At 69.0% G+C, this 57,671-nt stretch carries 47 protein-coding genes, 1 tRNA gene and 2 pseudogenes (2 of these 50 running past the window's edge); 12 read left to right on the forward strand and 38 right to left on the reverse strand.

Features of this window, described 5'->3' with window-relative positions:
* Together sufD and sufB are read right to left on the reverse strand one after the other, a co-directional pair.
* On the reverse strand, positions 1-87 hold the 5' portion of the coding sequence (gene sufD, locus DEJ19_RS10040; RefSeq protein WP_111232964.1) for a Fe-S cluster assembly protein SufD. It extends 1,224 nt beyond the left edge of the window; 87 of the gene's 1,311 nt are visible here — the first part of the coding sequence; its start codon is at positions 85-87; its stop codon lies beyond the left edge, outside the window.
* Positions 88-1,506: a Fe-S cluster assembly protein SufB gene (gene sufB / locus DEJ19_RS10045; RefSeq protein WP_111232965.1), complete on the reverse strand. Its 1,419-nt coding sequence runs from the start codon at positions 1,504-1,506 to the stop codon at positions 88-90.
* 251 nt (positions 1,507-1,757) lie between these two features.
* Between sufB and DEJ19_RS10050 the strand changes: the two genes are divergently transcribed.
* Positions 1,758-2,732 carry a COX15/CtaA family protein gene (locus tag DEJ19_RS10050; protein ID WP_071403756.1) on the forward strand — a complete coding sequence of 325 codons (975 nt, stop codon included), beginning with the start codon at positions 1,758-1,760 and terminating at the stop codon, positions 2,730-2,732.
* 496 nt (positions 2,733-3,228) lie between these two features.
* Here the strand turns inward: DEJ19_RS10050 and DEJ19_RS10055 are convergent, their stop codons facing one another.
* Positions 3,229-4,155 (reverse strand): heme o synthase, encoded by a 927-nt coding sequence (locus DEJ19_RS10055; RefSeq protein ID WP_071403755.1) that lies wholly within the window; start codon positions 4,153-4,155, stop codon positions 3,229-3,231.
* A gap of 424 nt (positions 4,156-4,579) precedes the next feature.
* Here DEJ19_RS10055 and tkt point away from each other — a divergent pair, with 424 nt between their 5' ends.
* From tkt to pgl, 6 genes are all read left to right on the forward strand, one after another.
* Positions 4,580-6,673 carry a transketolase gene (gene tkt, locus DEJ19_RS10060; protein WP_111232966.1) on the forward strand — a complete coding sequence of 698 codons (2,094 nt, stop codon included), beginning with the start codon at positions 4,580-4,582 and terminating at the stop codon, positions 6,671-6,673.
* A gap of 138 nt (positions 6,674-6,811) precedes the next feature.
* Positions 6,812-7,924: a transaldolase gene (gene tal, locus DEJ19_RS10065; RefSeq protein WP_111232967.1), complete on the forward strand. Its 1,113-nt coding sequence runs from the start codon at positions 6,812-6,814 to the stop codon at positions 7,922-7,924.
* Positions 7,924-9,522, forward strand: a complete 1,599-nt coding sequence (locus DEJ19_RS10070; protein WP_111232968.1) for a phosphoglucose isomerase-related protein — start codon at positions 7,924-7,926, stop codon at positions 9,520-9,522. Before tal ends, DEJ19_RS10070 begins: the two co-directional genes overlap by 1 nt.
* A 22-nt stretch (positions 9,523-9,544) precedes the next feature.
* A complete protein-coding gene (gene zwf, locus DEJ19_RS10075; RefSeq protein WP_027465683.1) occupies positions 9,545-11,083 on the forward strand; it encodes a glucose-6-phosphate dehydrogenase in 1,539 nt (512 codons plus the stop codon).
* Positions 11,080-12,024, forward strand: a complete 945-nt coding sequence (locus DEJ19_RS10080; RefSeq protein ID WP_027465684.1) for a glucose-6-phosphate dehydrogenase assembly protein OpcA — start codon at positions 11,080-11,082, stop codon at positions 12,022-12,024. The genes zwf and DEJ19_RS10080 overlap by 4 nt, the downstream gene beginning before the upstream one ends.
* Before the next feature lie 100 nt (positions 12,025-12,124).
* Positions 12,125-12,895 (forward strand): 6-phosphogluconolactonase, encoded by a 771-nt coding sequence (pgl, locus tag DEJ19_RS10085; protein WP_027465685.1) that lies wholly within the window; start codon positions 12,125-12,127, stop codon positions 12,893-12,895.
* Positions 12,896-13,635: 740 nt separating this feature from the next.
* Here the strand turns inward: pgl and DEJ19_RS10090 are convergent.
* From DEJ19_RS10090 to uvrB, 11 genes are all read right to left on the reverse strand, one after another.
* Positions 13,636-14,004, reverse strand: coding sequence for an RNA polymerase-binding protein RbpA (locus DEJ19_RS10090; RefSeq protein ID WP_110862753.1), 369 nt, complete (start codon positions 14,002-14,004; stop codon positions 13,636-13,638).
* A gap of 3 nt (positions 14,005-14,007) precedes the next feature.
* Complete coding sequence (gene secG / locus DEJ19_RS10095; protein ID WP_017887256.1) at positions 14,008-14,259, reverse strand: preprotein translocase subunit SecG; 252 nt, start codon at positions 14,257-14,259, stop codon at positions 14,008-14,010.
* Positions 14,260-14,367: 108 nt separating this feature from the next.
* Positions 14,368-15,147 (reverse strand): triose-phosphate isomerase, encoded by a 780-nt coding sequence (gene tpiA, locus DEJ19_RS10100; protein ID WP_031259782.1) that lies wholly within the window; start codon positions 15,145-15,147, stop codon positions 14,368-14,370.
* On the reverse strand, positions 15,144-16,361 hold the full coding sequence (locus DEJ19_RS10105) for a phosphoglycerate kinase (protein WP_111232969.1): 1,218 nt from the start codon (positions 16,359-16,361) through the stop codon (positions 15,144-15,146). The genes tpiA and DEJ19_RS10105 overlap by 4 nt, the downstream gene beginning before the upstream one ends.
* A 3-nt stretch (positions 16,362-16,364) precedes the next feature.
* Positions 16,365-17,369: a type I glyceraldehyde-3-phosphate dehydrogenase gene (gene gap / locus DEJ19_RS10110; RefSeq protein WP_017887253.1), complete on the reverse strand. Its 1,005-nt coding sequence runs from the start codon at positions 17,367-17,369 to the stop codon at positions 16,365-16,367.
* Between the two features lie 269 nt (positions 17,370-17,638).
* Complete coding sequence (gene whiA / locus DEJ19_RS10115; protein ID WP_027465690.1) at positions 17,639-18,619, reverse strand: DNA-binding protein WhiA; 981 nt, start codon at positions 18,617-18,619, stop codon at positions 17,639-17,641.
* Between the two features lie 75 nt (positions 18,620-18,694).
* Positions 18,695-19,594 carry an RNase adapter RapZ gene (gene rapZ / locus DEJ19_RS10120; protein ID WP_027465691.1) on the reverse strand — a complete coding sequence of 300 codons (900 nt, stop codon included), beginning with the start codon at positions 19,592-19,594 and terminating at the stop codon, positions 18,695-18,697.
* A 103-nt stretch (positions 19,595-19,697) separates the two neighbouring features.
* Positions 19,698-21,782, reverse strand: coding sequence for an excinuclease ABC subunit UvrC (gene uvrC / locus DEJ19_RS10125; RefSeq protein ID WP_111094274.1), 2,085 nt, complete (start codon positions 21,780-21,782; stop codon positions 19,698-19,700).
* On the reverse strand, positions 21,783-24,839 hold the full coding sequence (gene uvrA / locus DEJ19_RS10130) for an excinuclease ABC subunit UvrA (protein ID WP_258377376.1): 3,057 nt from the start codon (positions 24,837-24,839) through the stop codon (positions 21,783-21,785).
* Between the two features lie 48 nt (positions 24,840-24,887).
* A complete protein-coding gene (locus DEJ19_RS10135; RefSeq protein WP_111232970.1) occupies positions 24,888-25,805 on the reverse strand; it encodes an SDR family NAD(P)-dependent oxidoreductase in 918 nt (305 codons plus the stop codon).
* Positions 25,795-27,867 carry an excinuclease ABC subunit UvrB gene (gene uvrB / locus DEJ19_RS10140; RefSeq protein WP_111233012.1) on the reverse strand — a complete coding sequence of 691 codons (2,073 nt, stop codon included), beginning with the start codon at positions 27,865-27,867 and terminating at the stop codon, positions 25,795-25,797. Before uvrB ends, DEJ19_RS10135 begins: the two co-directional genes overlap by 11 nt.
* Positions 27,868-28,037: 170 nt before the next feature.
* Between uvrB and DEJ19_RS10145 the strand changes: the two genes are divergently transcribed.
* Positions 28,038-29,366 carry an MFS transporter gene (locus tag DEJ19_RS10145; protein ID WP_071244739.1) on the forward strand — a complete coding sequence of 443 codons (1,329 nt, stop codon included), beginning with the start codon at positions 28,038-28,040 and terminating at the stop codon, positions 29,364-29,366.
* Positions 29,367-29,508: 142 nt separating this feature from the next.
* Here the strand turns inward: DEJ19_RS10145 and DEJ19_RS10150 are convergent, their stop codons facing one another.
* From DEJ19_RS10150 to polA, 7 genes are all read right to left on the reverse strand, one after another.
* Positions 29,509-30,753, reverse strand: coding sequence for an acyltransferase (locus DEJ19_RS10150; RefSeq protein ID WP_181422680.1), 1,245 nt, complete (start codon positions 30,751-30,753; stop codon positions 29,509-29,511).
* A 47-nt stretch (positions 30,754-30,800) separates the two neighbouring features.
* Positions 30,801-32,297, reverse strand: coding sequence for an AMP-binding protein (locus DEJ19_RS10155; RefSeq protein ID WP_111232972.1), 1,497 nt, complete (start codon positions 32,295-32,297; stop codon positions 30,801-30,803).
* Between the two features lie 22 nt (positions 32,298-32,319).
* On the reverse strand, positions 32,320-33,363 hold the full coding sequence (locus DEJ19_RS10160) for a BPSS1187 family protein (protein WP_111232973.1): 1,044 nt from the start codon (positions 33,361-33,363) through the stop codon (positions 32,320-32,322).
* Complete coding sequence (gene coaE, locus DEJ19_RS10165; RefSeq protein WP_111232974.1) at positions 33,360-33,962, reverse strand: dephospho-CoA kinase; 603 nt, start codon at positions 33,960-33,962, stop codon at positions 33,360-33,362. Before coaE ends, DEJ19_RS10160 begins: the two co-directional genes overlap by 4 nt.
* Positions 33,963-34,054: 92 nt before the next feature.
* Positions 34,055-35,533, reverse strand: a complete 1,479-nt coding sequence (gene rpsA / locus DEJ19_RS10170; RefSeq protein WP_111232975.1) for a 30S ribosomal protein S1 — start codon at positions 35,531-35,533, stop codon at positions 34,055-34,057.
* A 158-nt stretch (positions 35,534-35,691) separates the two neighbouring features.
* Positions 35,692-37,371 carry a DUF885 domain-containing protein gene (locus tag DEJ19_RS10175; protein ID WP_111232976.1) on the reverse strand — a complete coding sequence of 560 codons (1,680 nt, stop codon included), beginning with the start codon at positions 37,369-37,371 and terminating at the stop codon, positions 35,692-35,694.
* A 50-nt stretch (positions 37,372-37,421) separates the two neighbouring features.
* Complete coding sequence (polA, locus tag DEJ19_RS10180; RefSeq protein ID WP_284176438.1) at positions 37,422-40,064, reverse strand: DNA polymerase I; 2,643 nt, start codon at positions 40,062-40,064, stop codon at positions 37,422-37,424.
* Positions 40,065-40,192: 128 nt separating this feature from the next.
* On the opposite strand from polA, the gene DEJ19_RS10185 reads away from it, so the two are divergent.
* A complete protein-coding gene (locus tag DEJ19_RS10185) occupies positions 40,193-40,561 on the forward strand; it encodes a PaaI family thioesterase (protein WP_051596794.1) in 369 nt (122 codons plus the stop codon).
* Between the two features lie 24 nt (positions 40,562-40,585).
* Here the strand turns inward: DEJ19_RS10185 and DEJ19_RS10190 are convergent, their stop codons facing one another.
* The 7 genes from DEJ19_RS10190 to DEJ19_RS10220 form a co-directional block, all read right to left on the reverse strand.
* A complete protein-coding gene (locus DEJ19_RS10190) occupies positions 40,586-41,056 on the reverse strand; it encodes a GNAT family N-acetyltransferase (protein ID WP_111039091.1) in 471 nt (156 codons plus the stop codon).
* A 108-nt stretch (positions 41,057-41,164) separates the two neighbouring features.
* Positions 41,165-41,770 (reverse strand): ANTAR domain-containing response regulator, encoded by a 606-nt coding sequence (locus DEJ19_RS10195; protein ID WP_017887240.1) that lies wholly within the window; start codon positions 41,768-41,770, stop codon positions 41,165-41,167.
* A gap of 128 nt (positions 41,771-41,898) precedes the next feature.
* A tRNA-Leu gene (locus DEJ19_RS10200) sits at positions 41,899-41,980 on the reverse strand.
* Positions 41,981-42,035: 55 nt separating this feature from the next.
* The gene (locus DEJ19_RS10205) at positions 42,036-43,007 is read right to left on the reverse strand and encodes a helix-turn-helix domain-containing protein (protein WP_258377377.1); all 972 of its coding nucleotides are present in this window, start codon (positions 43,005-43,007) and stop codon (positions 42,036-42,038) included.
* A gap of 407 nt (positions 43,008-43,414) precedes the next feature.
* The gene (locus DEJ19_RS10210; protein ID WP_181441502.1) at positions 43,415-44,320 is read right to left on the reverse strand and encodes a S1 family peptidase; all 906 of its coding nucleotides are present in this window, start codon (positions 44,318-44,320) and stop codon (positions 43,415-43,417) included.
* Positions 44,321-44,387: 67 nt separating this feature from the next.
* A complete protein-coding gene (locus DEJ19_RS10215) occupies positions 44,388-44,633 on the reverse strand; it encodes a hypothetical protein (protein ID WP_146250639.1) in 246 nt (81 codons plus the stop codon).
* On the reverse strand, positions 44,633-44,926 hold the full coding sequence (locus DEJ19_RS10220; RefSeq protein ID WP_111232981.1) for a hypothetical protein: 294 nt from the start codon (positions 44,924-44,926) through the stop codon (positions 44,633-44,635). Before DEJ19_RS10220 ends, DEJ19_RS10215 begins: the two co-directional genes overlap by 1 nt.
* Positions 44,927-45,425: 499 nt before the next feature.
* Here DEJ19_RS10220 and DEJ19_RS10225 point away from each other — a divergent pair, with 499 nt between their 5' ends.
* Positions 45,426-46,469 (forward strand): hypothetical protein, encoded by a 1,044-nt coding sequence (locus DEJ19_RS10225; RefSeq protein WP_111232982.1) that lies wholly within the window; start codon positions 45,426-45,428, stop codon positions 46,467-46,469.
* A 90-nt stretch (positions 46,470-46,559) separates the two neighbouring features.
* Here the strand turns inward: DEJ19_RS10225 and DEJ19_RS10230 are convergent, their stop codons facing one another.
* The 4 genes from DEJ19_RS10230 to DEJ19_RS10245 form a co-directional block, all read right to left on the reverse strand.
* Positions 46,560-46,865: a hypothetical protein gene (locus tag DEJ19_RS10230; RefSeq protein WP_146250640.1), complete on the reverse strand. Its 306-nt coding sequence runs from the start codon at positions 46,863-46,865 to the stop codon at positions 46,560-46,562.
* A 29-nt stretch (positions 46,866-46,894) separates the two neighbouring features.
* Positions 46,895-47,506 (reverse strand): hypothetical protein, encoded by a 612-nt coding sequence (locus DEJ19_RS10235; RefSeq protein ID WP_111232984.1) that lies wholly within the window; start codon positions 47,504-47,506, stop codon positions 46,895-46,897.
* Complete coding sequence (locus DEJ19_RS10240; protein ID WP_111232985.1) at positions 47,503-48,684, reverse strand: tyrosine-type recombinase/integrase; 1,182 nt, start codon at positions 48,682-48,684, stop codon at positions 47,503-47,505. The genes DEJ19_RS10235 and DEJ19_RS10240 overlap by 4 nt, the downstream gene beginning before the upstream one ends.
* A gap of 194 nt (positions 48,685-48,878) precedes the next feature.
* On the reverse strand, positions 48,879-49,244 hold the full coding sequence (locus DEJ19_RS10245; RefSeq protein WP_111232986.1) for a hypothetical protein: 366 nt from the start codon (positions 49,242-49,244) through the stop codon (positions 48,879-48,881).
* A gap of 494 nt (positions 49,245-49,738) precedes the next feature.
* Between DEJ19_RS10245 and DEJ19_RS10250 the strand changes: the two genes are divergently transcribed.
* A complete protein-coding gene (locus DEJ19_RS10250) occupies positions 49,739-50,227 on the forward strand; it encodes a hypothetical protein (protein WP_111232988.1) in 489 nt (162 codons plus the stop codon).
* 273 nt (positions 50,228-50,500) lie between these two features.
* Here DEJ19_RS10250 and DEJ19_RS10255 read toward each other — a convergent pair.
* Together DEJ19_RS10255 and exaC are read right to left on the reverse strand one after the other, a co-directional pair.
* Positions 50,501-50,752 (reverse strand): annotated as a pseudogene (locus tag DEJ19_RS10255) (DUF779 domain-containing protein); the annotation flags it as partial.
* Positions 50,752-52,293 (reverse strand): annotated as a pseudogene (gene exaC / locus DEJ19_RS10260) (acetaldehyde dehydrogenase ExaC). The pseudogenes DEJ19_RS10255 and exaC, both read right to left, overlap by 1 nt.
* Before the next feature lie 151 nt (positions 52,294-52,444).
* Between exaC and DEJ19_RS10265 the strand changes: the two are divergent.
* Positions 52,445-52,984 (forward strand): HdeD family acid-resistance protein, encoded by a 540-nt coding sequence (locus DEJ19_RS10265; RefSeq protein WP_173033968.1) that lies wholly within the window; start codon positions 52,445-52,447, stop codon positions 52,982-52,984.
* Between the two features lie 23 nt (positions 52,985-53,007).
* Here DEJ19_RS10265 and DEJ19_RS10270 read toward each other — a convergent pair whose 3' ends face one another.
* The 4 genes from DEJ19_RS10270 to gltB all read right to left on the reverse strand — a co-directional run.
* On the reverse strand, positions 53,008-54,102 hold the full coding sequence (locus DEJ19_RS10270; protein WP_111232989.1) for a VIT1/CCC1 transporter family protein: 1,095 nt from the start codon (positions 54,100-54,102) through the stop codon (positions 53,008-53,010).
* Between the two features lie 130 nt (positions 54,103-54,232).
* On the reverse strand, positions 54,233-55,678 hold the full coding sequence (pyk, locus tag DEJ19_RS10275) for a pyruvate kinase (RefSeq protein WP_017887208.1): 1,446 nt from the start codon (positions 55,676-55,678) through the stop codon (positions 54,233-54,235).
* A 179-nt stretch (positions 55,679-55,857) separates the two neighbouring features.
* The gene (locus DEJ19_RS10280) at positions 55,858-57,315 is read right to left on the reverse strand and encodes a glutamate synthase subunit beta (protein WP_110864561.1); all 1,458 of its coding nucleotides are present in this window, start codon (positions 57,313-57,315) and stop codon (positions 55,858-55,860) included.
* Positions 57,316-57,368: 53 nt separating this feature from the next.
* Positions 57,369-57,671, reverse strand: the 3' portion of a protein-coding gene (gene gltB / locus DEJ19_RS10285) for a glutamate synthase large subunit (protein WP_502869776.1). Its footprint extends 4,302 nt past the window's final position; 303 of the gene's 4,605 nt are visible here — the last part of the coding sequence; its start codon lies off the right edge, out of view; the stop codon is at positions 57,369-57,371.

Below are 57,671 nucleotides of genomic sequence, written 5' to 3' on the forward strand. Positions count from 1 at the left end.
GGCTCCGGCGCCGTGCTGGGTGCCGCCCTGCGCTGCGGCAGCGGGCTCGATCGGCTGGTCGATGTGGGGAGGGGTGGTGCTGGACATCTAGCCGACGGATCCTTCCATGCTCATCTCGATGAGCTTGTTGAGTTCGAGTGCGTACTCCATCGGGAGCTCGCGGGCGATCGGCTCGATGAAGCCACGGACGATCATCGCCATCGCCTCGTCCTCGGCCATGCCGCGGGACATGAGGTAGAAGAGCTGCTCCTCGCTGACACGCGAGACCGTGGCCTCGTGTCCCAGCTGCACGTCGTCGACACGGATGTCGATCGCCGGGTAGGTGTCGCTCCGGCTGATCGTGTCGACCAGCAGGGCGTCGCAGCGCACGGTGTTGGCGGCGTGGTGCGCGGCCGGGTCGACCCGGACCTCACCGCGGTAACCCGCACGACCGCCACCACGGGCGATCGACTTCGAGACGATCGACGACGTCGTGTACGGCGCCATGTGGATCATCTTCGCGCCGGCGTCCTGGTGCTGACCGGGGCCCGCGAAGGCGACGGAGAGCGTCTCGCCCTTGGCGTGCTCGCCGGCGAGGTAGATCGACGGGTACTTCATCGTGACCTTGGACCCGATGTTGCCGTCGATCCACTCCATCGTCGCGCCCTCGTGTGCGATCGCACGCTTGGTGACGAGGTTGTAGACGTTGTTCGACCAGTTCTGGATCGTCGTGTACCGAACGCGGGCGTTCTTCTTCACGATGATCTCGACGACGGCCGAGTGCAGCGAGTCGGACTTGTAGATCGGGGCGGTGCAGCCCTCGATGTAGTGGACGTACGAGTCCTCGTCCGCGATGATCAGCGTCCGCTCGAACTGGCCCATGTTCTCGGTGTTGATCCGGAAGTAAGCCTGCAGCGGGATCTCGACGTGGACGCCCTTCGGGACGTAGACGAACGAGCCACCGGACCAGACGGCCGTGTTCAGCGCGGCGAACTTGTTGTCGCCGGCCGGGATCACGGTGCCGAAGTACTCCTCGAACAGCTTTGGGTGCTCACGGAGCGCCGTGTCGGTGTCCATGAAGATGACGCCCTGCTGCTCCAGGTCCTCGCGGATCTGGTGGTAGACGACCTCGGACTCGTACTGCGCGGCGACGCCGGCGACGAGGCGTTGGCGCTCGGCCTCGGGGATGCCGAGCTTCTCGTAGGTCGCACGGATGTCCTCGGGGAGGTCCTCCCACGACTGTGCCTGCTTCTCCGTGGAACGCACGAAGTACTTGATGTTGTCGAAGTCGATGCCCGTCAGGTCGGCACCCCACGTCGGCATCGGCTTGCGGCCGAAGAGCGACAGCCCCTTGAGGCGGTTCTTCAGCATCCACTCGGGCTCGTCCTTGAGGTTCGAGATGTCGGTGACGACCTCTTCCGAGATCCCACGACGGGCGGAGGACCCTGCCGAGTCGGAGTCGGACCAGCCGAACTCGTATTGGCCGAGCCCTTCGAGCTCGGGACGGTCGATGAGCACGTCGGACATGGTCTCCTCGTTTCCTTCTCGCGGGACAGCGTTACAGGTGTGAACCCGTGGCGTCTGGACGCCATTCCACCGCAGACCGCTGACATGCGGACCGGGTGCTGCTCCCTCGCAACGACAATGGTTCCACGCAGTCCGTGGGTTGATCGGCGATCTCGGCCCATTCGGAGCCGGCGCCTGCCTAGACTTGACTGCTGCTGAACCCTCGAATCCTACAGGTTCACTGCACGGAACAACAGGAAGGCACCACCCTCGTGACACGCGTCGGATCCCCCGTCGAGCAGGATCTCCGGACCGGACGGTGGTGGTCGCTCCCCCGCGTGGTCGACCGTCGTGTGGTCGCACTGGCCTGGGCGTCCTTCGTGGTCGAGGTCGTGCTGATCGGTACCGGAGGCCTCGTGCGCCTCACCGCGTCGGGCCTCGGATGCCCCACCTGGCCCAAGTGCACGGCAGATTCGCTGGTCTCCACGCCGGAGATGGGCATCCACGGCATCATCGAGTTCGGCAACCGTCTGCTCACCTTCGTGCTCGTGATCGTGGCCGTCGCGATGTTCCTCGCGGTCGTCCGGATGCTCCGCACGCGCCCCGAACTCTTCTGGCTCGCGTTCGCTCAGGGCGTCGCGATCCCGGTCCAGGCCGTCATCGGAGGCATGAGCGTCTGGACGAACCTGAATCCCTTCGTGGTCGGGCTGCACTTCGTCGTCTCCGCCGCCCTCACCTCGGTGACCGCTGCGCTGGTCTACCGCACGACGCACGGCCCGCGGACCGCCCAGCGGCTCGTCCCGCGCTGGTACACGGGTGTCGTCCGCGGCACCGTCGCCGCGGTCGTCGTGACCGTGCTCGTCGGCATCCTGACCACCGGCAGCGGCCCGCACGCCGGAGCCGACGCGGCCGTCGACGGTGGGCGTCTGCACCGCACCGGGTTCGACCCCGCGGTCATGGAGCACGTGCACGCCTGGCCCGCGTACGCCCTCTTCGCCCTGACCCTGGTGCTCGTCATCGGAGCCGTCCGCCTGGGCCGCCCGAGCAAGTGGCCGCTGCTGCTGCTCGTCGTCGAGTTCCTGCAGATCGCTGTCGGCCTGACGCAGGCACGCACGGGTCTGCCCGTCGGGCTCGTCGGCACGCACATGGTGCTCGCCGGGTTGCTCGTCGGTGCGGTGACCGCCGTGGTGCTGTCGACGCGGGCCTCGGCCGGCCGAGACGCCGTCCGGGAACCCATCGACGCCTGACGTCCGGGCGCGTCGTGCGCTCGACACCCGTTCTCCGACACCCCACGAGTCGTTCGACTCGTGGGGTGTCGCGTTTGTGGCGGACGTGGACGGGCGGGCGCCACGCTGCTGACGCGGAACGACACCGCCGATGTCGCACGACATCGACTTCGTAGGTCGACATCCGCACCACGCGCGGTCCGCAGCGACTCGCGTCCGCCCCGCGGCCGACGGCCGTCACGCCGGACGGGAGGCCCGTGGCGGGCCCGCACCGCGCCTCCAGGCCGCCTCGTGGCCGACGCAGGACGCCGGTGTCCTGCCGCTACGCCGCCGAACGCACGAGACGCCGCCGGGTTCGGCGGCGTCTCGGCGTGGTGGCGGCGTCGTGCCGACACGACGGCGTCAACAGGACACGACGGTGTCAACCGGACATGACGGCGTCAGCAGGACACGACGGCGTCGAATCGACACGACGGCGTCGTGCGGACCGAGCGCGCGCGGGCGCCCGCTCGCCCGCCTAGAAGGTGAAGACCTGCGGCAGCAGCGGGTCGATGCCCACGGCGATGAAGAGCAGCGTCAGGTACGTGATCGAGCTGTGGAAGACCCGCATCGGCTGCACGTGCTCGACGTGCTGGATGGCCCGCGAGTACAGGCGGTGCGACTCGACGACGAACCAGATGCCGCCGGCCAGCGCGACCACCGTGTAGAGCGGCCCCATGTGCCCGACCGGGATGAGCAGGAGCGAGCAGACGAGCGTCGCCCACGCGTAGAGCACGACCTGCAGGCCGACGACGGTGCGGCCACGGACCACGGCGAGCATCGGCACGTCGGCCGCGTCGTAGTCGTCGCGGTACTTCATCGACAGCGGCCAGTAGTGCGGCGGCGTCCACAGGAAGATCACCATGAACAGGATGACCGGGGTCCAGGTCAGCGATCCGGTGACGCCCGCCCAGCCGATGAGCACGGGCATGCAGCCGGCCGAGCCGCCCCACACGATGTTCTGCGGGGTGCGGCGCTTGAGCCACAGCGTGTAGACGAACACGTAGATGAGGATCGCGATGACGCTCAGCGCGGCGGCGAGCCAGTTCACCAGGAAGCCGAGCACCGCGGTCGACAGGATGCCGAGCACCCACGAGAACACGAGGGCCTCGCGGTCGGACAGCTCACCGGTGACGAGCGGGCGGGTGCTGGTCCGCTTCATCAGGCGGTCGATGTCGCGGTCGATGTAGCAGTTGAAGGCCGACGCCGAACCGGCCGACATCGCTCCGCCGAGCATCGTCCAGAAGACGAGCCACAGGTCGGGGACGCCGCGTTCGGCGAGGAACATCGTCGGCGCCGTGGTGACGAGCAGCAGCTCCATCACGCGCGGCTTCGTCAACGAGACGTACGCACGGACCTTGCGGGACAGCGGCGATCGGGGTCGATCGGTGTCGGGCCGGGTCACGGTGGCAGTCGGCAAGAGAACCTCAGTCTGTTCGCATCAGCTCGCACACTCGGTGGACGACTGCGACGGCGTCCGGGCATGCGCTGACCCGGAATGTCCACGGGTCCCGATCAGTTTACGGGATGGAAGCGCCGCGACGGTGCCCCGCTCCGACATCCCGGCGTGATCCGGACGCGCTCGACACGCCCGGATCGACCGTCGACGGCCACCCCGGTGTGAACATCGGGGGTCACCTGAACCCCTTCTGAGTACCGGGTCACTATGCTGGACACGCCCTCCCGCAGTGCGCGCCCCGATGACGTCGGCCGCGATGAGCCGGTCGGCCGCCGCTAGACGGCGACACGACTCGGCCCCGGGATGGCCACATGTCCGTGCGATGGCACGAGCCCTCGCACATGTCGCATCAAGAAGGGTCAACATCCAAGTGGCTGAATTCACCTGGGACGCCATCGACCGGAAGGCCGTCGACACGGCCCGCGTTCTCGCCGCCGACTCGGTCGAGGCCGCCGGCAACGGTCACCCCGGCACCGCGATGAGCCTCGCTCCGCTCGCCCACCTGCTCTTCCAGAAGGTGATGCGTCGCGACCCGAGCGACTCCACCTGGATCGGCCGCGACCGCTTCATCCTCTCCGCCGGTCACGCCTCGATCCTCCAGTACGTGCAGTTCTACCTGCACGGCTACGGGCTCGAGATCGACGACCTGCAGCACCTGCGCAAGTGGGGCTCGAAGACCCCGGGTCACCCGGAGTACGGCCACACCGACGGTGTCGAGATCACCACGGGCCCGCTCGGCCAGGGCCTCGCGTCCTCGGTCGGCTTCGCCTACGCCCAGCGCTTCGAGCGCGGCCTGTTCGACCCGGAGACCCCGGCCGGCCAGTCGCCGTTCGACCACTACACCTACGTGATCGCCGGCGACGGTGACATGCAGGAAGGCGTGACGAACGAGTCCGGCTCGCTCGCCGGCCGTCAGCAGCTCGGCAACCTCATCGCGTTCTACGACTCGAACCAGATCTCGATCGAGGACAACACCGACATCGCGTTCTCGGAGAGCGTCGCCGACCGCTACGAGGCGCTCGGCTGGCACGTCCAGATCGTCGACTGGAAGAAGACCGGCGAGTACTCCGAGGACGTCGAGGAGCTCCACGCCGCGATCGAGGCCGCCAAGCAGGTCACCGACAAGCCGTCGCTCATCGTCCTCAAGACGATCATCGGCTGGCCGTCGCCGACCAAGCAGAACTCGGGCAAGATCCACGGTTCGGCGCTCGGCGCCGACGAGATCAAGGGCCTCAAGGAGATCCTCGGCTTCGACACCGAGAAGACCTTCGAGGTCGCCCCCGAGGTCCTCGAGTACACCCGCAGCGCCGTCGCCAAGGGCCAGGCCGAGCACGCCGAGTGGCAGAAGTCCTTCGACGCGTGGGCCGCCGCCAACGCCGACAAGAAGGCGCTGTTCGACCGTGTCCAGTCGAAGGAGCTCCCGGAGGGCCTTGAAGCAGCGCTCCCGGTCTTCCCGACCGACAAGGCCGTCTCGACCCGTGCCGCTTCCGGCAAGGTGATCAACGCCATCGCGCCGCTGATGCCCGAGTTCTGGGGCGGTTCGGCCGACCTCGCCGAGTCGAACCTCACCACGATCGAGGGCGCCAAGTCCTTCGGTCCGGCCGAGGCCTCGACGTCGACGTGGAGCACCGACCCGTACGGCCGCGTGCTGCACTTCGGCATCCGCGAGCACGCCATGGGCTCGATCCTCAACGGCATCGTCCTGCACGGGAACACCCGCCCCTTCGGTGGCACGTTCCTCATCTTCAGCGACTACATGCGTCCGGCGGTCCGTCTCGCCGCGCTCATGCAGGCGCCGGCGATCTACGTCTGGACCCACGACTCCATCGCCCTCGGCGAGGACGGCCCGACGCACCAGCCGATCGAGCAGGTCTCGTCGCTCCGTGCGATCCCCGGTCTCGACGTCGTCCGCCCGGCCGATGCCAACGAGGTCGCGTACGCGTGGCTCGAGATGCTCAAGCACACCGACCGCCCGGCCGGCATCGCGCTGAGCCGTCAGAACCTCCCCGTGTTCGAGCGTGGCGAGGGTGACGCGTCCGGTGAGGTCTTCGCTTCGGCGAAGAACGTCGCCAAGGGTGCGTACATCCTGGCCGAGGCGCCCAACGGCACCCCGGACGTCATCCTCATCGCGACCGGTTCCGAGGTCCAGATCGCTGTCGATGCTCGCGAGCAGCTCAAGGCCGAGGGCATCAACGCCCGCGTCGTGAGCGCGCCGTCGATCGAGTGGTTCCGCGCCCAGTCCGAGAACTACCAGGACCAGGTTCTCCCGAAGGACGTCACCGCTCGCGTGTCGGTCGAGGCCGGCATCGCCATGAGCTGGCGCGACATCGTCGGCGACAAGGGCCGCAGCGTCTCGATCGAGCACTTCGGTGCCTCGGCCGACTACCAGACGCTCTTCAAGGAGTTCGGCTTCACGACGGAGCACGTCGTGGCCGCCGCGAAGGAATCGATCGCAGCTTCCTGACCTGCAAGGGCCGGGTCCGGTTTCCGGATCCGGCCCTTCTTCCGGGAGGCCCGGCTCGGTTCCGCCACGTGCCTCCCGTCCCCGAAACCCCGACTCACGGTCCTCACGGACCCGTCGATGAAAGAAGAAGAGAAACACATGGCTGAGAACACCCCCACCGCCGCCCTCTCCGCGGTCGGCGTGAGCATCTGGCTCGACGACCTCTCCCGCGAGCTCCTCGAAACCGGCAAGCTCACCGAGCTCATCGAGCAGAAGAACGTCGTCGGCGTGACGACGAACCCGACGATCTTCGCGTCCGCCCTCGCCAAGGGCGAGCGCTACGACTCGCAGGTCAAGGAGCTCGCCGCTGCGGGCACCGACGTCACCGACGCGATCTTCGCGATCACCACGCAGGACGTCACGAACGCCTCCGACGTCTTCAAGCCGATCTACGACGAGACCAAGGGCTTCGACGGCCGCGTCTCGATCGAGGTCGAGCCGGGCCTCGCGCACGACACCGCCAAGACCATCGAGCAGGCCAAGTTCCTGTTCGAGAAGGTCGGCAAGGAGAACGTCCTCATCAAGATCCCGGCGACGCTCGAGGGTCTCGAGGCGATCACCGAGGTCATCGGCGCCGGCATCTCCGTCAACGTCACCCTGATCTTCTCGCTCGAGCGCTACCGCGCCGTCATCGACGCGTACCTCGGTGGGCTCGAGAAGGCCAAGGCCGCCGGCCACGACCTCTCCAAGATCCACTCGGTCGCGTCCTTCTTCGTGTCGCGCGTCGACTCCGAGATCGACAAGCGCCTGGACGCCGTCGGCACCGACGAGGCCAAGGCCCTCAAGTCGAAGGCCGGCATCGCCAACGCGCAGCTCGCCTACCAGGTCTGGACCGAGGCGTTCGCCTCCGAGCGTGCCCTCGGCCTGCTCGAGTCCGGCGCCAACACGCAGCGTCCGCTCTGGGCCTCGACCGGTGTCAAGGACCCGTCGCTCCCCGACACGCTCTACGTGACCGAGCTCGCCGCCCCGAACACCGTCAACACGATGCCGGGCAAGACGCTCGACGCCACGTTCGACCACGGTGAGATCCACGGCGACGCCATCGCCGGCACGTTCGACCAGGCGCAGCAGGTCCTCGACCAGCTCGCCGCACAGGGCGTCGACTACGACGAGGTCGTCGCACTGCTCGAGAAGGAGGGCGTGGACAAGTTCAACGTCTCCTGGGGCGAGCTCGTCGACACCGTCAAGGCAGCGCTCGAGGGCGCCAAGTAGTGACGGTTTCCATCGCAGCCAGCGGCGACGCCGCGCGGGCCATCGAACAGGTGGTCCCGCGGCTCGTCGCTGACCTGGTGGCCTCGGGCATCACCGCCCAGGACGCCGATCTGTGGGGAACCACCGCCGAGGCCGAGGCGTCGAAGCGCCTCGGCTGGGTGGAGGCCGTCTCGGTCTCCCGCCCGCTCGTCGCCGAGGTGACCGCGCTGCGCGAGTCGCTCCGTGCCGAAGGGGTCGACCACGTCGTCCTCGCCGGCATGGGCGGCTCGTCCCTCGCACCCGAGGTCATCACGCGCACCGCCGGCGTGCCCCTCACGGTCCTCGACTCGACCGACCCCGCACAGGTCCGCGCGGCCGTGACGACCGACCTCGAGCGCACCGTGCTCGTGGTCTCGTCGAAGTCCGGCTCGACGCTCGAGACCGATTCGCAGCGCCGTGTCTACGAGCAGGCCTTCCGCGACGCCGGCATCGACCCGGCGCGCCGCATCGTCGTCGTCACCGACCCGGGCTCCGCCCTCGAGGCCGCTGCGACCGACGCCGGCTACCGCGTCTTCACCGCCGACTCCACGGTCGGTGGCCGCTACTCCGCGCTCACCGCCTTCGGCCTCGTGCCTTCCGGGCTCGCGGGAGCGGACATCGCCGAGCTCCTCGACGAGGCCGACGCGATCTCCGCGCTGCTCTCGGTCGACCTGGACGAGAACCCCGGGCTCGTGCTCGGTGCGGTCCTCGCGGGCACCGAACCGCTGCGCGACAAGATCGCCATCGTGCCCGACGGCACGCACATCGTCGGTTTCGGCGACTGGGTCGAACAGCTGATCGCGGAGTCGACCGGCAAGGACGGCCGCGGCCTGCTGCCCGTCGTGCTGCACGCGGACTCCCCCGAGGTCACCGCCGGCCTGCCCGACGTCCAGGTCATCCGCCTGGTCGGTTCGCGCGAGGACGAGCGTCACGTGGCCGAGGGCGAGGTCGAGATCACCGGCACGCTCGGTGGCCAGATCCTCGTCTGGGAGTACGCCGTCGCGGTCGCCGGTCGCCTGCTCGGCATCAACCCGTTCGACCAGCCCGACGTCGAGGCCGCCAAGGTCGCGACCCGCGCGCTGCTCGACGACCGCCCCGTTCCTGCCGAGCCGGCGTTCTCCGAGGACGGCATCGCCGTCCACGCGACGCCCGGACTCGCGGTCGGTGCGACGCTCTCGGAAGCTGTGTCGGGCCTCCTGTCCGCACTCGACCCGACCGGCTACGTGTCGGTGCAGGCGTACGTCGACCGCACCACCAACAGCGGTCTCGAGTCGCTGCGCGACGCGATCGCGGCGCGCACGGAGCGCCCCGTCACCTTCGGGTACGGCCCCCGGTTCCTGCACTCGACCGGCCAGTACCACAAGGGCGGCCCCGCCACGGGAGTGTTCCTGCAGATCGTGGCCGACGAAGCGGAGGACCTGGCGATCCCAGGTCGGCCGTTCACGTTCGGGCAGCTCCTCCGGGCCCAGGCAGCCGGCGACGCGAGCGTCCTCGCCGAGCACGGCCGGCCGGTCCTCACCCTCACGACGTCGGACGTCCACGCCGCCACCGCGGCGATCGCGTCCGCCGTCTCCCACTGACTCGTAAGGAGTTCACCGACTCATGTCACCGGTGGCAATCACCCCGGAGCACAACCCGCTCCGGCTGCCGACGGATCGTCGACTGAACCGGATCGCGGGACCGAGCACGCTCATCATCTTCGGCGTGACGGGCGACCTGTCACGCAAGAAGCTGATGCCCGCGGTCTACGACCTGGCCAACCGGGGGCTCCTGCCCCCGGGGTTCGCGCTCGTCGGGTTCGCTCGTCGCGACTGGGAGGACCAAGACTTCTCCCAGCTCGTCCACGACGCCGTCAAGGAGCACTCGCGCACCCCGTTCGACGAGGACGTCTGGCGTCAGCTCGAACAGGGCATCCGCTTCGTCCAGGGCTCGTTCGACGACCCCGAGGCGTTCCGCGAGCTCAAGCGCACCGTCGACGACCTCGACGCCGAGCGCGGGACGCTGGGCAACCACGCGTTCTACCTGTCCATCCCGCCGAAGATGTTCCCAGTCGTCACCGAGCAGCTGAAGCTGTCCGGGCTGACCGAGAAGCGCGAGGGCTCCTGGAGCCGCGTGGTCGTCGAGAAGCCGTTCGGTTCCGACCTCCGCACCGCGCGCGAGCTCAACGCGATCGTCGAGAGCGTCTTCGCGCCCGACGACGTGTTCCGCATCGACCACTACCTCGGCAAGGAGACCGTCCAGAACCTCCTGACGCTCCGGTTCGCGAACCAGATGTACGAACCCATCTGGAACTCGAACTACGTCGACCACGTGCAGATCACGATGGCCGAGGACATCGGCGTCGCCGGGCGTGCCGCGTACTACGACGGCATCGGTGCGGCGCGCGACGTCATCCAGAACCACCTGCTGCAGCTCCTCGCACTCACCGCGATGGAGGAACCCGTCTCGTTCAAGGCCGCAGACCTGCGTGCCGAGAAGGAGAAAGTGCTCTCCGCCGTCCGTCTGCCCGAGGACCTGTCGACCGCCACTGCCCGCGGGCAGTACGACGGCGGCTGGCAGGGCGGCGAGAAGGTGCTCGGCTTCCTCGAAGAGGCCGGGATGAACCCGGAGTCCGGTACCGAGACCTACGCGGCGATCAAGCTCGACATCGCCACGCGTCGCTGGCAGGGCGTCCCGTTCTACCTGCGCGCCGGCAAGCGTCTGGGTCGTCGTGTGACCGAGATCGCGATCGTGTTCAAGCGCGTCCCCGAGGACGTCTACGGCAACACGCAGTCCCCGCTCGGTCAGAACGCGCTCGTCATCCGTGTCCAGCCGGACGAGGGCGTCACGCTCCGCTTCGGCTCGAAGGTCCCCGGCGTCGGCACCCAGGTGCGCGACGTGACGATGGACTTCGGCTACGGCCACGCGTTCACCGAAGCATCCCCCGAGGCGTACGAGCGACTCATCCTCGACGTGCTCCTCGGTGACCCGCCGCTGTTCCCGCGGCACCAGGAGGTCGAGCTGTCCTGGAAGATCCTCGACCCCATCGAGGAGTTCTGGGCCACGCAGGGCCAGCCCGAGCAGTACCGTCCCGGCACGTGGGGTCCGGCATCCGCCGACGCCCTGCTCGCCCGCGACGGTCGGACCTGGAGGCGTCCGTGAAGATCGACATGCCCGACACAACGGTGTCGAAGATCCAGAAGAAGCTCGTCCGCATCCGTGAAGAGGGCGGCGCCGTCGCCCTCGGCCGTGTGCTGACCCTCATCATCTCGACGGCCCTCGGCCACGAGGAAGAGGCGATCGAGGCGGCCAACGAGGCGTCCCGCGAGCACCCGATGCGCGTCATCATCGTCTCGAAGAACAGCGGTGACACGAAGTCCCCCGGTCGCCTCGACGCGCAGATCCGCGTCGGCAGCGACGCGGGCGCGAGCGAGGTCATCGTCCTCCGGGCGTACGGCGAGACCGCGACCGACGAGGAGAGCCTGGTCACCGGCCTCCTGCTGCCGGACGCACCCGTCGTGGCCTGGTGGCCGCAGACCGCTCCCGAGCAGCCCGCGGCCTCGGCCCTCGGCCGCATCGCGCAGCGACGGATCACCGACGCGGCCGCGCAGAAGGACCCCAACGGCGCGATCGAGGCACTCGGTGCGTCCTACGTACCGGGCGACACCGACTTCGCGTGGACCCGTCTGACCCTGTGGCGGAACCAGCTCGCCGCGGCGCTCGACCAGCCGCCGTACGAGCCGATCACCGCCGTCGAGGTCTCCGGAGCGTCCGACAGCCCGTCGACGATCCTCCTCGCCGCCTGGCTGCAGCTGCAGCTCCAGGTGCCGGTGTCCGTCGTCACGTCGCCGCGCGCGACGGGGTCGAGCGGCATCCACGGTGTGAAGCTCGTCCGTGAGTCCGGCACCATCGAGCTCGAGCGTTCCCTGGTGGACGTCGCCACGCTCTCGATGCCCGGGCAGCCGACGCACGACCTGTCGCTGCCACGCCGCAACCTGCGCGACTGCCTGGCCGAGGAACTCCGTAGACTCGACCCGGACGTCCTCTTCGGAGACGTCGTCAAGCACGGGGTGCCCCAGCTGCGCGAGACCATCGCCCGCTGATCAACACCCCACACGGTCGGGCCGCCTGTCTGGTGCAGGCGGCCCGACCGGACCGAAGGCGGTCGGACGACCGGTCGGCCGCCACGAACACGGGAGTCACGTGACCAACGAACGGCGGGTGCTCGTGCACCCGGACAAGCAGGCCCTCGGCGCTTCGGTCGCCGCACGCTTCATCACCAAGATCATCGACGTGCTCGACGAGCAGGAGCGCGCCGACATCGCGATCAGCGGTGGTTCGGTGTCCTCCCTGGTCCTCGCCGCGATCGGCCAGTCGCCGGCGCGCGAGAGCGTCGACTGGTCGAAGGTGCACGTCTGGTGGGTCGACGAACGCTGGGTTCCGGCGGATGACGCCGACCGCAACACGATCGGCACACAAACCGACTTCTTCGACCACGTCGACATCCCCGCGTCGAACATCCACCCGATGCCGGCGTCGGACGGCGGGCTCGACATCGAGGCCGCTGCGACCCAGTACGAGCGCGAGCTGCAGGACGCCGCGCCCGAGGGTGCCGTCGCTCCGCGCTTCGACATCACGCTGCTTGGCGTCGGTCCAGACGGACACACCGCCTCGCTCTTCCCGGAGTTCCCGCAGCTCACCGTCACCGACCGTGCCGTCGTGTCGGTCGACGACTCCCCCAAGCCGCCGCCGCAGCGTCTGACCGTCACCTTCCCGGTGATCAACGCCTCGCAGCGCGTCTGGGTGATCCTTTCCGGTGCCGAGAAGGCATCGGTCCTCGGGCTGGCCCTCGCCGGTGCGTCGATCGAGGACGTCCCCGTCGGTGGCGTGCAGGGTCGCAAGCGCACCGTCTTCTTCGTGGACCAGGACGCCGCACGCGACGTCCCCGAGAACCTGATCGCGTCGACGTACTAGACGCGCGTTCCTGACGGACGGGAGGCCCGGTGCCAGCTGGCACCGGGCCTCCCGTCCGTCTGTGGTCGCGCCCACTGCGCGCCGCGCCCGAGCGCCTGAGTCGAGGGGGCACGAACTGTCGGCCGCGGGCGCCCCAGGCGACGGTTCGTGCCACCGCCGCGCACCGCACGCGGCGTGTCGTGACCACTCGGCGAACCGCCGCTCCGCGCGGCACCTCGGCGCCGAGCGACGCCGAGCGGTCACGACTCCCCGCCGGCACGACGCCGAGTGGTCACGAACTGTCGCTTGCGGGCGCCGCAGGCGACGGTTCCCGCCACCTCGGCGTACCGCACGCGGCGTGTCGTGACCCCTCGGTGAACCTGCACCCCGCGCGGCACCCGGACGCGGCACCCCGGCGCCGAGCGGTCGCACCGCCCCGCCGGCACGACGCCGAATGGTCACGAACTGTTGGCCGCGGGCGACGGTTCGTGCCACCACGACGCACCGCACGCGGCGTGTCGTGACCACTCGGCGAACCGGCACTCGGCGCGGCACCCGGCACCAAACGGCCGCGACTCCCCGACGGCACGACGCCGAGTGGGCACGAACTGTCGGTTGCGGCGCCTGCAACCGACGGTTCGCGCCACCAGCGCGCACCGCACGCGGCGTGTCTTGACCACTCGGCGACCGAGCCGCCCCTGCCCCGGACGCACCAAGGCCCCCACACCATCGGTGCAGGGGCCTTCGGCAGCGTGTGTGCGCTAGCTCTTCTTCGCCGCGGTGCCGCGACGTTCTCGGAGCTGCTGGAGCGCGTCCTCGAGGAGCTGCGCTGCCTCTTCCTCGGTGCGGCGTTCCTTCACGTACGCGAGGTGCGTCTTGTAGGGCTCCGTCTTGGAGACCACGGGAGGGTTCTCCTTGTCGCGCCCAGCCGGCAGACCACTCGACGGCGAGTCCACCGTCTCCGGGATCTCTTCATCGGGCAAGTTCGCGGCGAAGTACCGCACGACCTCGTTGCCGAGGGCGTCCCAGTACGAGATCGCCACGCGCTCTGCCTGGACCCCGCGGTCCTGTTCGCCCATCGGTCCCGCGCCGACGCGAGACCCTCGGATTGCACTGCCTCCGCTTGCCATGGATCAGACCCCCGCCGTGAACTTGTTGATGAGACCGAGCACGATGATGGAGACGATCCAGACCAGACCGAGGATCACCGTGATGCGGTTGAGGTTGCGCTCGGCCACGCCGGACGCACCGAGGTTGCTCGTGACCCCACCGCCGAACATGTCGGAGAGGCCACCACCGCGGCCCTTGTGCAGCAGGATGAGGAGCGTGAGCAGGAGGCTCGTGATTGCGAGCAGGACCTGCAGCACGACGGAGAGTATCGCCACGACGTACCTTTCGTGTCAGTCAGCCGTACCAGTGTACCGGCCGCGCGGAGCACGGCCGGTACCTGGACGGGAGTGGTGCGGACGACTGCCCGCGACGACGCCTGCGGACTACAGCCCGACGTGCTGACGGAACCGGGCGATGGCCGCGAACTCCTGCACGTCGAGCGAAGCGCCACCGACGAGCGCGCCGTCGATGTCGGGCTCGCGGAGGAACCCCGCGATGTTGCCCGACTTGACCGAGCCGCCGTAGAGCACTCGGGTGTCTGCAGCAGCCTGGTCACCCCAGGCTGCGGCGATGCCACGACGGATCGCCGCGCACTCGTCCTGCGCCTGCTCGGCCGTGGCGGCCTGGCCGGAGCCGATGGCCCAGACGGGCTCGTACGCCACGACGATGTCGGCGGGCTTGACCGCGTCGAGCACGACGCGGAGCTGCTCGACCGGCACCACACCGGCGCCGCGCTCCTCGCGCTGCTCGCCGGTCTCGCCGACGCACACCACGGGGACGAGGCCGTGCTTGACGGCCGCCGCGGTCTTCGCCGCGACGACCTCGTCGGTCTCACCGTGCAGCGTGCGCCGCTCGGAGTGGCCGACGATGACGTACTGGGCGTCGAGCGCTGCGAGGAACGCACCGGAGACGTCACCGGTGTAGGCACCGGAGTCGAACTGCGACAGGTCCTGCGCACCGAAGTGGATCGGCAGTTTGTCAGCCGAGATCAGCGTCTGCACGCTCCGCAGGTCGGTGAACGGCGGGAACACCGCGACCTCGACGTCGTCGAAGTCGTGCCGGGCGTCCTTGAGCGTCCATGCGAGCTTCTGCACGGTCGCGATGGCCTGGAGGTGGTCCAGGTTCATCTTCCAGTTGCCGGCGATCAGTGGCGTGCGGGTCATGCGGTCCACCCCAGTGCTTCGAGACCGGGCAGCGACTTGCCCTCGAGGAACTCGAGGCTCGCACCGCCACCGGTCGAGATGTGGCCGAACTGGTCGTCTGAGAAGCCGAGCGACCGCACGGCGGCAGCGGAATCGCCACCACCGACGACGCCGAGGCCGTCGACCTCGGTCAGCGCCTGCGCGACGGTCTTCGTGCCGGCGGCGAAGGCCGGGAACTCGAACACACCCATCGGGCCGTTCCAGAACACGGTCTTCGAACCCGAGACGGCCGAGGCGAACCGCGCAGCGGTCTCCGGGCCGATGTCGAGGCCGATGCCGTCCGTACCGAACGACGAGGACTCGATGGCGTCGGCCGCCACGGTCTCGTGGTCGGCGTCGGCCGCGAAGCCGGAGGCCACCACGACGTCGGTCGGCAGGTCGATGGTGACACCGAGCTCCTTCGCCCGCGAGAGGTACTCGCGGACGACGTCGAGCTGGTCCGCCTCGAGCAGCGACTTCGCGACCCCGTGGCCCTGGGCCGCGAGGAACGTGAAGAGCATGCCGCCACCGATGCAGAGGGTGTCGACCTTCGGCAGGATGTGGTCGATGACACCGAGCTTGTCGCTGACCTTCGACCCGCCGAGCACGACCGTGTACGGCCGCTCCGGGTCCTTGGTCAGGCGCTCGAGCACGCGCAGCTCGGTCTCGATCAGCGAACCGGCCGCACTGGGCAGTGCGGACGCGAGCTCGTAGACCGAGGCCTGCTTGCGGTGCACGACACCGAAGCCGTCGGAGACGAAGGCGTCACCGAGGGCGGCGATGCGGTCCGCGAAGGCACCGCGCTCGGCGGCGTCCTTCGAGGTCTCCTCCGGGTTGAAGCGGAGGTTCTCGAGCAGCAGGACGTCGCCGTCCTCGAGGGCCTCGGCCGCGGCGGTCGCTTCGTCACCGACGGTCTCGCCGACGAACGTGACCTCTTTGCCGAGCATCTCGGAGAGCCGCTGGGCCACCGGTGCGAGCGAGAACTCGGGCTTGGGCTCCCCGTCGGGGCGGCCCAGGTGCGAGATCACGATGACGCGTGCGCCGGCGTTGACGAGGGTGTTCAGCGTGGTGAGCGACGCGCGGACGCGGCCGTCGTCCGTGATGGTGCCGTCCTTGAGCGGGACGTTCAGGTCACAACGGACGACGACGCGCTTGCCGGCGAGGTCGCCGAGGTCCTCGAGGGTGCGGAGGGCCATGTGTTACAGACGCTCGCCGACGTACTCGGTGAGGTCGACGAGGCGGTTCGAGTAGCCCCACTCGTTGTCGTACCACGAGGTGATCTTCACGAGGCCGCCGATGACCTTGGTCAGGCCGGAGTCGTAGATCGAGGAGTGCGGGTCCGTGGTGATGTCGGTCGACACCAGCGGGTCCTCGCTGTAGAGCAGGATGCCCTTGAGGGGACCTTCTGCGGCCTCCTTGTAGGCGGCGTTGATCTCGTCGACGGTGACCTCGGACTTGGTCTCGAGGGTGAGGTCGGTGATCGAGCCGGTGGGGACCGGGACGCGCAGCGCGAAGCCGTCGAGCTTGCCGGCGAGCTCCGGCATGACCTGGCCGATGGCCTTGGCGGCACCGGTCGAGGTCGGGACGATGTTCAGCGCGGCGGCGCGGGCACGACGGGGGTCCTTGTGCGGGCCGTCCTGCAGGTTCTGGTCGGCGGTGTAGGCGTGCACCGTCGTCATGAGGCCACGCTCGATGCCGAACTTGTCGTGGAACACCTTGGCGAGCGGCGCGAGACTGTTCGTGGTGCAGGACGCGTTCGAGATGATGTGGTGGTTCGCCGCGTCGTACTGGTCCTCGTTCACGCCGAGCACGATGGTGACGTCGTCACCCGAGGCCGGGGCGGAGATGATGACCTTCTTGGCGCCGGCGTCGATGTGCTTCTGCGCATCGGCGGCCTTGGTGAAGAACCCGGTCGACTCGATGACGATGTCGACACCCAGCTCGCCCCAGGGGAGGTTGGCGGGGTCGCGCTCGGCGAGGACCTTGATGGCCTTGCCGTCGACGACGATGTTGTCGCCGTCGAGCTCGACGGAGACGCCGAGACGGCCCGTGATGGAGTCGAACTTCAGCAGGTTGGCGAGCGACGCGTTGTCGGTGAGGTCGTTCACCGCCACGATCTCGAGGTCGGAGCCCTTCGCGAGGGCGGCCCGGAAGAAGTTACGGCCGATGCGGCCGAAGCCGTTGATACCGATCTTGACGGTCAATGGATCTCCTGGTGAGTGTGGAGCGCCCAGGGGGCGCTGCTTTCGGGAGTCGCGCACCCTGGCGGGCCCGCGTGTGGTGGACGATACGCCCCGTAACGTCGCCGTAACGACCCTAGCAGTCGGACACTGCGTGCCCGAGCGGGATGACGGTCCGTCCGGACGGTCGCCGACCAGGCCGGGAACGGGTCCGAGAACGGGCCGGGAAACGGACGGGAGGCACGGTGCCAGCTGGCACCGCGCCTCCCGTCCGCAGGGTCGACAGACCGCTCTCAGGCCCCTTCGAGCTCCTCGGGAACGCTCGCTTCGGTGCCCGGGATGCCGAGGTCGGAGGCCCGCTTGTCGGCCATAGCCAGCAGGCGCCGGATGCGGCCGGCGATGGCGTCCTTGGTCATGGGCGGGTCCGCGTGCTGGCCGAGCTCGTCGAGCGACGCGTCGCGGTGCTGCAGGCGCAGCGTGCCGGCGTACTGCAGGTGGTCGGGGACCTCGTCGCCGAGGATCTCGAGCGCACGCTCGACCCGGGCGCAGGCGGCCACGGCGGCCTGCGCGGAACGGCGGAGGTTCGCGTCGTCGAAGTTGACCAGGCGGTTCGCGGTCGCGCGGACCTCGCGACGCTGGCGCATCTCCTCCCAGTCGGCGGTGGTGCGCGCCGCGCCCATGACGGTCAGCATCTGACCGATGGCCTCGCCGTCGCGGATGACGACGCGGTGCACCCCGCGGACCTCGCGGCCCTTCGCGGCGACCCCGAGACGCGACGCGGCACCGACGAGGGCCATCGCGGCCTCGTTGCCGGGGCAGGTGACCTCGAGCGCTGCGGCCCGACCCGGGTCGGTCAGGGTGCCGGAGGCGAGGAAGGCGCCGCGCCAGATGGCGGCGAGGTCCTCACGGTTGCCCGTGGTGAGACGGTTCGGCAGGCCGCGGACCGGACGACGACGGGCGTCCATCAGGCCGGTCTGGCGGGCGAGGGTCTCCCCCGCCTCGAGCACGCGGACCAGGTAGCGGGTCCCGCGGCGGGCGGACGCGGACGAGCCCACCGACGCCTCGCTGCGCACGCCGTAGAGCTCGGCGAGGTCCTTGCGGACCCGGTGCACGATGATCCGGGTGTCGAGCTCGACCTCGACCGCGATGCGGCCCGAGATGACGTGCAGACCACCAGCGAACCGGAGGATCGTGGCCAGTTCGGCGGCGCGGACCGTGTTGCGGTTCACGGCGACCCTGGCCAGTTCGTCCTTGACCTCGGCAGTCAACGGCACAGCATCATTCCTAACGTTCGTTCAGTGGTTCCCGCAGATCCGGCGGCACGGGCGTGGGAGCGGCCGGAGGGACGGTCACTCCCGGCCGAGATCTCGGTTCTTCACACGCACGGCGACGCCAGGCATCCCGCGGAGGAGGTTCGCCAACTCGGCGACGATGGCGACCGAGCGGTGCTTCCCGCCGGTACAGCCGATGGCGATCGTAGCGTGTCTTTTGTTCTCGCGCTGGTACCCCTCGAACACCGGCTCGAGGACGGAGGCGTAGCGATCGACGAACGGACGGGCTCCGGCCTGCGCCAGCACGTAGTCCGAGACCGGCTGGTCCAGCCCGGTGTGGGGCCGCAGTTCCGGCACCCAGTAGGGGTTCGGGAGGAACCGCACGTCGGCCACCATGTCGGCGTCGGCGGGCAGACCGTACTTGAACCCGAAGCTCATCAGCGTGACCTGTACACCCACGAAGTGCTCGTCAGCGAAGTGCTCGATCACGGTGTTCGCGAGCTGGTGGATGTTGAGGTCGGAGGTGTCGATCACCACGTCGGACGCCTCGCGCAGGCCGGCGAGACGCGCCCGTTCGCGGGCGATGCCGTCGAGGAGGGTGTCCTCGCCCTGGAGCGGGTGGGGTCGGCGGACCTGCTCGAAGCGCCGGACCAGCACGGCGTCGGTGGCTTCGAGGAACAGCACACGGACCCGCGCGGAGGTGCTCGAGCGGACCTGCTCGACCGCGTGCTCGGGGTCGGTGAAGAACCGCCCGCCGCGGACGTCGACCACCGTGGCGATCTTCGGGATCTTCTCCCCCGCGCGGTCGGCCAGTTCGGTCAGCGGGGCCAGCATCTGCGTGGGCAGGTTGTCGACGACGTACCAGCCCAGGTCTTCGAGGGCCTTGCCGACGGTGGACCGCCCGGCCCCGGACATGCCGGTGACGATGAGGATGTCGTGCTGCGACGCGTGGGTGGTCGCGGTGGCGCTGTCGGTCATCTGGGAGTGGGCTCCGTCGTGGCGGCCCGGGCGCGTCGCCCGGGGAGGTCTCGGCTGCCGGACCAGGCTACCGCCCGGTGGCGGCCGGGAGGCGCGGGGTTCGTCACGACGGTCGCTGCGGACCGTCGTCGGTCACCTCGGGGACCCGCACCGGGCCTCCGGGGTGAGTGGCGGTCTGCCGGGTGGCGGTCTGCTGGGTGGCGGTCTGCTGGGTGGCTGCGTTCTCGGTCACGGTGTCCGCGATCGCGTCGGCGTCCGGTTCGGGGGCGCTGGACGCGCTCGTCGCCGGCGCGCTCGTCGGCGTCTGGGCCAGCTTCGAGACCACCGCAGCAGCGGTCGCCGGGCCGATCCCGTTCACCTCGCCGATGTCCTCGGCCGTGGCTTCACGCAGCCGGGCGACCGAGCCGAAGTGCTTCAGCAGGGCGTTGACGCGACTCGGGCCGAGACCGGGGATCTCGGACAGCCGCGACCGGACGTCGCGCTTCCGCTTGCTGCGCTGGTGGGTGATCGCGAACCGGTGCGCCTCGTCGCGGATGCGCTGGATGAGGAAGAGCGCCTCGGAGTTGCGGGGCAGGATGACCGGGAAGTCGTCGTCGGGGAGCCAGAGCTCCTCGAGCCGCTTGGCGATGCCGACCAGGGCGATGTCGTGCACGCCGGCTTCGTCCATCGCGCGCTTCGCGGCCTGCACCTGGGGCTGGCCGCCGTCGACGATGAGCAGCTGCGGTCGGTACGCGAACCGCTTCGTCGGCTTCGACCCCTCGACGACCTCGTCGGTCGTGACGTCCGGGACGTCCGGCAGCTCAGCGTCCTCGTCCAGCCGCGCCAGGCGCCGCGAGAGCACCTGGTACATGCTGTCGGTGTCGTCGGTGGTCTCGGCGATCGAGTACCGGCGGTACTGGTCCTTGCGCGGCAGGCCGTCCTCGAACACCACCATCGACGCGACGACGTTCGTGCCCTGCAGGTGCGAGATGTCGTAGCACTCCATGCGGAGCGGCGCCTCGGTCATGCCGAGGGCGTCCTGGATGTCGGCCAGTGCCGCGGCCCGGGTGGTGTAGTCGGCCGAACGCTTGGTCTTGTAGAGCATGAGCGCCTGCCCGGCGTTCTGCGCGGCCGTCCGTGCGAGACCGGCGCGATCGCCGCGCTGTGCCGTGCTGAGCTTCGTGCCGCGCCCGTTCCGGCGCTTGCTGAGCCACTCCTGGAGCGCGTCGGCGTCCTCCGGCAGTTCGGGGACGACGACCTCGCGCGGGGGCTCGTCGGTGACGTAGACGCCCTGCACGATCTGCTCGACGAGGTCGCCCGTGGCGATGTCGAGCTCCTTGTCGACCACCCAGCCGCGGACACCGCGGATGCGGCCACCACGGACGGAGAACAGCTGCACTGCCGCGGCGAGCTCGTCCTCCGCGATGCCGAACAGGTCGAGGTCGACCGAGTCGCGGAGCACCACGGCGGACTTCTCGAGCACGGCTTCGAGCGCCTCGACCTGGTCGCGGTACTTCGCGGCCTGCTCGTACTGCATCGCGTCGGCGGAGGCCCCCATGCGCTGCCGGAGTTCGGTGATGACCCGACGGTCGTAGGAGTTCATGAAGCGCACGAACTCCTCGACGAGCGCGCGGTGCTCCTCGATCGTGACCTTCTGCGAGCACGGGCCACCGCACTTGCCGATCTGCCCCGGGAAGCACGGACGGCCCGTCTGCATCGCCTTCTTGTACGACGAGTCCGAACACGTGCGGATCGGGAAGACCTTGATCATCAGGTCGATGGTGTCGTGCACCGCCCAGATCTTCGGGTACGGACCGAAGTACTTCGCGCCCTTGATCTTGCGGTTGCGTGTCACCATCACCCGCGGCGCTTCGTCACCCAGGGTGACCGCCATGTACGGGTACGACTTGTCGTCGCGGAACTTGACGTTGAACGGCGGGTCGAACTCCTTGATCCAGGTGTACTCCAGCTGGAGCGCCTCGATCTCGGAGCCGACCGTCGTCCACTCGACGCTGCGTGCCGTGAGGACCATGCGCCGCGTGCGCTCGTGCAGCGTCGGCAGCGGCGCGAAGTAGTTGCTCAGCCGGGCGCGGAGGTTCTTCGCCTTGCCGACGTAGAGCACCCGACCGGCTTCGTCACGCCATCGGTAGACGCCCGGGTCGGTCGGGATCTCTCCGGCCTTCGGACGCCACGGGACGGTGTCCGCCACCTACCGAGCACCCGCCTTCTGCTTGCTCGTCTGCTTGGTCGCGCCCTGCGGCTTGCCGCCCTGCTGCTTCTGGGTTGCCTGGCGTGCGCCGACGGCCTGCTGCTTGCCGACTCGGGCGTCCTGCGCGTCGAAGATCTCGCGCAGGAAGACACCGGTGTGGCTCTCCGGCACGGTCGCCACGTGCTCCGGGGTGCCCGTCGCCAGGACCGTGCCACCACCGGAACCGCCCTCGGGTCCCATGTCGATCAGCCAGTCGGCGGACTTGATGACGTCGAGGTTGTGCTCGATCGTGATGACGGTGTTGCCCTTGTCGACGAGGCTCTGCAGCACGAGGAGCAGCTTGCGGACGTCCTCGAAGTGCAGACCGGTCGTCGGCTCGTCGAGCACGTAGACCGTGCGGCCGTTCGAGCGACGCTGCAGCTCGGTGGCGAGCTTGACGCGCTGCGCCTCGCCGCCGGAGAGCGTGGTCGCGCTCTGGCCGAGACGCACGTAGCCGAGGCCCACGTCGACCAGGGTCGCCATGTAGCGGTGGATCGCCGAGATCGGCTCGAAGAACTCGGCCGCCTCGCTGATCGGCATGTCGAGGACCTCGGAGATGTTCTTGCCCTTGTAGTGCACCTGGAGCGTCTCGCGGTTGTAGCGCGCACCACCGCACACCTCGCACGCGACGTAGACGTCGGGCAGGAAGTTCATCTCGATCTTGATCGTGCCGTCGCCCGCGCAGTTCTCGCAGCGGCCGCCCTTGACGTTGAAGCTGAAGCGGCCGGGCTGGTAGCCGCGGGTCTTGGCCTCTTGCGTCTCGGCGAACAGCTGGCGGATGCGGTCGAACACGCCCGTGTAGGTCGCCGGGTTCGAGCGCGGCGTGCGGCCGATCGGCGCCTGGTCGACGTGCACGACCTTGTCCAGCTGGTCGAGGCCCTTCACCCGGGTGTGCTTGCCCGCGATGTGCCGTGCGCCGTTGAGCTGGTTGGCGAGCACCTTGTAGAGGATGTCGTTCACCAGCGTCGACTTGCCGGACCCGCTGACGCCCGTCACCGCGGTGAACACACCGAGCGGGAAGTCCGCGTCGATCGACTTGAGGTTGTTCGCCCGGGCGCCCTGCACGGTGATGGCGCGCTTCAGGTTGACCTTGCGACGCTCGGCCGGCACCTCGATCGCGCGTCGGCCGGCGAGGTAGTCACCCGTGATCGACTCGCGGTTCTCGATGATGCCCTCGTACGAACCGGAGTGCACGACGTTGCCGCCGTTCACACCGGCACCGGGGCCGATGTCGACGACCCAGTCGGCCGTGCGGATCGTGTCCTCGTCGTGCTCGACGACGATGAGGGTGTTGCCGAGGTCCTTGAGCTTGACCAGGGTGTCGATGAGTCGACGGTTGTCCCGCTGGTGCAGGCCGATGCTCGGCTCGTCGAGCACGTAGAGCACGCCCGTCAGCCCGGAGCCGATCTGCGTCGCCAGGCGGATGCGCTGGGCCTCGCCGCCGGAGAGACCGCCGGCACCACGTGCCAGCGTGAGGTAGTTCAGGCCGACCTCGAGCAGGAACTCGAGGCGTGCGCGGATCTCGCGGAGGACCGCGGCGGCGATGTGCGCTTCACGGTCGGTCAGCGTCAGCTCGTCCATGAACGAGTACGCGTTGTCGAGCGACATGTCGGTGACGTCCGCGATGCTGCGGTCGTTGACCGTCACCGCGAGCACCTCGGGCTTGAGGCGGGTTCCCTCGCACACCGGGCACGGGACCTCGCGCAGGTACCCCTGGAAGCGCTGCCGCTGCGAGTCCGACTCGGCCTCGGCGAACTTGCGCTCGATGTAGGGCATGACGCCTTCGAATCCGCTCGTGTACCGCATCTCGCGGCCGAAGCGGTTGCGCCAGGAGACCGACACCTGGAAGTCCTTGCCGGTCAGGATCGATGCCTGCACCGCGGGGTCGAGCTGGTTCCACGGGGTGTCGAGCGAGAAGCCGAGCTCCTTGCCGAGGCCGCCGAGCAGCTTCTCGAAGTAGGAGTACAGCCCGCTGGTGCCGGTCCAGGGCAGCAGGACGCCGTCACGCAACGAGGCCTCGGGGTCGCCGAGCACCAGGTCGGGGTCGACCGACATGCGCGTGCCGAGGCCGGAGCACTCGGGGCAGGCACCGAACGGCGCGTTGAACGAGAACGTGCGCGGCTCGATCTCGGTGAGCGCGAGCGGGTGGTTGTTCGGGCAGGACAGGTTCTCGGAGTAGGTCCGGACCGCTCCGGGCCCCTCGTGGTCCACCAGGTCGATGCCGACGGTGCCGTCGGTCAGGCGCAGGGCGGTCTCGAGCGAGTCGGTGAGACGCCCGAGGATGTCGTCGCTCGCCACCAGGCGGTCGACGATGACCGAGATGTCGTGCTTGACCTGCTTCTTCAGCTTGGGCGGGTCGCTGAGCTGGATGCGCTCCCCGTCGACGATCGCGCGGGCGTAGCCGGACGCCGCGAGCTCCTGGAAGAGGTCGACGAACTCGCCCTTCTTCTTGGAGATGACGGGTGCGAGGACCTGGAAGCGGGTGCCGGTCTCGAACTGCATGAGCTGGTCGGCGATCTGCTGCACGGTCTGCTTGCTGATCACCTCGCCACACGTCGGGCAGTGCGGGACCCCGATGCGCGCCCAGAGCAGACGCATGTAGTCGTAGACCTCGGTGATCGTGCCGACCGTCGACCGCGGGTTGCGGTTGGTCGACTTCTGGTCGATCGACACCGCCGGCGAGAGCCCCTCGATGAAGTCGACGTCGGGGCGGTCGACCTGGCCGAGGAACTGGCGCGCGTAGGCGGACAGCGACTCGACGTACCGGCGCTGCCCCTCGGCGAAGATCGTGTCGAACGCCAGCGAGGACTTGCCCGACCCGGACAGGCCGGTGAACACGACGAGCGAGTCGCGCGGGATCTCGAGGTCGACGTCACGGAGGTTGTGCACGCGCGCGCCGCGCACGCTGAGCGTGGAGGTGCTGTGCGGAGCGGTCCCGCCGGGGAGGTGGAGGTCAGCGGGCTCGCCGAAGGCGTTCCGGCCCGACGTCGAGGTACCGGGGTCAGAGGTGATGGTCATCGTCGTCGATTCTACGAAGCGGCACCGACATTCGGCCGGGATGGAGGGTCAGACGAGTGCGTCGAGAGCGAACGCGACACCGGATGCACGCTCGCTCGCCGCCCAGAGCTGCGCTGCGACGGTGCGGTCGTGCGCCCGAGGTTCGGCCGCGACCACCGTGGCCGGGCCCCGGAGCTGCATCCAGCCTGCCGGGCCCCAGTACTCCCCCGAGCGCACGTCAGCACCGACTGCCGCGTGCACGAGCGGCTGGGCGCCGACGTCCTTGCCCTGGGCGACGAGGCGCTGCGCCGGGCGGATCCACTCGGGTTCGGGTCGTGCCGGGCTGACGTCCGGGCGTGCCGGCGACAGCCGGTCGAGCGACAGGCCGGGGTGCGCGACGACGCTCGACACGGACGACCCGGAGTCGGCCAGTCGTTCGGCGAGCTCGAAGCCGAACAGCATCACCGCGAGCTTGCTCCTGGCGTACTGGCGGTGGCTCGAGTACCGACCGACGCCGAGCGGATCGGTCGCGTCGAGCTGGGCGAACCGGTGGGCGATCGACCCGAGGTGCACGATCCGGCCGGCTCGTCGTTCGAGCAGGGGCAGGACCAGGGCGGTCCACGCGAAGTGTCCGAGGTGGTTCGTGCCGATCTGCAGTTCGGTGCCCTGCGCCGTGCTCCCCCGCGTGGACGCCCCGACGACCCCGGCGTTGTTCAGGACCGCGTCGACGCCGTCGGGTTCCAGCGCGGCGAGTTCGTCGGCTGCCGCGTTGACGGAGTCGAGGTCGGCGAGGTCGAGGTGGACGTGGGAGAGCGACGCTCCGTCGACGTGCCGCCGGATGCTGCGCTCGGCGGCCTCCGCCCGGCCGCGGTCGCGCGTGGCCAGCACCACGCGGTGTCCGGCTGCGGCGAGCTGCTCGGCGGCATGGTAGCCGAGGCCGGCACTCGCACCGGTGACGACGACCGTGCGGGCACCGTCAGATGACATGCCCGGCCGACTCCATCTGGCGCAGGGCCTTCTTCAGGTCCTGCACCTCGTCGCGCAGTCGCGCCGCGAGCTCGAACTTGAGCTCGGCCGCAGCCTGCAGCATCTGGTCGTTCAGGTCGGCGATGGTGGCACCGAGCTGGGTCGCGCCCTCGCCGGCGATGCCACCGCGCTTGAGGTTCGGCGTGGGCGACCGACGACCGTCGGTGCCGGGGCGACCTTGCAGGAGCGCCTTCGTGTCGTCGTTCTCGCGCTGCAGGACCTCGGTGATGTCCGCGATCTTCTTGCGCAACGGCTGCGGGTCGATTCCGTGCTCGAGGTTGTACGCGACCTGCTTCTCACGGCGCCGGTCGGTCTCCTCGATGGCCTGCTTCATCGAGTCGGTCATCTTGTCGGCGTACATGAGCACCTGGCCCGACACGTTGCGGGCGGCTCGACCGATCGTCTGGATGAGCGACGTCGACGACCGCAGGAAGCCTTCCTTGTCGGCGTCGAGGATCGCGACGAGCGAGACCTCGGGCAGGTCGAGGCCCTCGCGGAGCAGGTTGATGCCGATGAGCACGTCGTACACGCCCTGACGCAGCTCGGTCAGCAGCTCGACGCGCTTGAGCGTGTCCACGTCGGAGTGCAGGTACCGGACCCGGACGCCGGCGTTGCCGAGGAAGTCGGTGAGCTCTTCCGCCATGCGCTTCGTGAGCGTCGTGACCAGGACGCGCTCGTTCTTCTCGGCGCGCTGCTTGATCTCCTCGAGCAGGTCGTCGATCTGGCCGTCGCTCGGCTTGACCACGATCTCGGGGTCGATCAGACCCGTGGGGCGGATGATCTGCTCGACCACGCTGTCCGTGATGCCGAGCTCGTACTTGCCGGGCGTCGCCGACAGGAAGACCTTCTGGCCGACGCGGTCGAGGAACTCCTCCCACTTGAGCGGGCGGTTGTCCATCGCGCTCGGCAGACGGAAGCCGTGCTCGACGAGTGTCCGCTTGCGCGAGGCGTCGCCTTCGTACATCGCGCCGATCTGCGGCACGGTGACGTGCGACTCGTCGATGACCAGGAGGAAGTCGTCGGGGAAGTAGTCGATGAGACAGTGCGGCGCCTCGCCCGGGCCACGACCGTCCATGTGGCGCGAGTAGTTCTCGATGCCGGAGCAGAACCCGATCTGCTCCATCATCTCGATGTCGAACGTGGTGCGCATGCGGAGTCGCTGGGCCTCGAGCAGCTTGCCCTGACCCTCGAGCTCGGCGAGCCGTTCCGCGAGTTCTTCCTTGATGGAGGCGATCGCGCGGTGCATCACGTCGGTGTCGGCGACGTAGTGCGAAGCCGGGAAGATCGACACGGCGGGCAGGTCGTCGATGACGTTCCCGGTGAGTGGGTGCAGCGACGAGAGCGCCTCGACCTCGTCGCCGAACATCTCGATGCGGATCGCGTGCTCTTCGTACATCGGGATGATCTCGATCGTGTCGCCGCGCACCCGGAACGTGCCCCGGGCGAAGTCGACGTCGTTGCGCTGGTACTGCATGGCGACGAACTTGCGGACGAGCTGGTCGCGGGAGATCGTCTGACCCACGTGGAGTGCGACCGACGCGTTCATGTACTGCTCGGGCGTTCCCAGGCCGTAGATGCAGGAGACCGTCGACACCACGACGCTGTCGCGGCGGCTGAGCAGCGAGTTCGTCGTCGAGTGCCGGAGCCGTTCGACCTCGGCGTTGACCGAGGAGTCCTTCTCGATGAAGGTGTCGGTCTGCGGGACGTACGCCTCGGGCTGGTAGTAGTCGTAGTACGAGACGAAGTACTCGACCGCGTTGTTCGGCATCAGGCTGCGGAACTCGTTGGCGAGCTGGGCCGCGAGCGTCTTGTTGTGCGCGAGCACGAGCGTCGGCCGCTGCACCTGCTCGATGAGCCACGCGGTCGTCGCCGACTTGCCGGTACCGGTCGCACCCAGCAGCACGACGTCGGTCTCACCGGCGTTGATCCGCCCGGCGAGTTCCGCGATGGCCGCGGGCTGGTCGCCACTCGGCGAGTACTCGCTGATGACCTCGAACGGACGCACCGCTCGGGTCGGTTCGATCGCAACACCCATGGGGACAACGGTAGTCGGCACCCCTGACACCGAGGGCCCCTGCTCGCCCTCGGCGTACTGTCCGCTGCAAGCAGGCTCCAAGTCGACTGATGGTCATCGGGCATACCGTCCGATCCGTTCAGTCACCCGACTCCTTCCCACTCCCCCGAAGAGGCCTCATGACCACGGCGACCCCGGCCGCACCGATCAAGGGCACCCCGTTCCGCGGACGCATCCGCGGGCGTGTGCTCGTCCTGCTCTGCTGCATGTACGCGATCTCGTACATCGACCGGACGAACATCTCGACCGCGCTGCCGCACATCACCGAGGAGTTCGGGTTCAACGAGGCGACCGCCGGCCTCATCGTCTCCGCGTTCTCGTTGCCGTACGCCCTGCTGCAGGTGTTCGGCGGCACGATCAGCGAGAAGTTCGGCCCGCGCAGGGCGCTCTTCGTCATCACGGTGATCTGGGGCGTCGCGACGCTCTGGACCGGGTTCGCGGTCGGCTTCTGGACCCTCTTCGCCGCACGTGCCCTGCTCGGGCTGAGCGAGGCCGCCGCGTTCCCGACCGCCACCCAGGCGATGAGCCGGTGGATCCCCCGCGACCGGAACGGCTTCGCCCAGGGCGTGGTCCACTCGGCCGCCCGGCTCGGCAACGCCCTGGCGCCGCTCATCGTCGCCTGGGTGATCGGCGCGACGGGCAGCTGGCGCTGGGCGTTCTTCGCCACCGCGGTGCTGTCCCTGGCGTGGGCCGTCGTCTGGTTCGTCTGGTTCCGCGACAAGCCCGAGTCCGCGAAGGGCATCACGCAGGTTGAACTCGCCGAGCTCCCGCCGGTCGAGACCCGTGCGACCCGTCCCCCGGTGCCGTGGCGGCAGATGGCGAAGCAGATCCTGCCGGTCACCTTCGTCGACTTCGGGTACGGCTGGACCCTCTGGGTGTTCCTCACGTGGCTCCCGACGTTCCTCAGCTCCACCTACGGCCTGGAGATCGGCGACTTCGCCCTGTTCACCACCCTGATCCTGCTGGCCGGTGTCGTCGGGGACACGGTCGGCGGGATGCTCAGTGACCGCATCATCCACCGCGGCGGGAACACCCGGAACGCCCGCCGGACCATCCTGGTGATCGGGCTCGGCGGCTCGCTCCTCTGCCTCATCCCGCTCGTGATCGGGCAGGGTCTGCTCGTCGCGACGATCTCGCTGGCCCTGTCGTTCTTCTTCCTCGAACTCTGCAACGCCAACCTCTGGGCGATCCCGATGGACGTCGCGCCGCAGTGGTCCGGCACGGCCTCGGGCTTCATGAACACCGGGTTCGGCATCGCCGGTGTGGTCTCACCCATCGTGTTCGGTCTGCTCATCGACGCCTCGGGCTGGCAGGTGCCCTTCGCGCTCTCCTGCGTCCTGCTCGGAGCCGCGGCCGTCGTCGCCTGGTTCATGAAGCCGCAGCGGCTGACCTCCACCGACGGCGTGCTCGAGATCGGCACCCCGAAGGCCGAGCAGCGCCCGGCCTGACAGCCGACATCCGGAACGTGCGCCGGCCCTGGTGGTGCACGCGACGGCCGGGAGGCGCGGGTCGGGCCCGCCACGTGCCTCCCGGCCGCCCCGCCACGTGTCCACCGCCCCGCACGGCTGGTGCGAGCGTGCGGGCGAACGCTCAGCGCGCGGCGCGCCGCCCGACGTCGTCGGTCTCGCCGACGAGGGCGTCGTCCGGCTCCACCGGCTCCGGCGACCGCTGTGGCACCCCCGCGCCGGCGGACCGACGCGCCCGCGCCGCTCGTGACGCCCGCGAGGACAACGACGGCCGCCCGGTCAACGGCACGCTGAGGGGCGTCCACCGGAACAGCTCGGTCACCGCGACGGACAGCACCAGCACGAGCACGTAGGTGACGAGGGTGAGCCACGGCCGTGGCACGACGGCCTCGAGCCAGCTGTCGCCGTAGAGCAGGATCCAGATGACGAACGGGTGGCTCAGGAAGATGCCGAACGAGCGATCGGAGGCGTAGTCGACGAACCGGGCGGTCCGGCTCCCGGGGCGCCGTCGATCCGCCCAGGCCGCGCCGATCGCCAGGAACCCGACGAACACCGCGGTGCTCCAGACCACCTGGACCGGCTGCAACGGTGTCCCCGCGGCGTAGAGGGACTGCCCGAGGCCCACCTGCAGCGCCCACACACCGAGGGTGAGCCCACCGACGCCGGCGAACGCCCACAGGACCGAACGGCGGTGGACCCGGATGAACCGCAGGAACGCGTCCGCGTGGTCGGCGGCGATCGCCCCCGAGACGATGAAGAAGACGTACGAGAAGAAGAACTGCTTCTGGTACCCCTGCATCCACGCGTCGCTCGCCGGGAAGTACTTGTACCCGGCGAACACCACCAGCTGGACCAGGAACGCCACGACCAGCACGGTCACGTGGTGCCCACGGGTCCGGCGCACCAGCCAGACGATCACCGGCAGGAGCAGGTACACCTGCATCGTCACGAGCAGGAAGTACAGGTGGTACCACGAGGTGCCGGTGACGATGCCCTCGGCCGCGGTGCGCACCAGGTCGGGGACGTCGCCACGGCGGGTGGGACTCAGCAGCCACGCCGCCGCGACGTAGACGAACGACCACGCCAGGTACGGCACGCCCACGAGCAGGAACCGCTTCGGCCAGAACTGTGCCATCGGCCTCGGGCGCAAGGTGTAGCTGTACACGAGCACGAACGCGGTCAGCGAGAAGAAGACCAGCCGGGTGAAGTGCAGCAGGGCGAGCAGCGCGTTCAGCCCGACGTCGTCGGTGGCCGCGGTGTGGCTCGTGGTGTGCACCCCGATCACGCACGCGAACGTGAGGATGCGGAGCACGTCGACCTCGTACAGGTGCCGGGGCTTGCCCTCGGCAGTGCGCGTCGGCGTCTGCACCCCCGGCTCGTCGCCGGTCGATGCCGGGGACACGCGTGATGGTCCGTTCACGATGGTCGGGCCATGGTCCGGACCTTCGCGCGCTGCACCTTGCCGGTGGGTGCGCGCGGCAGGTCGGGCACGACGATGACCTCGACCGGTCGGCGGAACCGGGTCAGGTGCGCCTCGGCCCGGGCCACGAGGTCAGCCACGAGGGCTGCGTGGTCGACGGGTTCGTCGGGCTGCGGGATCACGTAGGCGATCGGGACGGCACCGAGCACGTCGTCGGGGCGGCCGACGACGACCGCCTCGAGCACGCGTGGGTCGCCGAGCAAGACGTCCTCGACCTCGGACGGGTAGACCTTCTCGCCACCGCGGTTGATGACGTCGTCGGAGCGTCCTGCCAGTGACACCCAGCCGTCGGTGCTGACGGAGCCGACGTCACCGGTGTGGAGCCAGCCGTCGGCGTCGAACCGCTCGGACGCGCGACCACCCAGGTAGCCCCGCACGATCCCCTCGCCCCGCACCCACAGCGCACCGATCTCGCCGGCGGGCAGCACCGAGCCGTCCTCGCCGCGGACCTGCACCTCGGACCCGACCGGGACCCCGACGGTACCGGGCCGGGCCGGTTCGTCGAGCGGCGTCGCCGTGATCTGCGAGGCGCCTTCGGTCATGCCCCAGCTCACGACGAGCGGCACGTCACCGAGGGCGGCGCGCACCGGGTCGGGCAACGGCGCCGACGCGCTGCGCACGAACCGCAGGCCCGGCGGGAACTCGAGCGGCCCGGTCTTCGCCAGTACGGCCAGGACGGCCGGGACGGCGTTCAGCCAGGTGATCCGTCGTTCCGCGAGCAGGTCCCAGAACCCGGTACGACGGAAGCGCCGGTCGAGCACGAGGGTCGCGCCGGCGACGAGCGTCGCGAGCAGTCCGACCACCTCGGCGTTGACGTGGAACAGCGGCAAGGAGTTGAACCCGCGGTCGTCCGGCACCAGCCGGTTGTGCTGCGCGACGGCCCGGGCGACGAACAGCAGCTGCGTCTCGGGCAGCTCGACGCCCTTCGGCGTGCCGGTCGACCCGGAGGTGAACAGCACGACGGACCCCTGGCCCGGCGCGTGCGGGCTGTGGGCGGGCAGGTCGCCGTCACGGACGGCGGCCGGGAGGAACGTGGCCGGGTCGATCCCGCTCGCCGGTGCCCCGGGGACGGTCGCGTCCACCGCGCGGTCCGACACGACGATGGACGCTCCGCCGATGAGGTCGGCGAGACGGCCGGGCTCGGTGGCCGGCTGGCCGGTGTCGACGGGGATCGCGCGGCGACCCGAGGCGACGGCGCTCAGGTGCACGACCACGAACGCGAGCGGGTCACCCACGTCGACCAGGACGGCACCCGACGGGGCGATGCCGATCGCGTCGAAGGTCCGCGACCAGGCGGTCACCGCGTCGTCGAGCGCGCGGTAGGTGAGGACGCGCTCGGAGCGGGCGTCCTCGAGGAAGTGGCGCACGCCCCCGTCGGCCGCACGGGCCCGGATCAGCGAGCGCAGGTCGGGTTCATCACGAACGGGCTGCACGCAGGAAGGCTATTGCGCGACGCTATGAGCGGTCGGAGGGAACAGCGGGATCTGTGGAGAACCGGTGCAGCATCCACTGCCACAGCGGGAGCATCCGGGGGACGCCGTCACGGGTGAGCGGCGTCGAGTCCTTGATGATCAGGGAGTGCGCCTTGCCCTCGCCGCCGAGGTCGGTGAGGATCGCGTGCGGGTCCGCTCCGGCGAGTGGCGGTGCGGTGTCCGTCTCGAACGGCCCGGAGACACCGCTCAGCCCGAGGACGTCCCACGAACCGGTGATGCGGGGGCCGAACGTGTCACGGACGTCGTCGATGGCGTACATCCGGCCCACCGGTGTCCGGCCCGGGCGGTCCATCCACGCTGCGTGTGCCGGCCCGCGGGACTCGACGGGTGACGAGAACATCAGCGCGCCGTGGACACTGCGGATGTGGGCGATGTACGCCGCCTCTCCGCCGCCCTGCGAGTGCCCGGCCACGACGATGTCGTTCCAGACGATGCGGTCGTCGCCCTGGACGAACCGCCCCCAACCGCCGTCGGGGTCGTGGTCGTCGAGGTACGCGACGGCGTCCCGGAATCGCGAAACGATCGACCCGGCCGGACTGACCGCACTGAACGCCGAGGGCCGCGTGCCGTCGAAGCGGTTCCGCTGCACCATGCCGTAGCAGCGTGCGTCGGCCTCACACGTGCCGGACAGGGTGCGGCCCAGGTTCCAGTAGTCGAGGCCGAGCACGTGGTACCCGTCAGCCAGGGCGGCTCCGAGGAACCGCTGGTACTCCGCGGGACGGGATCGGGTCGCGGGCAGGAACAGCAGGAGCGGACCGTCGGCCGAGGTGCGCGCGGCGAAGTCGTCCCGGTTCGGCGTGAGCCGCTCACCGTTCACCGTTCCGAGCCGGAACCGGTGGAACTCTCCCTCGGGCCCGTGTTCGTCACCCGACGGCCGCTCGTGCACCGCGACCCGGCCGTTGTCCGCCACACGCTGGGCACCGAGGACGTTCGCGGCGACGAGCGAGGCGGCCCCGATCGCCACGAGGACGATCGCGGCGAGGACCAGCAGCAGGCGGTGGTTCATGGAGTGATCCGCGCCCACACCTCGTCAGCGGAGCGGATCGTCTGCTCGAGCGTCCCGGTGGCGTCGACGACGTGGTCGGCGAGGGCGAGACGGTCGGCGTCGCTCGCCTGGGCGGCGACGCGGCGCTCGGCCTCGTCACGGGGCATGCCGCGGTGCTCGACGAGCCGTTCGATGCGCTGCGCCGCGGGGGCGTCGACCACCACGACGGCGTCGAACCGGAGCGGACGCGAGCCGCGGGCCTCGGCGAGCAACGGCACGTCGTAGACCACCACGGCGTCGGGGTCGGCGGCCTCGGCTGCGTCGAACGCCTGCTGCGCGAGCCGCCAGACCTCGGGGTGCGTGATGGCTTCGAGGTCCTTCCGCGCCGCGGGGTCCACGAACACGATCGACCCGAGCGCCGGCCGGTCGAGCGAACCGTCGGCGGCGATCACCGACGGACCGAACCGCTCGGCGACCTGTGCCAGGCCCGGGCTGCCCGGCGCCACGGCGTCCCGAGCCAGTCGGTCGGCGTCGACGACGACGGCCCCGTGCTCGGCCCAGCGCCGGGAGACCGTCGACTTGCCCGCGGCGATGCCGCCCGTGAGTCCGATGATGTGCACGGCAACAGGGTAACGACCCCGATGCCCGGAAACGCCGGAAGCCCGGCACCCTGTCAGGGGTGCCGGGCTCCCGGTCGGGACGAACCGCTCGATCAGTTGTTGGTCGAGCTGAGCTTCTCGCGGAGTGCAGCGAGCGACGCGTCGTCGGCCAGGGGGCTCGCGCCACCCGTCTCGCCGGCGAACGACGAGGTCGACGACGACGACGAGGAAGCCGTGGCCGGGAGGTCGAAGCCACCCTGCGCCTCGTCGGCGATGGTCTTCGCGACCTGCGCCTTGTGGGCTTCCCAACGCCCCTGGGCGGCCGCGTACTGGCCCTCCCACTCGGTGCGCTGCGTGTCGTAGCCCTCGAGCCACTCGTTGGTCTCCGGGTCGAAGCCCTCGGGGTACTTGTAGTCACCCTTGTCGTCGTACTCGGTCGGCATGCCGTAGAGCGCCGGGTCGAACTCGTCGCTCTCCGGGTCGACGCCCTCGTTCGCCTGCTTGAGGCTGAGCGAGATGCGGCGACGGTCGAGGTCGATGTCGATGATCTTGACGAAGACCTCGTCGTTGACCGAGACGACCTGCTCGGCGAGCTCGACGTGCTTGTTCGAGAGCTCCGAGATGTGCACGAGGCCCTCGATGCCGTCGGCAACGCGGACGAAGGCACCGAACGGGACGAGCTTCGTGACCTTGCCCGGTGCGATCTGACCGATCGCGTGGGTGCGGGCGAAGACCTGCCACGGGTCCTCCTGCGTCGCCTTGAGCGAGAGCGACACGCGCTCGCGGTCCAGGTCGACCTCGAGGATCTCGACGGTGACTTCCTGACCGACCTCGACGACCTCGCTGGCGTGCTCGATGTGCTTCCAGCTGAGCTCGGAGACGTGGACGAGGCCGTCGACGCCGCCGAGGTCCACGAACGCACCGAAGTTGACGATCGAGGACACGATGCCCTTGCGGACCTGGCCCTTGTGGAGGTTGTTGAGGAACGTCGTCCGGGACTCGGACTGCGTCTGCTCGAGGAGCGCACGGCGCGACAGGACCACGTTGTTGCGGTTCTTGTCGAGCTCGAGGATCTTGGCCTCGATCTCCTGACTGAGGTACGGCGTGAGGTCGCGGACACGACGGAGCTCGATGAGCGAGGCGGGGAGGAAGCCACGGAGGCCGATGTCGACGATGAGCCCGCCCTTGACGACCTCGATGACCGTCCCGGTCACGACGCCGTCGGACTCCTTGATCTTCTCGACGTCGCCCCACGCACGCTCGTACTGCGCGCGCTTCTTCGACAGGATGAGGCGGCCTTCCTTGTCCTCCTTCTGGAGAACCAGGGCCTCGACCTCGTCGCCGACCTCGACGACCTCGTTGGGGTCGACGTCGTGCTTGATCGAGAGCTCGCGCGAGGGGATGACGCCCTCGGTCTTGTAACCGACGTCGAGGAGGACCTCGTCGCGGTCGATCTTCACGACGGTGCCGGAGATGAGATCACCGTCGTTGAAGAACTTCAGGGTCTTCTCGACCTCGGCCAGGAAGTCATCAGCCGAACCGATGTCGTTGATGGCGACCTGCTTAGGAGCCTTGGTCGTAGTGGTTGTCATGTAGAGATTGCTCCGAACGGACATGAGTCGGGCCATGGCGTGCGGGGGCTCGGCCCCCGTGGTGCACCGCCGTGGCGATTGATTGAGTGGCGCGGATTGCGCCGCACAAGTCTAACCGCACCGGCGGAGGCCCCACAACCGGGCGTGTCGACGGCGCGTCACCCGACCAGGGCGGTCCGCAGGGTGTCGAGGCCGATGCTGCCGAGGGAGAGCGCACGGTGGTGGAACGCCTTCAGGTCGAAGTCGGCTCCCTCGCGGGCGGCGACCTCGTCGCGGATGGACTCCCAGACGCGCTGACCCACCTTGTACGAGGGGGCCTGCCCCGGCCACCCGAAGTACCGGGCGACCTCGAACCGGACGAACGCGGGGTCCATGTTCACGTTCTGCCCCATGAAGTCGAGCGCGTACTCCCACGTCCAGCCGCCGCCGTCGGGGTTCGTCTTCTGCAGGTGCACGCCGATGTCGAGCACGACGCGCGCCGCCCGCATCCGCTGCCCGTCGAGCATGCCGAGCCGGTCGCCGTCGTCGTCGAGGAACCCGAGCTGCTCCATCAGCCGTTCGGCGTACAGCGCCCAGCCCTCGACGTGGCCGGAGGACCCGGACAGCTGCCGGCGCCACGTGTTCAGTTCGCCGCGGTTGTAGACGCCCTGGCTGATCTGCAGGTGGTGTCCGGGAACACCCTCGTGGTAAACCGTCGTCTTCTCGCGCCAGGTGCCGAACTCGGTGACGCCCTCGGGCACGGACCACCACATGCGGCCAGCACGGGAGAAGTCGTCGGAGGGGCCGCTGTAGTAGATGCCGCCCTCCTGCGTGGGGGCGATCCGGCACTCGAGGCGACGGATCGGGTCCGGGATGTCGAAGTAGGTCCCGGCCATCGCGGCGATCGACGCGTCGCTCGTCTCCTGCATCCACCGCTGCAGCGCGTCGGTGCCGTGCAGGATCCGGGACGGGTCGGTGTCGAGCACCTCGATCGCCCGGGCGACGCTCGCACCGGACTCGATGCGGTCGGCGATGCGCTCCTGCTCGTCCCGCATGCGCGCGAGTTCCTCGAGGCCCCACTCGTACGTCTCGTCGAGGTCGACGACCGCACCGAGGAACCGGCGCGAGTGCAGCTCGTAGGCCTCGCGACCGACGGCGTCGACGGGGGTGGCGAGCGGCAGCAGCTCGTGCTCCAGGAACTGGCCGAACGAGCGGTAGGCCGCCGCGGCGACCTCGGCACCGCGGTGCAGGTCTGCTCGGAGCGTCTCCGGCACGGGGCCGTCGCCCTCGAACGCCGCGGAGTCGGCAAGCTGACGGAACATCCCGCCCTCGGCGCCGGTTCGCGCCGCCTGCTCGGCGATGAGCGCGACCTGGCGCTTCGCCGGGGTGACGTCCTCGCGGGTGCCCTCGAGCAGGGTCTCACGGATGCCCTCGAGCGCGTCGGGCAGCGCGTGCAGTCGGCTCGCGATGTCCTGCCAGTCACCCTCGGTCGCGGTCGGCATCAGGTCGATGATCTCGCGGACCGACTGCGCCGGGCTCGCGATGACGTTGAGGTCACGGAGGTGCAGCTTGCGCTCGTACGACTCCTGCACCAGGTCCAGCTCGGCCCCGAGGTCGGCCTTCGTCACCTGGTCCACCGAGTCGACGGCGGGAGCGGCGTCGAGCGCACGCTTCGCGCCGCGCGCGGCCTCGGCCATCGCGGCGGCGCCGGCGGGCGAGGTGTCGCCGTACTCCCCCGTGCGCCCCGGGACGCCGATGTAGGTGGCGGTCGTCGGGTCGAGGTCGACGAGGGTGGTGACCCAGTCCTCGGCGACGCCGTCGACGGCGGACGGCTGGCGGACAGGACGCTCTTCGCTCATACCCCGACCCTACCGACCCGCGGGTCGGCAGGACTCCCGAGCCACCCGGGTCAGTGGGCGGCGCTCTCCCAGTTCGGCCCCACACCGACCGAGACGTCGAGCGGGACGGTCAGCTCGGCTGCGCTGCCCATCCGGGTGCGGAGGATCTCCTCGACACGCTCCTGCTCCCCGGGCGCGACCTCGAGGATGAGCTCGTCGTGCACCTGGAGCAGCAGGTGCGACTGCAGCTCGCCTTCGCGCAGGTCGTCGGCGACCCCGAGCATCGCGATCTTGATGATGTCGGCGGCCGACCCCTGGATCGGGGCGTTCAGCGCGGCGCGTTCGGCGTTCTCGCGCAGGACCCGGTTCGGGCTCTTCAGGTCGGGGAACGGGCGACGGCGACCGAAGATCGTCTCGGTGTAGCCGTCCTCGCGCGCCTGCTCGACGACGTTGCGCAGGTAGTCGCGCACGGCACCGAAGCGGGCGAAGTACTCGGTCATCAGGGTGCGGGCCTCGGACTGCTCGATGCGCAGCTGCTTCGACAGACCGAAGGCGCTCAGCCCGTAGGCCAGGCCGTAGGACATCGCCTTGACCTTGGTGCGCATCTCGTTGGAGACCTCGGACGGGTCGACGCCGAACACCCGGGCGCCGACGAAGCGGTGCAGGTCCTCGCCCTCGTTGAAAGCCTGGATCAGCCCCGGGTCGCCGGAGAGGTGCGCCATGATGCGCATCTCGATCTGCGAGTAGTCGGCGGTGACGAGCGTCGTGTACGGCTCGGCCACCGCGAACGCCGACCGGATCCGGCGACCGACGGCCGTCTTCACCGGGATGTTCTGCAGGTTCGGGTCGGTCGACGAGACCCGCCCGGTGCTCGTACCGGTCTGCTCGTACCGGGTGTGGATGCGACCGTCGACCACGGCGGCGTCGAGCGTGTCGACGATCTGCCGGAGCTTCGTGGCGTCGCGGTGCTGCAGCAGGAGCCCGAGGAACGGGTGCGGGTGCTGTTCCTGCAGGTCGGCCAGGCTCGCGGCGTCGGTCGAGAACCCGGTCTTGGTCTTGCGGGTCTTCGGCATCGCGAGCTCGGTGAACAGGACCTCCTGCAGCTGCTTCGGCGATCCGAGGTTGACCTCGTGCCCGATCTCGGCGAAGGCCTGCTGCGCGAGTTCGGCGGCGCGCTCCCCGAGTTCCTTCGACAGGCCGGTCAGCACCGGGCGGTCGATGCCGACGCCGATGGTCTCCATGCCCGCCAGCACCGACACGAGCGGCAGCTCGATGTCGTCGAGGACCTGCAGCGAGGACGCGTCGATCCGGGCGCGCAGGGCCGTGGTGACGCGGAGCACGAACCACGCGTGCACCCCGACGTTGACCGGGTCGGTCTCGGGGACCAGCTGGTTCGGGTCGGCCGTCGGCAGTTCTTCGCCGAGCTCCTGGTAGACGAGGTCGGACAGCGGCTGTCCCTGCTTGCCGGGCTGCGCGAGCCACCCCATGATCCGTGCGTCGCCGGCGATGCCGTTCACGACGAAGCCGGCGGTGCCGAGCGCCTTGATCGCGGCCTTGGCGTCGTGGAAGTGCTTCGGGGCGTCGGAGGCGAACCAGGCCGAGAGCTGCTCGTAGTCCTTCGCGCCGCTGCCGCCCGGCACCAGCACGGCGTCGTCGTGGGTCGCGATGCCGATGGCGCTGAGGCGTCCGTCGATGACCTCGACCGCGACGCCGTAGCCGTTCGCCGCCTCGGTGGCGTTGCGGCGCTCGAGCCAGTAGCCGAGCTCTTCGTCGATCAGCGTCTTGACGGGCGGCGGGGTCGGCGCGCCGTCGGTGACGGTGCCCTCGGCCGCGGGCTCGGCGGGGTCGCCCGACCCGGCCACCTTGAAGACGCGGTCGAGCAGCGTGCGGAACTGCAGCTTGGCGAAGAGCTCGCGCACCGCGGTCTCGTCGACCGGGCGGAGCGCGACGTCGGCGGGACCGACGGGCAGCTCGACGTCGGTGACCAGGCGGTTGAGCCGGCGGTTCCGGATCGCCCGGTCCTGCTGCTCGCGCAGGTTGTTGCCGACGACGCCCTTGATCTCGTCGGCGTGCTCGAGGACGCCGTCGAGCGACCCGTACTGTGTCACCCACTTGACCGCGGTCTTCTCGCCGACCTTGTCGATGCCGATCAGGTTGTCGCTGGTCTCGCCGACGAGTGCGGCGATGTCCGGGTACTGGTGGGGCTCGATGCCGTAGCGCTCGTAGACCTTGTCGCGGTCGTAGCGGGTGAGTTCGGAGACACCGCGGACGGACGGGTAGAGCAGCGTGACGTCGTCGTTGACGAGCTGGATCGAGTCGCGGTCACCGGAGACCACGTAGACCTTGAAGCCCTGGTCGGCACCCTGCTTGGAGAGGGTCGCGAGGATGTCGTCGGCCTCGTAGTCCTCTTTCGTGACGGTGGTGATGCCCATCGCCTCGAGCGCCTGCTGCAGGAGCGGGATCTGGCCCTTGAACTCGGCCGGGGTCTCGGAGCGGGTGCCCTTGTACTCGGCGTACTCACGGGTGCGGAACGAGAACCGGGAGATGTCGAACGCCACCGCCAGGTGGGTGGGCTTCTCGCGCTGCAGCAGCATCAGCAGCATCGAGATGAATCCGTGGATCGCGTTGGTGTGCTGCCCCTCGCGGTTCACGAAGCTGTCGACCGGCAGCGCGTAGAAGGCCCGGAAGGCGAGCGAGTGGCCGTCGATGACCATGAGGGTAGGCTTTGCGGAGTCCGACACCCGGACAGCCTACCGACGCCCGCTGACACGGAAGGTCGACGCAGACCGTGACCGACGACACCACATCGACCACGATCGATCCCCGCATCGACGAACGCGGCATGGGCGAGCTGGCCGAGAAGATGGGCATGGTCATCACCGAGCTCTCGGCCGAGCGGGCGGTCGGTTCGATCCCCGTCGAGGGCAACCGCCAGCCGGTCGGCCTGCTGCACGGCGGTGCCTACGTCGTCCTCGCGGAGAGCCTCGGTTCGATGGCCGCGAACGTGCACGCCGGGCCCGGCCGCTACGCCGTCGGCATCGAGCTCAGCGCCTCGCACTCCCGCAGCGCCACGAGCGGCATCGTCACGGGCACGTGCACCGCCATCCACCTGGGCGGCACGCTCACCACCCACGAGATCGTCCTGACCGACGACCAGGGTCGCCGGTGCTCCACCGTGCGGATCACGAACATGATCCGCGAGCGTCGCTGACCGACGGAGCGACGGACCGACTACTCAGTCCTCCGGCGGTCGCTGCAGCAGCAGGCGGGCGTCGCCGAACCCGAGCCTCCGGTAGAGCCGTTCGCCGTCCACGCTCGAGTGCACCGACGTCCGCTCCACGCCGAGTTCGTCGGCGAGCTCCAGCAGGGCCGTGACGAGCCGTCCGGCGACGCCGGAACCGCGCAGCTCCGGGTGCACGTAGACCGTCTGCAGCTCGGCGGCGAACCGGTCACCGTCGACGTGCGGCGCCGGCGGTCGCGGGTGGACCGCCAGCCACGCCATGCCGAGCACCACGCCGTCCCGCTCGGCGACCACGCACCGGTGCGACTCCCGGTGACGGGCGGCGAAGTCCGTCATCGCCCTGCGGTACTCCCCCGGCGTCTGCACCGGTGAGCGGCCGTCCTCGTCGACGCTCCACCGCCACCGCAGGTCCGCCACCGCCGGCATGTCGTCAGGCCGGGAGGCCCGGATCACCACGTCGTCCATTTCTCCAGCCTGCCAGGTGGTCGCGGCACACGCCCCGCTCCCGGACGCAGGAACGCCGCCGACCCCAGGGGGTCCGGCGGCGTTCCGTGAGCGACGGTGGTGCGCTGACTACTTCTTGGCGCTGAGCTGCTCGATGATCGCCTTCGCGACGTCGTGCATGGTCAGGCGGCGGTCCATCGAGGCCTTCTGGATCCAGCGGAACGCCTCGGGCTCGGTGAGGCCCATCTTCTCGTTCAGCAGGCCCTTGGCGCGGTCGACGAGCTTGCGGGTCTCGAAGCGCTCGACGAGGTCGGCGACCTCGGCCTCGAGCGTGATGATCTGCTGGTACCGCGAGAGGGCGATCTCGATCGCGGGGAGCAGGTCGTTCGGGGTGAAGGGCTTGACCACGTAGGCCAGCGCGCCGGCCTCGGTCGCACGCTCGACGAGGTCCTTCTGGCTGAACGCGGTCAGCAGGACGACGGGCGCGATGTGGTTCTTGGACAGCTTCTCGGCTGCGGAGATGCCGTCGAGCTGGGGCATCTTGACGTCCATCACGACGAGGTCGGGGCGGAGGTCGGTCGCGAGCTGGACGGCGGTCTCACCGTCACCGGCTTCACCGACCACGTCGAACCCGTTGTCGCGGAGGATCTCCACGATGTCGAGGCGGATGAGCGACTCGTCCTCGGCGACGACGACGCGACGGGGTGCTGGTGCTGTTGCTTCTGTGTCACTCACGGACGAAAGCCTACTAGACGACGGAAGTGTCGTATCCCAGACCACGCAGATCGATCAGTCGGATCGGCGGCTTGGTACGAGTGGCGGGACGCGGGTCCGAACTGCCCCGCACGCCGTGAGCAATTTCGTACGAGTGGCGGGACTTGAACCCGCACGCCGTGAGGCAGAGCATTTTGAGTGCCCCGTGTCTGCCGATTCCACCACACTCGCGAGGAGGCCAACACTACCAGCCCGACCCGCGCCTCCCGGCCCGTCGTCGACCGTCTCAGGAGCCCTCGAGCGCCTCGATCGCCGCCACGAGACCGGCCCGTCGGAGCGACCGCCGCGGCAGCACCGCGAGCAGCGCGCGGAGCACGAGCGCGTCGGTCGCACCGTCCGGGGTGCGCGCCCACGCGAGCAGCGCGTCGACGCCGCCGTCGGCGACGACCGACTCGCGGAACCGCAGCCGCACCAGGTCACGGACCGCGTCGACGCCGGGTGCGGCGGAGCCCGGCAGGACCGGTCCGGCGTACCGGTCGACGGCCTGGAGGCGCGCCCCGCGTTCGAGCGCGGACAGCACGCCGTCGACGTCGGTCCGGACCCCGGTCACCCGGTACGGCCGCGACGTCACGGTCACGTCCGGCGCGTGCTGCGCGAGGACCCGTCGGAGCCGGACGACCTCGGCGCGCAGGGTGACGACCGAGCCCGGGTCACCGTAGACGGCGGCGGCGAGGTCGGTCGCCGCGAGCCCGTCGGGGTGCGCGGCGAGCACGACGAGCAGTTCGGAGTGCCGGGCGGACAGCTCGACCCGGCGGTCGGCGATCCGGAGCACGGCGGTGTCGGTCCCGAGCACGGTCAGCTCGGCCGACGGTACGCGGGGTGTCCGTGCCTGGGGGCGGACCGCAGCCAGGGCGAGTTGGGCCTCGGCTGCGGCGACCGTGGCGGCGAGCAGCGACAGCGTGTGCCGCTCGACGGCGCGGTCGTCGCCCGTCAGGTCGAGCACCCCGACGGTGGCACCGCTCACGTCGTGCACCGGGACGGCCGTGCACGAGAACGGCTTGACGGCGTTCGCGTAGTGCTCGTCGGAGCGGATCTGCACCGGACGGTCGAGGCGCAGTGCCGTGCCGGGCGCGCTGGTGCCCACGCGGTCCTCCGACCAATCGGCCCCGGGGACGAAGCCCATGTCCTCGGCCGCGCGACGCGTGGAGCGGTCCTCAGCCAGGCCGAGATGCAGCAAAGATGGGATGACCTCGAACACCAGCAGCGCGACGAAGAGAGCTGATCGACAGACACCCTGTCAAGCTAACGATGCGCTGGCGTGACTTCCCGGACCGCTATACCCTCGCGAGATGGCGCGTCAACTTTCCGTGTGGAGCTTCTACTGGCGCGTCAACGATGATCGCCTCCCGGCCGGGGCCGCTCCGAGCGTCATGATCGCGGCGAGCAGCGGTGCGGAGGTCATGCGTGCCCTAAACGCCAGTCGGTATCAGTGGAGGTACCTGCAGGGCGGCAGAGTTAGCGACGAAGGCTTGCGGCGCATTGCCCTTGATCAGCCGGGAGTGCTCTTCTGGCGGGACGAGCAGGATGGCTCGTGGCACGAGGTTCAGCCGCGGGGCGAATAGCCCAAGCTGGGGCCTCCTGGTACCCGTCCCCTTGATCCCTCATCTACGCGGGATCCGAGGCTGCAACTTCGGACGCTGTGGGCTCGGTAGCAGCGGACAGGCCTCGACGACTCAGCCCGTTCGACGTGAGTAGGGCATCGACGCACTCATCGATCGTTCTTGCCTTGTACACGAGGCCAAGGTCAAGCATCTCGCTGACCCGTGGCACGATCGTGGAGGTCGGGAGCGTGATGAGGTCACCGACCCTTTGAGTGAGTCGCACTTCGGCGACGATGCCCAGGAGAAGGAGGCGACCGCCGAGGGTTAGGCCGCTCTTGGTGGCGTAACTCGCCGAATCCGCAATTACGACCGGACTACCGCTCGAACCAGGGAAGACCGAAGCGTCAATGAGAAACACCGGGCGCCCCTCGTAGTCATGCTGTAGGTATGAAGCGGTTGTGCCACGGCGGATGACGGGCAAGTAGTTCTCCGTGTCATAGATGCCGTCCGGATACCCGATGAAGCGCACGTCCTCAACAGCGTCCAGATCATTCAACTGGTCGAGCGTGGGCACCGAGCTACTCACGATGCTCCTGTAGAACAGCGGGTTCCCGCTGTCGCTTGCCAGCTGGAATAGAGGAACAGCCGGCAGGACAGCGACGTCGATGTCTGGGTCAGGATGGCCGTAGTAGTTGCCCGCGTTGAAAGCGCCGATGGTGATCGGGTAGACGTGCCCCAACGCTGGCCCGCCGTCAGTATTTTTCTTAAGGAACCACACCGTTAGAGAAGACGCACCAGCCAGGACATGCTTGTTAGTCACGATTACCGTGGCGTTCGTGTCAGGCTCGGTCGGTACGTCATAGAAGAAACCTGTGCCGATCGAGGTGCTTCCGTCAGGGAACTGCGCTTCCAGTCGGACCGTCACGTAGAAGAGTTGCTCGTTCAGGGTCTCTGGGTTTGCGGCGCTCACTGTTCCCATTCCTCGGCATGAAGTTGCATGCGTGGAGTGTAGGGGCGATTAACCCAGGGCGCTACGTTCATCGAACGGCGTCCCTCCAGACCCAGGCGCAGTCGGTTGCCTGACCGAACCCCCACTCGACGAGGACGGCGCGCTTCGTGTACGCGATGACACGGGCCTCCACCTCGAGCATCCGGTCGGGGAACTGCAGCCAAGCAAGCACCGGATCGGGCGGAACGACGTCGTAGTCGGGCCCACCCCGTGCTGCTTCCGGGAGCGAGAAGGCCGGGCCTAGCGCCCACCGATCGCGACGTCGTCGTGCCATCAGTCTCGGCGCGGTGCCAGCGTGCGCCTGCTCACGCTGGAGCGCGGTACCCACGCGCGCTGAAGACGTCCCTGCCAAGCGATCTCCGCGTACACGGCAATGTCGGACTGGGCGACGGCGAATGCCTTGACTCTCTGGAGCTCGCCGATCTGGTCGAACACCAAGCGGTCAATCCATACGGGTGCCGGAGCGTCGAGCGCGGTGGGCTCACCGACGCGGTCGAGGGGCAACGATTCGGCCGCGTAGACGGGGACGTCCTGATGCTCGGGTGGTGCCCACTTGTGCTCGTGCATGCCCTTCAGATTCCTCGAAGCCCCCGACATCTGACAGGCGGGCGTTCGTCTCTGTACACGTGTGGCCCTCGAACAGGGGGTTGATTCTGGCTGTTCGTAGAACGACTTGTCTGCCAGGGTTCTGCTCATGGGGAATATACAGAAACTAGACCTTCGAACGCGAGTCCGCACCATCGTCGGGGTCGCGGCGGTCGTCGTCCTGTCGGGCATCGCGACTGTCACCGCAACACCGGCCGAGTCGGCACATGCAGACACAGGGAACGTCAAATCCGGCATCGGCTTCTACGTGCCGTCAAACTCTTCGTTCCATCTGTCATATGAAGCGCCACCTTCGTCGTCGGGACAGAGTGACCGCGCGTTCGCGTTTGGTCCTGCGAACAGCGGCGAGATCGTTCCAGTAGCAGGGGACTGGGACGGGGACGGGGCGACGTCCATTGGTTTCTATCGGTACAGTGACGCCTCATGGCACCTCGGGCAGGAACTGAACGACGGGTCAGACTTGACCTTCAACTTCGGTCCCGCCGGGAACACCACCGTGCAGCCCGTCGTTGGCGACTGGGATGGGGATGGCAAGGACACGGTCGGCTTCTACGTCCCGTCAAATGCGTCCTGGCACCTGGCGAGCTCGAACAGCAGCACCGCGACATCGACGGCGTTCGTGTGGGGCACTCCCGCAAACGCCAACGTTCGCGCAGTCGCGGGCGACTGGAACGCCGACGGCAAGGACACAGTCGGCTGGTACTTGCAGTCGAACGCGTCGTGGCACCTGGCAACGGCGAACGACGATTCCGCCAGCTCTCTGGCGTTCACGAACGGTCCTGCTGGTGACACCACCGTCCTACCCGTTACAGGTGACTGGGACGGCAACGGCGGCGACTCGATCGGCTGGTACAAGCCGTCGAACGCTTCCTACCACCTCACCAACACCAACGGGAACGTCACCAGCTCCGACATCAACTTCAACTTCGGACCGACGGGGAACAGCGCCATCGTCCCTGTCGCGGGCGACTGGGACGGCAAGGCGGCACCATCGAGCGCCGTTCAGGCCGTCGCCAAGCGCCTGGTTGCACAGCACGAAGCGGGCAAGCTCCAGTTCATGGACGGCCGGGAAGTCACGTACCAGCGCGAGATCTTGCCTTACGCCAACACCGGTGCGGCTCCTGCTGGATGCAGAGTCGACATCCGCATCCTCCAGGCGCTGGCGATGGCCGTGGACCGTTTCGGATCTGTGCGCGTCAGCGACATCGGACGCCCCTGCATCGACCTCGACATCAACTGCGATATCTCACTGCACTGCTACGACCCGGCCAAGGCTATCGATGTCACCTACGCCGGCGGCATCAAGCTGCAAGACAGCGCTGCGCAACGTGTCGCGTACCTGAAGTTCCTCGACAGCATAGTCCCGGCAGGGTCGCAGGGCGGACAGTTCAACTGCACGGCTATGCCATCCTTCAGCAACATTCGATCGGTGCGGGACGTCGACTGCTCACACCAGCACTTCGACCTCGGGAGCGCAACAGGCGCCGTCCGGTATTCGGGGTAGCGCGGAACAACCAAGCTGACTGCCCCCTCTGGGCTCTCCTCGCGGAGTCCAGAGGGGGCCTCTGGTGACGCACAGCGAGTGTCCCCAGTTCTACTCGCGCACCTCTCGGAGGTTCTGCGACTGCCATCCCTCAAGCACGGAGGCCCGGTAGGACTCCAGCGCAGCTGAGTAGTTCGCGCCACTGGCTTCAAGCGGCTTCGTCGCAGTCGACCGGGCCCGAGCCTTGATGGTTGTCTCCCCCGTCGCCTTGCTCGTGACCGTGTTCACCTGCTGCAGCTCGAACCCGTCGAGGTTGAGCGCAGCGATCGCGGCTTGGCGTGCTTCGCTGATGTTGTCGCCGCTGCCTTCCGAATCCTGCGTCTCGGTCGATCGAAGGGTGCCCACTACTTTCGTCACCGACCCAGTATCGCGCCGCTACGACGCCCCTACTGACTGGGGGTAGCGGTGACTTCGTCGAAGGCGTTGGCCGGCATCGCGGTGACTCGCCATGCGGACATGACGGGCTCATCGAACGCGAGGAGAGCTGTGCCCTTCGCGCCTGGTGCGAGGTCGAACAGGGCGTACTTGTTGTGCGCGTCGATGAGGGCGTTGTACTTGTCGGTGTCGTCGACGGCTGCGTCTTCCCAGGTGGAGAACTTGTCGGCGAGGTCAACGCTGTCGATCTGTTGGCCATCCTTCGTAACGACGGTGACGCCGTACATGTTGAGGGACTCGGTGCCTGCGGTGTTGTCGAGCTCGACGGGCACCAAGGTGACGGCCTCCCCGTCAACGGAAGCGCGGGCCGCTTCGACTGCTGCGACGTCCGGGTGGCTCGCATCGCCGCTGAGCTTGAAGGTCCCGGTTGCCCCCTGGTAGTCGAACGTCCAGGTGTCGTCGATGTGCTCGACGGGGGTCGGCGCCGTGGTCTTCGTCTCCGGGGCTGGGCTGCCCGCTGCTTCGCCCTGATCGCTCTGCGCTCCCCCACTGCATGACGCGAGCAGGATTCCGATGGCAGCTGCAGCGGCGAAGGCCGACGCGATTCTGGTGTGACGGTTCATGGTGTTCCCCCTGTTGATGATGGTGGATCGGTCGGTGTGACGAGTCGCGCCATGGCTTCGAGGGCCGCGCGTTGGGCGCCGCGATCCCCTCGCGAGCGGTACGCCCTCGACATGGTGACGGTGGAGTGGCCGACGATGTCGCCGATGACGGCTTCGGAGACGTTGGCTGCGTAGAGCAGATCGACAGCTGCGTGCCGTGCGTCGTGGAGGCGAGCGTCACGCACGCGGGCTCTCTTCAGCACGTCGTGCCAGGCGCGGTTGTCGTCTCGGGGGTCGATCGGAGAGCCGTCGAGGGTGAGGGCGTCACCCTGTCGAGTGCGTTTCGGGTCGGATGTCCACAGCAGGCCGTGCGGGTTCGGTTCCTTTGCTGCGACCTGCACACGCCGTTCGATGATTGACCGCAACGGGTCCACCAACGGCACCACGCGCCACCCTGCAGCTGACTTCGGCCGTGACAGCCACAGCCCGCCCGCCAGATGCCGGAAATCCTGATCCTCCGGAGCGTCCAAGTACCGGTCCGGGCACTTCGCACCCTGCCGCGCACCGCAGCGCGCTCGAGCAGACGGTTTGCTCGTGCACCCGTGCGACCACGAAAACCGCTTCAGCTGCCACGACAGGTCGAGCTCGTCGGTGACACGGTCCAGTTCGAGACCGAGGAGCTCACCCTGCCGGGCACCCGTCAATAGGGCAGCGGCGATCCGTGACCCGAGCCGGTCACGCTGCACCGTCTCGAGGATCCGGGCCCCGTCGTCCGCGGTGAGTGCGACCAGCTGCGCCGGCTTCTTCTTCGGCGCGCTGACCAGAGTCGCGACGTTGCGCGGGATGTGCTCGTACCGGACAGCGTCACGCAGCGCGAGCGAGAGGACGCGATGGGCGTGCTGGGCGCTGGCACCACCGAGCCCGCGATCACGGATGAACTTCTCCACCAGCCCGACGTGACTTGGCGTGAGCGCACGGAGCCCGACAGTTCCGATCGCCGGCACGATGTACTGCTCGATTGAAGTCCGGTACGCCGCGGTGGTCTTCGGGGCGATCTTCTTCGAGTGGATGTTGGGCAACCAGTGGCGCAGCCAAGACTCGAGCGTCTGCCCGTCGTCGACCGCGACATCAGCGAGTGCAGCAGCTAGCGCAGCGCGGTGCTCAACGCTGAGTCCGTCTACGAGCTCCTGCCAGGTCATGTCCTGAGCGTCGTGCCGCACTGGCCCTGGCGTCAAACGTCCGTTCGGCTACGTCCGCAGCAGCAAGGCGATCGAAGCAGGTAACGGTTCGGTAACTTACGGATGGAGCTGACGGGCAGACGTTCTCTTGGCGGCAGCTCGGGCAGTCGACGGCACGCCCTGACCTAATCTGCGGGAGCAGATCCCGGCGTCGGTCACATCTCGGCGGGACCCCCGGGACGCTTGTCGAAGTGCTCGAGACCTAACAGGATCTTTTGCGCAGCCGCAACATCCATCCGCAGCGAGAGCCGCCCATCAACCACGCCGTCGCGTCCGGTGCTGAGTACGACGAGCCGTTCTGAGTCACCTTCCTGCTGGACCGCCACGTCGATGACTTGAGGCGGCAAGTCCTCCCCCATGAGGATCGTCGGAGGCGTCTGATCCGTCGGCAGCCACGGGTCACCGTTCAGAAGCGACACTCGGTGCCAGTCGCACACGAACGTGCCATAGAAGATCGAAGAGTCCTGCTCGTCACAACCCTTCACGTGACACCCCTGGGTGCCGGGCTCGATGAATTCCATGCACACACAGTAAGACCGACGGCAGACATGCGACTTCAGAGACAGCAGCCGAGCTACCAGTTAAGAACCGTTGTCGGTGACACCGGTTAGCTGGTAACCTTCGGAGACGCCAGCAGCCAGCTGGCGCAGTAACATATCAAGTACACACGGGACTGGAGGTCCGAAATGCCCGACAAGTGGGTAAAGGAACTCCGCAGGGAACTCGAAGCTCAGGGCTTCGAAGTCATTGTGAAGACGAAGGGATGGATGGTAAAGCCACCCAATCCCAACGCCCCTCTGGTGATGCTCCACCTGACCAACTCGGACCACCGATCGCGGGCCAACGCGATCGCCGAGTTGAAGCGGGCGGGCTTCCTTCCGCGGAGGTAAGTAGCGCGGTTGGGGGGAGCACAGGTTGCAAACTCGCTCCCCCCAACTTAGCACCGGCACCCACGGCACAACAGGCTCCAGTCCCTCAATCGGATACCCCACCCAGACGACATATGGAGGCACCCATGAGTACCAACTGGTACGTGGACGTCGAGGTCAGCACGAAGCAGACGCTTCATGCTGACAACGCGTTCGACGTACTCGAGGCGCTTGTACCTCACGCCGGTCAGATCAGCCTTCACCCGGAAGGAAACCGGGTCGGCATCAGCCTGACCGTCGAAGCAGACAGCGCCACGAGTGCAGTCACCACCGCCAGCAAAATCGTGAGCGACACCTTGCCGAGCGCCAGCATCATCCAGCTGGACGTGATGACGGAACAGGTTCGCTCGGACCGCAATAACAGTCCCACCATCCCGGAGCTCGTTGGCTTCGCAGAAATTGCCGACATGGCCGGCGTGAGTCGCCAGCGGGCGCGCACCATCGCGCAGCGCGAGGACTTCCCGGTCGCAGTTGTTGAGACTGCAGCAGGCCCGCTCCGGGTCAAGGCTGCCGTAGAAAAGTGGCTGTCGTCCTGGTCCCGCAAACCGGGCAGACCGGCCGCCTTGCAGCTGTAACCGACCGCAACTACGCCCATCCCGTGCGTTGCTGACAGGAACGCCCCCGCAGGATCTCCTGCGGGGGCGTTTCGCTTGTGCGCGCTGACGAATGCTAGTGCTAGTTTGCCAGCGCTGCTGCCGCTACTTGTCGGCAGCAGAGAGCCGGCGGTAGTCCGCAGCAAGTCCGCGACAGCATCACTCAGCCACTCGAACCGACTGCCCCAGGCCACACCCCGATCCCCGCGGAATCAACGATCACACCACCAGCCACTACCCGACTACACCCCCGCGCGTGTACTTCCAGTACTCGAACTGCGACACCGACATGTAGACCTCGACCGGCTCGAGGCCGTCCACCTGCAACGCGCCGAGCAGGACGTCCCCCGGACCGGTCCGGAACATGCCGACGGGGTAGCACATCGGACTCGATCCGTCGCAGCAGCCGCCGGACTGGTGGAACATCAGCGGGCCGTGCCGGGCGGTGAGGGTCCGCAGGAGCTCCCCCGCCGCCGGCGTCACCGCGACGCGTGCGGTGTCGGGCATCAGAAGAAGCCCATCGGTCCGTCGGCGTAGGAGACGAGCAGGTTCTTCGTCTGCTGGTAGTGGTCGAGCATCATCTTGTGGTTCTCGCGCCCGATGCCGGACTGCTTGTAGCCGCCGAAGGCCGCACCCGCCGGGTACTGGTGGTACGTGTTCGACCACACGCGCCCGGCCTGGATGTCACGTCCGGCGCGGTACAGGGTCGTGACGTCACGGCTCCACACCCCGGCGCCGAGCCCGTACAGGGTGTCGTTGGCCGTGGCGATCGCGTCGTCGTAGCCACTGAAGGACGTCAGCGCGAGCACGGGCCCGAAGATCTCCTCCTGGAAGATCCGCATCGAGTTGTCGCCCTCGAACACCGTCGGCGTGACGTAGTAGCCGCCGGAGAGTTCGCCGCCCAGATCGGCGCGCTCGCCCCCGGTCAAGAGCTTCGCGCCCTCCTGCTTGCCGATGTCGATGTAGCTGAGGATCTTCTCGAGCTGGTCGTTGGACGCCTGGGCACCGATCATCGTCGACAGGTCGAGCGGATGGCCCTGCTTGACGGCACGGACGCGCTCCAGGCCGTCGGCGACGAACCCGTCGTAGATCTCCTTCGCCACGAGTGCCCGGGACGGACACGTGCAGACCTCGCCCTGGTTCAGGTTGAAGAACGTGAAGCCCTCGAGCGCCTTGTCCTAGAAGGAGTCCTTCTCGGCCGCCACGTCGGGGAAGAACACGTTCGGGCTCTTGCCGCCGAGCTCGAGCGTCACCGGGATGAGGCTCTGCGAGGCGTACTGCATGATCAGCCGCCCGGTGGTGGTCTCCCCCGTGAAGGCGATCTTCCGGATGTCCGGGTGCTGCGCGAGCGGTGCGCCGACCTCGATGCCGAAGCCGTTGACGACGTTGAGCACCCCGGCGGGCAGCAGGTCGCGGATGAGCTCGACGAGCACGTGGATGGACGCCGGGGTCTGCTCGGCGGGCTTCAGCACGACGCAGTTGCCGGCGGCGAGGGCCGGTGCGAGCTTCCACACCGCCATCAGGATCGGGAAGTTCCAGGGGATGATCTGCCCGACCACGCCGAGCGGCTCGTGGAAGTGGTAGGCCACGGTGTCGTGGTCGATCTCGCCGGCGGAGCCCTCCTGGGCGCGGATCGCCCCGGCGAAGTACCGGAAGTGGTCGATCGCGAGCGGGATGTCGGCGCCGAGGGTCTCGCGGATCGGCTTGCCGTTCTCCCACGTCTCGGCGACGGCGAGCATCTCGAGGTGCTCCTCCATGCGGTCGGCGATCTTGTTGAGGATGATCGCACGTTCGGCCGCACTCGTCCGTCCCCAGGCCGGGAACGCCTTCCATCCGGCGGCGACGCCCCGGTCGACGTCCGTCGAGTCGCCGCGGGCGACCTCGGTGAACACCTTGCCCGTGACGGGGGTGGGGTTCTCGAAGTACTGCCCGCTGGCGGACGGCACGTACTCCCCGCCGATGAAGTGGTCGTACCGGGATCGGTACTCGACCAGGGAGCCGGGCTCGCCGGGTGCGGCGTAGCTGGTGGGCGAGGGTGCGATGGTCATGGTGGTGCCCTTTCGACGACGCTGTCGGGGCGCACGGGTCGCGCGCCTGGTCCGCACGGTACGGCCGCGGGGGTTGCAGGTCGTTGCACGGCCCGCGGCTCCGACGGGTAGCGTGCTGGACACCAGCGCTGGCGATCAGGGAGGAGCGCTCGTGGATTCTCGTGCCGTCAGGACGTTCCGGGTGTTCGTCGTCGTCACCGCCGTCGTCGCCATCGCACTGGGCATCGTGGCCATCGTCTGGCCCCGCCCGTCGCTCGTGCTCGTGGCGCTGCTGTTCGGCGTGTACCTCGTCGTGGCCGGGGCACTGCGCGTCTTCGCCGCGGTGCGGGGGCACGGCACCCGTCCGGTGTGGCGGTGGACGTCCGGCATCGTCGGCGGCCTGGTCGCGGTCGCGGGGCTCGTGACCCTGCTCGACCCGGCGATCCCGCTCGTCGTCTACGCGGTGCTCGCCGGGGTCGGGTTCCTGATCGAGGGGGTCGCCGCGATCGTCGGCGGCTTCGTCGGCCACCCGGGGTCGTCACGCGTCCCGACCGTCGTCAGCGGCGTGCTGTCGATCATCGGGGGCATCGTCGTGCTCGTCGCGCCCGGACTCGCGCTGACCGTCTTCATGGTCTTCGCCGGCATCGCGCTCATCGTCGTCGGGGCCGCGGCCCTGCTGCTCCTGCCGCCGCGCGCCGCCGTCCGCCGCTAGCCGCTGCTCGCCGCCTTCCGCCGCTAGGCCGACCCGGTGCCGAAGAGCAGCCCGAGCGCGTAGGTGACGATCGCCGCACCGAACCCGATGGCGAGCTGCCGGAAGGCGCGCTTGCCCGGGGACGCTCCGCTCAGCACGCCGACGACGGCACCGGTGCCGAGCAGCGCGATGCCCACCAGCCCGCCGGCCACCGCGATCGCCGGCCACCCCTGCATGCCGAACAGGAACGGCAGCACCGGGATGATCGCGCCCGAGGCGAAGAAGCAGAAGCTCGACACCGCGGCGCTCAGCCCGGTGCCGACCGCCTCGTGGTCGTCCGCGACCGCGGTCGAACCGGTCGCCGGCCTCCGCTCACCGATGCCGGACAGCACCTGCGCGGCGTGCTCGGTCGCCTCGGCCTCGGACATCCCGCGCGCCCGGTAGACCAGGGCGAGCTCGTTCGCGTCGACGTCGAGGTCCGACACCGCCTTGCCAGCCTCGGGGTGCGGCGCGGACGCCTCGAGCAGTTCGCGTTGCGACCGGACGGAGACGTACTCCCCCGCCCCCATCGACAACGCGCCGGCGAGCAGGCCGGCGATGCCGCTCAGCAGCACGAAGTGCCGGTCGGCCCCCGAGGCACTGATGCCGATGATGAGCGCCAGGTTGGACACCAGGCCGTCGTTCGCGCCGAACACCGCCGCCCGGAACGTGCCGGACAGCCGCATCCGGCCGCGGTTCGCGAGCCCGCGCACGACCTCGCCGTGGATCCGCTCGTCGGCAGCCATCCGCGCGGTCGCGTCCGAGTCGTCGCCGTACGGTGAACGGTCCTCGGCGCGCTGCATGAGCGCGAGGACGAAGACCGACCCGAACCGCTTGGCCAGCACGGCGAGCACCCGGGTGCGCAGGCTCCCCCGCCGCGGCCGTCCGACGTCGTCGCCGAGCAGGTCGAGCCAGTGGTCGGCGTGGCGGCCCTCGGCCTCGGCCAGCGCTGCGAGGATCTCGCGCTCCTCGCCGGAACGGCGGGCAGCGAGGTTGCGGTACACGGCCGCCTCGGCACGTTCGTCGGCCAGGTAGCGACGCCAGCGGCGGACGTCGGCGCGCGACGCCGGGGTGTCGGATCGGAGGCTCACAGCGACCATCCTGCCGCCTGCGGCCGACGTCCGGTCACCACCAGGGCCGTGGAGACGCGGCAGGGCGCGGACCGGAGGCGGTCGGCGCAGCTCGCACCGGGCCTCCAGTCCGCGCCCTGGTGGCGACGGATCCTCGGGATCAGTCCCGGACGTACGCCGGCGCAGCCTCGGCGTGGGCGTCGCCCACCCGGTGCACGCGCAGGTCGTTCGTCGACCCCTCGATGCCGGGAGGGGACCCGGCCGTCACGATGACGCGGTCGCCGGGGGCGGCCAGGCCGTTCTCGAGGAGGACGTCGTCCACCTGCGAGAAGAGCTCGTCGGTGTGGGTCTTCCGCTCCACCAGGAACGAACGGACACCCCACGTGAGGGCCATCCGACGGCGCGTGGCCTCGTTCGGGGTGAAGGCGATGATCGGCAGACCGTGACGCAGGCGCGACATGCGGCGGGCCGAGTCGCCGGACTCGGTGAACACGCAGAGGTACGACGCCTCGGTGAACTCGGCGATCTCGACGGCGGCGAGGGTGATCGCCCCTCCGAGGGTGCGCGGCTTGGTGCCGAGCGGGGCGATGCGCTCGAGGCCGTGGTCCTCGGTGGACTCGACGATGCGGGCCATGGTGCGGACGGTCTGCACCGGGTACTCACCGACGCTCGTCTCACCGGACAGCATGACCGCGTCGGCACCGTCGAGGACGGCGTTCGCGACGTCGGAGGTCTCGGCGCGGGTGGGGATCGGCGACGAGATCATCGACTCGAGCATCTGCGTCGCGACGATGACCGGCTTGGCCATGCGGCGGGACAGCTCGACGGCGCGCTTCTGCACGATCGGGACGGCCTCGAGCGGGAGCTCGACGCCGAGGTCACCGCGGGCGACCATGATGCTGTCGAAGGCGTCGATGATCTCCTCGAGGGCGTCGACGGCCTGGGGCTTCTCGACCTTGGCGATGACGGGCAGGCGCTTGCCCTCTTCGTCCATGATCTCGTGGGCACGCACGACGTCGCTCGCGTTGCGCACGAACGACAGCGCGATGAGGTCGGCGCCCTGGCGGATCGCCCAGCGCAGGTCGGCCTCGTCCTTCTCGCTCAGCGCGGGGACGTTGACGGCGACACCGGGCAGGTTGATGCCCTTGTTGTTGGACACCGTGCCGGGGACGACGACCTCGGTGCGGACCCGCACGCCGTCGGTGTCGAGGACACGGAGGCGGACACGGCCGTCGTCGATGAGCAGCGGGTCGCCGGGCTTGACGTCCTGCGGCAGGCCCTTGAACGTCGTGCCGCAGATCTCCTTCGAGCCGGGGACGTCCTCGGTCGTGATGGTGAAGATGTCACCGACCGCCAGGTCGTGCGGGCCGTCGGCGAAGCGTGCCAGACGGATCTTCGGACCCTGCAGGTCGACGAGGATCGCGACGGGCTTGCCGAGTTCTTCGGCGGCACGACGGACGTTGACGTAGTTGGCCTCGTGGACGCTGTAGTCACCGTGGCTGAGGTTGAGGCGGGCGACGTCGACGCCCGCTTCGATGATCTCCTTGACGGTCTCGTAGTCCGACGTTGCCGGTCCGAGCGTCGAAACGATCTTTGCGCGTCTCAATGGATTCCTTCGTGGTGGTGGATGGAGCTTGGGTTTCCGCGCTGTGGGGCCGCGCGGAACGAAGCGAGGCCACCAGCACCCTACCGAGTGCTGGTGGCCTCACGCTCACGGGAGCGTGAGCATCTGGTGGAGACGGTCCGCCGTCTGGCGGCGGTCCGACATCTGGTGCGCGTCCGACATCAGACGGAGATCGCCCGGTCGGTCGCCTTGACCGGTGCCGGCAGGATCGTGGAGCCCTCGAGGTACTCGTCGACCTGTGCGGCCGCGGCGCGGCCCTCGGCGATCGCCCACACGATGAGCGACTGCCCGCGACCCGCGTCGCCGGCGACGAACACGCCGGCCTCGTTGGTCGCGTAGTCGGCACGGCGGTCGAGCGCCCCGGAACCCGTGGTCGGCAGACCGAGCTGCGGCTCGATCGTGTCCGCCTCGGGGCCGGTGAAGCCCATCGCGATGAGGACGAGGTCGGCCGGGATCTCCCGCTCGCTGCCCGCCTTCGGGACCCGCCGGCCGTCGAGGTACTCGGTCTCGGCGACCCGCAGTGCGCGGACCTCGCCTGCGTCGTTCGACAGGAACTCGACGGTGGAGGCGAGGAAGTGCCGCTCGCCGCCCTCTTCGTGCGCGCTCGTGATCTCGAACACGGTCGGGAACATCGGCCACGGCTGGTCGGACGGACGCTCGAGCGGCGGCTGCTTGCCGATCGCCAGGTTCGTCACGCTCAGCGCACCCTGGCGGTGGGCGGTGCCGATGCAGTCCGCACCGGTGTCGCCGCCGCCGATGACGACGACGTGCTTGCCCTCGGCCGTGATCTGGTTGTCGACCGTCGTGCCCGCGTTCGCCTTGTTCTGCTGGACCAGGTAGTCCATGGCGAAGTGCACGCCCTCGAGGTCGCGCCCCGGGATCGGCAAGTCGCGCGGCACCGTTGCACCGGTGGCGACGACGACCGCGTCGTAGCGCGACTTCAGGTCGTCCCAGGTGATGTCCTTGCCGATCTCGACCCCGGCACGGAACCGGGTGCCCTCGGCCTGCATCTGGGCGAGGCGCGCGTCGATCTGGCGCTTCTCCATCTTGAAGTCCGGGATGCCGTAGCGGAGCAGCCCGCCGATGCGGTCGTCCCGCTCGTAGACGGCGACCGTGTGGCCGGCACGCGTGAGCTGCTGCGCGGCGGCGAGCCCGGCGGGACCGGAGCCCACGACGGCGACGGTCTTGCCCGTCAGGCGCTCCGGCGGGTGCGGGGTGACCCAGCCGTTCTGGAACGCCTGGTCGATGATCGAGACCTCGACCTGCTTGATCGTCACCGGGGGCTGGTTGATGCCGAGTACGCACGACGACTCGCACGGTGCCGGGCAGAGCCGCCCCGTGAACTCCGGGAAGTTGTTCGTCTCGTGCAGGCGCTCGATCGCCTGGCGGCCCTCACCGCGCCAGGTCAGGTCGTTCCACTCCGGGATCAGGTTGCCGAGCGGGCAGCCCTGGTGGCAGAACGGCACGCCGCAGTCCATGCAGCGGCCGGCCTGACGCTTCAGGACACCGGACTCCTGCTGCTCGTAGACCTCTTTCCAGTCCATGAGCCGCACGGGCACGGGTCGCCGGGGCGGGAGTTCGCGTTCCTGGACCTTCAGGAATCCCTTGGGGTCAGCCACCGGTCACCTCCGAGGTCGTGTCGGGCACTGCCTGTTCCGGACGTGCGTGACGCTCAGCCACCGGTCACCTCCATGATCCTGTTCCAAACGATGTCACCGTCGGGGTCGAGCCCCTCGTCGACGGCCTGTCTGCGCGTCTCGAGCACCGCCGCGTAGTCGCGCGGCAGCACCTTGACGAAGTCGCTCAGGTCTCCGGACGCCAGCAGGTCGGACGCGAGCGTCGACCCCGTCTCGTCGGCGTGCCGGGTGAGCAGGTCGGTGACGATCTCGACGTCGGCGCTGTCGAGTGCCTCGAGCCGGAGCTCGCCGGACGCCAGGGCGTCGGTGTTGACGTGTTCCTGGCGCAGGCCTCGGAC

This window comes from Curtobacterium sp. MCSS17_016, assembly GCF_003234255.2.
Classification (GTDB): domain Bacteria; phylum Actinomycetota; class Actinomycetes; order Actinomycetales; family Microbacteriaceae; genus Curtobacterium; species Curtobacterium flaccumfaciens.

What these genes read in the sequence shown, in the direction of transcription:
- rapZ (WP_027465691.1), bottom strand. Translation starts at nt 19,594, where the DNA reads ATGACCGACAGCGCCACCGCGACCACCCACGCGTCGCAGCACGACATC.
- uvrA (WP_258377376.1), bottom strand. Translation starts at nt 24,839, where the DNA reads ATGACCATCACCTCTGACCCCGGTACCTCGACGTCGGGCCGGAACGCC.
- DEJ19_RS10175 (WP_111232976.1), bottom strand. Translation starts at nt 37,371, where the DNA reads ATGAGCGAAGAGCGTCCTGTCCGCCAGCCGTCCGCCGTCGACGGCGTC.
- DEJ19_RS10245 (WP_111232986.1), bottom strand. Translation starts at nt 49,244, where the DNA reads ATGGAATTCATCGAGCCCGGCACCCAGGGGTGTCACGTGAAGGGTTGT.
- DEJ19_RS10185 (WP_051596794.1), top strand. Translation starts at nt 40,193, where the DNA reads ATGGGCGAGCTGGCCGAGAAGATGGGCATGGTCATCACCGAGCTCTCG.
- DEJ19_RS10220 (WP_111232981.1), bottom strand. Translation starts at nt 44,926, where the DNA reads ATGCACGAGCACAAGTGGGCACCACCCGAGCATCAGGACGTCCCCGTC.
- DEJ19_RS10190 (WP_111039091.1), bottom strand. Translation starts at nt 41,056, where the DNA reads ATGGACGACGTGGTGATCCGGGCCTCCCGGCCTGACGACATGCCGGCG.
- DEJ19_RS10160 (WP_111232973.1), bottom strand. Translation starts at nt 33,363, where the DNA reads ATGAACCACCGCCTGCTGCTGGTCCTCGCCGCGATCGTCCTCGTGGCG.
- DEJ19_RS10250 (WP_111232988.1), top strand. Translation starts at nt 49,739, where the DNA reads ATGAGTACCAACTGGTACGTGGACGTCGAGGTCAGCACGAAGCAGACG.
- zwf (WP_027465683.1), top strand. Translation starts at nt 9,545, where the DNA reads ATGTCACCGGTGGCAATCACCCCGGAGCACAACCCGCTCCGGCTGCCG.
- DEJ19_RS10240 (WP_111232985.1), bottom strand. Translation starts at nt 48,684, where the DNA reads ATGACCTGGCAGGAGCTCGTAGACGGACTCAGCGTTGAGCACCGCGCT.
- DEJ19_RS10215 (WP_146250639.1), bottom strand. Translation starts at nt 44,633, where the DNA reads ATGGCACGACGACGTCGCGATCGGTGGGCGCTAGGCCCGGCCTTCTCG.
- rpsA (WP_111232975.1), bottom strand. Translation starts at nt 35,533, where the DNA reads ATGACAACCACTACGACCAAGGCTCCTAAGCAGGTCGCCATCAACGAC.
- DEJ19_RS10135 (WP_111232970.1), bottom strand. Translation starts at nt 25,805, where the DNA reads ATGTCATCTGACGGTGCCCGCACGGTCGTCGTCACCGGTGCGAGTGCC.
- tal (WP_111232967.1), top strand. Translation starts at nt 6,812, where the DNA reads ATGGCTGAGAACACCCCCACCGCCGCCCTCTCCGCGGTCGGCGTGAGC.
- DEJ19_RS10105 (WP_111232969.1), bottom strand. Translation starts at nt 16,361, where the DNA reads ATGGCCCTCCGCACCCTCGAGGACCTCGGCGACCTCGCCGGCAAGCGC.
- sufB (WP_111232965.1), bottom strand. Translation starts at nt 1,506, where the DNA reads ATGTCCGACGTGCTCATCGACCGTCCCGAGCTCGAAGGGCTCGGCCAA.
- polA (WP_284176438.1), bottom strand. Translation starts at nt 40,064, where the DNA reads ATGGTCATCGACGGCCACTCGCTCGCCTTCCGGGCCTTCTACGCGCTG.
- tpiA (WP_031259782.1), bottom strand. Translation starts at nt 15,147, where the DNA reads ATGACCCGCACGCCACTGATCGCCGGCAACTGGAAGATGAACCTGGAC.
- DEJ19_RS10090 (WP_110862753.1), bottom strand. Translation starts at nt 14,004, where the DNA reads ATGGCAAGCGGAGGCAGTGCAATCCGAGGGTCTCGCGTCGGCGCGGGA.
- DEJ19_RS10235 (WP_111232984.1), bottom strand. Translation starts at nt 47,506, where the DNA reads ATGAACCGTCACACCAGAATCGCGTCGGCCTTCGCCGCTGCAGCTGCC.
- DEJ19_RS10270 (WP_111232989.1), bottom strand. Translation starts at nt 54,102, where the DNA reads ATGGTCGCTGTGAGCCTCCGATCCGACACCCCGGCGTCGCGCGCCGAC.
- DEJ19_RS10145 (WP_071244739.1), top strand. Translation starts at nt 28,038, where the DNA reads ATGACCACGGCGACCCCGGCCGCACCGATCAAGGGCACCCCGTTCCGC.